Origin of the sequence: Lederbergia citri (assembly GCF_018343625.1) — a bacterium.
Lineage (GTDB): Bacteria > Bacillota > Bacilli > Bacillales > Bacillaceae_C > Lederbergia > Lederbergia citri.
In genome coordinates, this window is sequence record NZ_JAGYPG010000005.1 from 140,375 (window position 1) to 198,045 (window position 57,671).

Consider the following 57,671-nt stretch of genomic DNA (forward strand, 5'->3'; position numbering starts at 1 on the left):
TAATTTGGATGGTTCTGTTTTATATCAAGCAATAGCATCCCTATTTATTGCCCAAATGTATGGAATTGACCTAAGCATAATACAACAAATTACACTAATGTTAGTCTTAATGGTAACATCTAAAGGTATGGCAGGAGTACCTGGTGTCTCCTTTGTGGTTTTATTAGCGACATTTAGTACAATTGGTTTACCTCCTGAAGGATTAGCATTTATTGCTGGTATTGACCGTATTTTAGATATGGGACGTACTGCGGTTAATGTGGTAGGAAATTCATTAGCAGCGATCGTTGTTGCTAAATGGGAAAATCAATTTAACCCTCCTTTTGAAGCTGAAACCATTCAAGAAGCTTAATTAAAAAACAATATGGTGTCTAATTCACCGACAGTAACAGACAGCGTGTAAAGCTGTCAAAACAGACTTTCAACGTTTAATGTTGAAAGTCTGTTTTGTTATCTCATTTATTCATAAAAATAATTCTTCTGTTTATTGATTTCAATTGTTTCGATGAATTTTTCAATGGTTGGTGTTAAGTAAGTATCGGCTCTTCTTATAAAAACAGTTTTTATCTTACTATATTGCTCTGGAAGCTTATGAAATTGAATGAGTCCATCCTTTTCCAATTGTTTAACTTCTGACTTTGGAACGAAAGCAATGCCAAGTCCCATAACAACACTGCGCAAGATGGTTTCTAATGTACCGAATTCCATTATTTTTTTGGGGGTAATGTTTTGATCTTTATACCATTGTGCGAGACGTGCGCGGTATCCACAACCTTTGTTGAAACATAAAATAGATTCTTCTTTTAACTCTTCTAGAGTGGAAACACGAGTATCAGAAATTAATACGAGCTCCTCTTGCAACACTTCATGAGACACAAGGTCGGGATGTAAATCTGATTCTGTAATGAAAGCACCATCCAATTTATGATGTAATACTTCCTCCACTAAGTTTTTAGTAACTCCGGTAAATACAGACAGATCGACATTTTTATATTTTTTAATATAGCTAGACAAAATTGTTGGTAAATGAATGACGGATTCTATTGTACCTATTTCTAATTTTCCAGAGGGTTCATTATTAGTTTGAACTGCATTTTTCATTTCTTCTGTTAATAATAATATTTTTTTACTATAGGCTAATAGTTTTTTTCCCTCTGGTGTTAAGCTCATACCTCGTCTATGTCGATTAAACAACGGAGTATTCATTTCAACTTCTAACTTACGAATTCTAGATGTAATATTTGATTGCACGTAATTCAACTCTTTTGCTGCTTCTGTAATGGTACCTTTATGTGCAACCAACTGAAAAATCTCTAAATCTTTAAATTCCACTATTCAGCCCCCTTTAATTATTCCTTAATTCATATGGTATCACGAAAAGTGATGATAAATCATCACTATTATTCGTTTTAAAAGATATCAAAAAAGGTAGATAATGAATCTGGTAATGATTCAGGGAGGCAGATAAAAATTGAGAAGTAATGTATTATGGGGAGCTGTTTTGTGTTTTATTGCTGCAGTTTCATGGGGAGCAATGTTTCCTGTTGCACATTCAGCTTTTAAACAGATTGATCCTTTTTATTTTACAATCATCCGTTATGGTGCTGTTACAATCATTTTAGTAGCGTTACTCTACTGGAAAGAAGGAAAACAAGCTTTTCGATTAGACGGTAAAGGTTTGAAATTATGGTTCTTTGGTACAATGGCATTTACTGTTTATAATCTATTTATTTTCTGGGGAGAAGATTTATTGGGTGAATCAGGTGTAATGGTGGCTTCCATTATGGAGTCCTTAATGCCGATGATTTCCATTGTGATATTATGGATGATTTTTAATAAACGTCCACATTTATTTACATTAACATGTGTAATTGTGTCATTGATCGGTGCAATGTCTGTAATTACAAAAGGTGATATTAAAGCATTTCTAAGTGCGACGGATGATTTTATTCCTTCCATTCTTATATTTATTGCAGTTATTGGATGGGTTATTTACACAATGGGTGGGAGCAAGTTTAGCGGTTGGTCCGTTTTGCGGTATTCAACGTTAAGCTGTTTGCTTGGAACGATAACAGCCATTGTGATTGTAGCAGGAGCGACACTGATTGGATATGTATCTTTCCCAACAGAGGAAGTTATCATAACAACAAGTCCACATTTACTATTTATGATAATATTTCCCGGTCTCATTGCACTGCTCGGATGGAATATTGGTGTAAGCATTTTATCACCTATAAATGCACTTTTATTCATTAACTTTGTTCCTGTTACCACACTCTTAATCTCGATTTATCAAGGCTATGATGTAACGATGTTTGATATACTAGGCACTGTTTTAATCGTTATTTCACTTTTGGCTAATAATATTTTTCTGAGGTTGCAAAAGAAAGAAAACAAGCAGTTTATTCGAACAAATTTGCATGAACGGATATCTTAACTAACGAAACGTCTTGTTCTTACAATTGACATTGTAGGAAGAAGACGTTTTTTATACTAAACGCTTTTTCTGCTCCATGGGCAAATGTATCCTCAGTTTCATGTAATATTGTCATATTGAATAACATTTCATATTTATATCAATATCAGAAGGAAACCATAAAAATAGGTAGAATATAAAATACTAGTCGGGAAATAAAAATTTTTAATAAAATTAGGAGGGTATCGTGGGAAGATTAATTCATTTTGAAATTCATGTGGATGATATGGAACGAGCAAAGAAGTTTTATGGAGAGGTATTTGGATGGTCATTTGAAGATTGGAGCGATTATGCAGGAATGCCTTATTTTGGAGCAGTAACTGGCGATGCAAATGAGCCTGGAATTAACGGGGCGTTGATGCAACGTCAAAGTGCACCTCCAGCATCTGGCCAGGGTTTAAATGGTTATGCATGTACAATGAGAGTAGGAGATTACGATTCTACAGAAGCCAAAATTCTTAAAAATGGTGGCAAGGTAGCCAAGCCAAAACATGCTCTGCCTGGAATGGCATGGCAGGGTTATTATGTTGATTCGGAAGGGAATATATTTGGGATCCATCAACCAGATGAGAACGCCAAATAGTATTTTTTTATTATGTAAATAGGTAATGTCAATAAAGTTAATGTAAATAGATAAACTTTAGCTTACTACAATCAGGTATTTTCCTTTAATAAGAAAATACCTTTTTTCAATTCAGGAGTCCTATAGGGTATAAAACGATATTCGGAAATGTCGTGGTAATATATATATTCCTGAACCTTTCGCCAATTTAAGCTTTAAACTTATATTGCGCGAAAGGCTCTTTATTACTGCAATAATTGTATGTATGGACTCGTTACTAAATGGAGGTGAAGATATAATGAAAGATTACAAGCAATTCGACGGACTAGGGTTAGCTGAATTAATTCAAAAAAGAGAGGTTAAACCCGAAGAAGTGCGCGAGATGGCCATCCGAGAAATTGAGCAAAAAAACGGGAAGCTTAATGCGGTAATTAATAAAATATATGATCACCCGCAAGAAGGAGATTTCGTTCAATCACAAGGAATTTTTGCAGGCGTTCCAGTGTTAACAAAAGATATTTCTCAAGAATTAAAAGGCCATCCGATATCGAGCGGCTCGAAGGTGCTGGCAAACTTTATTGCTGATCATGATAGTGAATTCGTTCGTCAAATAAGAGATGCCGGTGTCAGCATCATTGGTCAAACGAACGTTCCGGAATTTGCATTAATGGGGGTAACTGAACCAGCTTATTATGGTCCTTCCCGAAATCCTTGGAACACTGATTATACCCCTGGAGGATCAAGTGGGGGCTCTGCTGCCGCGGTTGCATCGGGGATGGTTCCAATCGCAGGTGCAAATGATGGCGGTGGTTCCATTCGAATTCCAGCTGCTTTTTGTGGATTATTTGGATTAAAACCAACTCGTGGTCGTACACCAATTGGTCCTAACCGAGGGCGGGTATGGCAAGGGGCTTCAGTTGATCATATTTTAAGTCGATCCGTTAGGGACAGTGCGGCGATGCTTGACCAGTATCGATACGATCGAGCGTCTGCTTTTATTGCTCCTCCTTTTAATGGGTCTTATCTTACTGCATCTGAGACCCCTATTTCTAGTCCATTAAAAATTGCGTTTACAACAAATTCTCCAATCGGCACGAAAGTTGATCACGAGTGTAAGGAAGCCGTGCATAAAACAATGAAGCTTCTAGAAAGTATGGGACATCATATTATAGAAAAAGAAGCACCAATTGATGGTAAAAAGTTAGCTAGCAGCTATATGATGTTGTATTTTGCAGAAGTTGCTTCAACTTTGACTGCTCTTGAGGATGTACTTGGACGAAAAGTCGAGTTTAAGGATGTAGAGCCAGCGACATGGATTCTTGGGTTACTTGGCAAAGCCGTGTCTGCGGAAGAACTTTTAACAAGTTTAACATTTTGGGATAAGGCGGCAATCCAAATGGAAAGCTTTCATGACACCTATGACCTTTACATTACACCGACAACTGCTAATCCTCCTTTAAGGATTGGTGAGCTTGATCAAACGCCATTTGAAAAAATGCTCATTCGAATAGTTGGAGGTCTAAGATTAGGGGGTATTTTGAAAAAATCCGGCTTTGTTGATCAACTGGCAAACAAAAGCCTTGAGAAGACTCCTTTTACCCAACTTGCAAATTTAACGGGCCAACCAGCCATGACTCTTCCTATGCATATTACAAAGGATGGTCTTCCGTGCGGTATTCAAGTGATGGCAAGACGTGGACGCGAAGACCTCCTGTTACAACTAGCAGGTCAGCTTGAGAACACTGAGTCCTGGATTAATGTAAAAGAAAATCCAATCTATTAATCTTTCATTAGATGACACATTTTTGATATTTTTTTGTAAAAGTAAAGATAAGTGTAACGACCGATTTCGTATGTTAAGCTTAAATACAGGTATTACATGTATTGAAGGTGGAAAACGTGGAATCAATTTACAAACTGCTTGTTGAATATGGAATGAATGCGGAAATAGCCAAATATCTTTCTGTTTTTATCCAAATCCTTATTATCGCGATTCTTTGTATTCTAGCTAATTTTATTACGAAAAGCATAGTTATTAGGATTATCAATCATTATGTAACGAAGACACACTTCAAATGGGGCAATATTATATTGGAAAGGAAGATTTTTCGTAAGTTATCCCATATTGTTCCTGCCCTCATTATTTATCACTTTTCTACGACCTTTCCGAGTTATCAAAGTTGGATAATAAAGGGAGCCATTACATATATCATTATTGTCGGACTGATGGTTTTGGATAGCTTTTTAAATGCTGTAGATGATATTTATAGAACTTATGAAATATCGAAGGTTAAACCGATAAAAGGATATATTCAGGTCGTAAAAATTGTTGTTGTAATTATCGCTGGAATCATCATTATTGCCAACTTAATTGGGAAGAGTCCTGCTATTCTTTTAAGTGGTATTGGTGCATTATCAGCTGTCCTCATGTTAATTTTTAAAGATTCATTATTAGGTCTTGTAGCTGGCATTCAGTTGACGTCGAATGATATGGTTCGCGTTGGTGACTGGATTGAGATGCCTAAATACGGTGCGGATGGAGACATCATTGAAATTTCTTTAAACACCGTAAAGGTTCAAAACTTTGATAAAACGATAACGACAGTACCTAGCTATGCCCTTATATCTGATTCTTTTATAAACTGGAGAGGTATGCAAAATTCCGGTGGACGAAGGATGAAGCGTCCTATTTTTATCGATACAAATAGTATTATCTTTTGCACCGAGGACATGATTGAGAAGTTTAAAAACATCCATTATCTTAGGGATTATATTGATAATAAGGAAAGAGAAATCGAAGAATATAATGCGAAAAATGAAGTGAATCGTAATAATAAGGTAAACGGGCGGGCCATGACGAATATCGGTGTTTTTAGGGCCTATATCACCAATTACTTAAAGAATCACTCTGGAATCAACCAGGAAATGACACAAATGGTTAGACAACTGGAACCAACTGAACATGGCTTGCCAATAGAAATTTATGCATTTTCGAATGATGTCAGATGGGCCGTGTACGAATCAGTACAATCGGATATTTTTGATCATTTATTTGCGGTTGCTCCAGAGTTTGGACTCAGAGTTTACCAAAATCCAACTGGGAATGACTTAAGAAATATGATGGATGAAAGATTATATGTAAAAGGTGATGGTACATCTTGATGCAAAAAGGAAGCTACTATTGAACTTGGTAGCTTCCTCTTTTTTTAGTTAGTTGTTTTTCTGAAATTGAATCATAAAATCTCTTAATGCCATGCAAGCTTCTACTGGAACGGAATTATACGTTGACGCACGGCAGCCTCCGACAGTACGGTAACCGTTTACTCCTACAAATCCTGCTTCTTTAGCTTCCTCTAAAAACTTCTTCTCCAAATCCTGATCAGCAAGTCTGAAAGTAATATTCATAAGGGAACGGCTTTCGGGTTTAGCATGCCCTATATAAAAACCATTGCTTTCATCAATCGCGTCATAAATAAGGTGCGCTTTTTCTTCATTTTGTTTTGCTAATGATTCTAATCCGCCTTTTTCCTCAATCCATCCTAATACTTCACCAAGCATATAAATGCCAAAAGTAGGAGGGGTATTAAATAACGAATTATTTTTAGAATGGGTGCTATATTTCAGCATTGTCGGGAGATTCGGATTCGCTTTTTCAATCATGTCTTTACGAATAATGACGACCGTTACCCCAGAAGGTCCGAGATTTTTTTGCGCTCCTGCATAAATAAGAGCAAATTTGCTAACGTCTACTGGCCTAGACATGATGTCACTCGACATATCCGCAATTAAAGGAACCTCACCTGTGTTAGGGAAATCCTTCCATTGGGTACCATAAATGGTGTTGTTAGAAGTTATATGAACATACTCATCGTCTTGATTAATTTTCAGGTCATGTAGATTGGGGATGAAACGGTGGTTACTCTCTTTACTGCTAGCTGCCTCGTAAGGATCGCCAAACAGCTTTGCCTCAGCGAATGCTTTTTCTGCCCATACGCCTGTATTCACATAAGCAGCTTTTTGACCTTTTTGTAAAAAGTTCATAGGAATCATTGAAAATTGAAGACTTGCTCCACCTTGAAGGAAGAGAACTTCGTAATTATCAGGAATGGAAAAAAGAGTTTTCAAGCGAGAAATCGCGTTATTATGTACTTCCTCATATGCAGCACTACGATGGCTTAATTCCATGACGGACATACCTGTACCACGGAAATTAAGCAATTCTTGTTGAGCTTTTTCAAGAACCGCAGAAGGTAATGCCGAAGGACCAGCGTTAAAATTGTATACAGGTTGAATGGTTTGTTTCACAATACTCACTCCAATGTTATTATTTATATTTTTCATTTGTGTTTTAGATTCAATCGGGACTGAAATGAAAGAAATACCTGATTTCAGTCTCGATTCCGGTTCAATCGGGACAGAAAAGTGAGAAATACCTGGTTTCAGTCTCGAATCAAGGTCAATCGCGCCTGAAAAGTGAGAAATACCTGATTTCCGTCTCGATTCCGGTTCAATCGGGACAGAAAAGTGAGAAATACTTGATTTCCGTCTCGAATCCGGTTTAATCGGGACTGAAAAGTGAGAAACACCTGATTTATGATTTCGATTCGGATACAAAAGCGATTGGTTACAATTACTTAAATCTCAACCCGCGATTCAAAAGCCTGATTATTTTGAAATAAACTTCTATCCAATAATAACTCTTTCTTCTGGATATCGGTAATTTTCCTTCTTTTTCTTACCGCCTATTATAAAAAAGAAAGAGGTTAGACCGATTCTTCCGACGAACATTAAGAACATCAATATGCATTTCGCAAATATGCTTAGATCGGGGGTAATTCCTAAAGATATTCCAACTGTACCAAATGCAGAGCAAACTTCAACAATAATCTCAATAAGTTGATGCTGCGGATCAGAAATACTGATTGCTACAATTGAGATAAAACACATGATCAAGGCTAGTGTCGTAAAGGCAATTGATTTCATCATATCATCTTGATGAATCTCCCGTTTAAAAATTTTGATATAACGATTTCCTCTTGCAAAGTTATATAGAAATAAAACATTTAAAGCAAAAGTTGTCGTTCTAATCCCACCACCAACGGAATTTGGAGATCCACCAATAAACATGAGAAGGCTCATAACCAATAGTGAAGATAAAGAAAAATCGTTCATATCCATGGTTGTAAGACCAGCACTTCTCGCTGTGGTTGCTTGGAATAAAGCATAGAAAAAGCCTTTATGCCATGTAAGATCCTTAAAATAATGCTGAAATTCCATTAGGTAAAATAGGAGGGTTCCAATTACAAGAAGGATTCCATATGTAGAAGTTGTTAATTTTGCAAACAATGAAAAGTTCTTTTTTCTTCCTAACGCAAAATCTTTCACTTCTATTAATACAGGAAATCCAATTGCACCCGAAATAATTAGAATCATTGTTACCACTTGCACGAAATAATCACCAGCGAATGGAACAAGAGATTCGCCCGTAATATCCATTCCAGCGTTAGTCGTTGCACTGACAGATGCAAACAAACCTTGTACAAATGCCTCCTGCCAAGTCGGGAAATATCTTAAAAAGTGAATGCCAAATACAATTGCCCCAGTTATTTCAATCAGGATAATAATTTGAAGGATTTCTTTAATCAATTTTACGAGTCCAGATAGAGCGTATTGATTATTATCAACCATGATTAATCGGCGATCTCGCAACCCAATTTTTCTCCTAAAAACCATCCAGAAAAACGTACTGATAGCCATAATGCCAATTCCAGCAAATTGTAAAATGATGATAATAACAAAATACCCGAAAACACTAAATGTTTCCGCAATATTAAATACAGCCATGCCTGTATCACTAACTACGCTGACAGCCATAAAGATGATATCCATCATACTGAGGTTGACTCCAGGCCTATAGACTGCAGGGATGCTGAATAATAGAATGGATATTAATACAGCGAGTAAGTAATATCCTGCAATAACATGGGCAGGTGCGAGATTTTCTAACCAGCTGCGAAATTTCCCCCACATGGATGACAGATCCCTTCAAATTTTTAATATACCTTATCATAATGAATAATAGGTGTAATTTAAAGTGCTATTTTATACAATTAAAAATAATTTATCTGCTAAATTTCATAGGGAGTGAAATGACATTGGAAAATACTATTGCTAATTTAAGTGAGATATATGAGTTAAAACGTAATCCCGAAAATGCAATATCCATGGAGCAATATATGAAGAACTTATTTCCTTTCCTTGGGATCCGATCACCTGAAAGGAAGGCAATCACTGCAGATTGGTTAAAAAATGTGGGCTTGGTTCCTCATGAATCTTTAACCGCTTTTATAAAGGAACTATGGGATAAACCTGAAAGAGAATATCAATATGTAGCGTTGGATTATTTGATTAAAAAGAAAAAATACCTGCTGGAAACAGATATTGATTTATTGGAATATACAATTATAACAAAGTCGTGGTGGGATACAGTTGATTTAATTGCAAGTCATTTGGTAGGAGAATTATTTTTAAAACATCCTAATTTAATCAAAACGTATGGAGAAAAATGGATAAGTTCAGATAATATATGGTTGCAAAGAACAATGATTTTATTTCAGTTAAAATATAAAAACAAAACTGATGAGCAGTTGCTATTTTCAATTATTCAGCGTACTTCTCACATTAATGAATTCTTTATCCAAAAAGCGATTGGCTGGTCATTAAGAGAGTATTCAAAAACAAATCCCGAAGCTGTTGCTCAATTTATCGAGGTTAACGAATTATCAAACTTAGCAAAAAGAGAAGGGTTAAAATATATAGTTAACTACTCTTAACGCCATAAATAATAAACGCAACTCCAAGAAAAATCCAAACAAATTTTCCAAACGCAATTTTATCGGCAAGTCCAATGAGACCAATAGTGGTTGTTATAATAAGAATAGTCGGTCCGATTAATGCGAGCGAACTATTAATGATTAATGCTTTTTCTACGTCATTATACTTAATCATTAGAAAGGCGGCGAATATTTCTACACTTCCGGATAATAAGCGAAGTAGCGCCATCCCGATGACGGCTTTTTCCAATAAAGTAATCATTCGTATCCTCCCGTGGTTATACTCGTTTCATTATATGAATTACTTGTCCATATAATCACTGGAAATTGTGAGTGCTTGAAAATAAAGAATTTTTTTCTGTCTATAAAGAGGTTTCTACATAATCATTTTTTCTCTTCATAAAATGGACAAGAGAGGTTGTCCGCGGGAGGAGATAGAAGTGATTTTCGGATAATGAAAAAGATCATCCTATCCTATATCTTTTTGTTTTTTGGCGCATTCTTGCAAGGGATTTCTATGTCCTTTTTTTTATTTCCTCATTCGATTCCCTCAGGTGGTGCGGCAGGTTTGGCACTGCTTGTGAATCATTGGTTTGGCTTCCAGCTTGGTTTTTCTTTATGGCTTGCAAATGCCGTTTTTTTACTGTTTGCCTATCAATATTTCGGCTCCTCATGGACGTTTCGCACGATTATTTCTGTTGCAACGACCTCGACGACGGTTAGCTTTTTAGCTTCTCAAATTCCGTTTCCTCATATACATATCATTTTAGATATTTTGGCAGGGAGCCTATTTTTCGGAATTGGGGTTGGAATATTGATTCGGGTTGGTTCGTCGAGTGGAGGGATGGTCATTCCTGCGTTGATGATCGCAAAGTATAAAAATTGGAGCCCTGGTAAAGTGATGATGGCGATCAATTTATTGATTTTTTTATTAACATCGCTTGTTATCGATTATAAAATTGTCGTATACGCTGTCATTTGCCAGTTTCTTTCCACTCGTATTATTGACTATATTTACGAGTTAAACATACATAGGTTGGCGCTTTTAACCCCTTCCTGGCGAAAAAAATGAGAAGATCCGTTAAGAATCTTCCCATAAGCCTTTTTACAAGATATCGCTATCTTTTAAATAAGACATAACTAATTGAACCGATTTCTCGATAGTCATTTTGTCTGCTTCAATAACAAGTTCGGGATTGATAGGAACTTCATATGGTGAATCGATACCAGTAAAATCTGAGATTTCTCCTAACCTAGCTTTTTTGTATAAACCTTTAGGATCACGCTTTTCGCATAAATGCAACGGGCAATCCACAAATACCTCTATAAATTCGTTCTGCTCGAACATGTTTCGAACTAATTGTCGATCCTCATAAAAAGGAGAAATAAATGCAGTGGAAACGATGTGGCCACTATCTACAAACAGTTTTGCCACTTCACCAACTCTACGAATATTTTCTTTCCGATCTTCTTTTTTAAAGCTTAAATCTTTGTTTAATCCGTGACGAATATTATCCCCATCTAATACATAGCTTTTAATCCCTTGGTGAAATAATTCAACATCTAAAGCATTAGCCAAGGAAGATTTTCCGGAACCAGATAATCCGGTAAACCAAAGGACACAGCTTTTATGGCCATTCCTAAGCTGCCGGTCTCTTTTTGTTACTAACGTATCGTGCCAAACGATATGACTGCTTTTCCCCATTTCATCACCTTCAATGCAAGATATAGGCTTCATTTAGTCCTTCAATAAGCGTTTCAACTACTTCAGGACGACTAAATTCCTTTGGAGGATGTTCTCCGTTTTTTAACATTTCCCTTACTTTTGTCCCAGATAAAATTACGTGATGTTCCGAATCATGTGGACATGTTTTTTCGGATGCCATGTTTTCGCATTTCTTGCAGTAAAAGCTATGTTCGAAAAATAACGGCTTAATTTCTAATTCATCTTCATCGAAATAACTGAATATTTTTTGCGAGTCATAAGTTCCGTAATAGTTTCCTACTCCGGCATGATCCCTCCCAACGATAAAATGAGTACAGCCAAAATTTTTCCTGACAATTGCATGGAAAATAGCTTCTCTAGGGCCGGCATAGCGCATAGCGGCAGGGAATACAGATAAAAATACTCTGTTTTTTGGGTAATAGTTTTCAATTAATATTTGATAGCTTTTCATTCGGATTTCACTCGGGATATCGTCTGCTTTCGTCTCGCCAACAAGTGGATTTAAGAACAGTCCGTCGACTATTTCTAATGCGGATTTCTGAATATATTCATGGGCACGATGGACGGGGTTTCTAGTTTGGAAGCCGACGATCGTCTTCCAGCCCAATTCATCAAATTTTTTTCTTGTTTCTATAGGATCTAAATAAAATGAGGTGAACGTTATTTTTTCGGGTTTTTTTATAAGGGTGATTGGACCAGAGATATAGAAATCTTCTCTTTCGAAAAGTTTTCTCACCCCAGGGTGGTTGAGATCTGTCGTTCTAAAAATGAGATCTGCTTCCATATGTTTGTCGGGTTTAAACTTTTCCTCTACTTCCAACATTCCATAAATCATGTCATTATGAACAAGATTAATCCTTTCTCCTGCCTCGATTTCTGCTGCCTTCCATTTATCAACTGCTAATGTTATTGGGATGGACCATGGAATTCCATTATTCAATCTCATATTATGGAGGACAGAATAATAGTCCGCTTTTCCCATAAATCCTTCGAGAGGGCTATAAGCACCATTGGCGATTAACTCCAAATCACTAAGTTCCATATTATCAAGTTCAACATAGTTAAGAGAAAGGTCTGCAACAGATGAAAGCTTAATTCGATTAACTAGTTTTCCCCCATGTGGAATAATACTCAATATGTTTACCTCCTTTATTCATGTCTGATGAAGTCCACATTCCAGTTTCGTAGTTCCCGCCCATCGCCCTGATCGAAGGTCGTCTTGATCAAGTACAGCAGAAGTACAAGGCCAACAGCCAATGCTAGGATAGCCTTGATCATGAAGAGGGTTGTACGGTAAATTATTCAATTGGATATACGTCAAAATATCGTCCCAAGTCCAATGAATTAGTGGACAAATTTTGATATTCGAAAACTTATGATCTTTATTAATAAATTGGGTATTGCTTCTTGTCGGTGATTGATCCCGTCTTAAGCCTGAAATCCAAGCTTTTGTATTTTTTAAAGCTTCCTGTAAAGGGAGCACTTTTCGAATATGGCAGCATTGATTCGGATGTTCAGTCCATAATTCATCACCAAACATAGCGGCTTGCTCCCCGACAGTAATTTTTGGTTTAACCATTTTGATGTTTAGAGTGGGATAACGAAGTTTTACTTTTTCAATTAATTCATATGTTTCAGGAAAATGAAGTCCTGTATCGAGAAAAATGATATTTGCATGAGGATTTACTTTATTAATTAGATCAATGAGTACGATACCCTCAGCGCCGAAACTGCAAGCATACACAATCTCATCCCCGTACTCTTGAAAAGCCCATTTTAAAATATCCATATAATCTGGATATTCATTTGAAATATTTTTAATTTTTTCTTCGTTCCAATTTTCATAGCTTAAAACGTCAGACATGTTTTTCACCCCATTTCGATTTAAATGAGCATGTGTTCTCCCATAAAAAACGTTTCGCATCTAAGTCCACAGCGTTGTGCTTCAAGAACTAATACATCACTTAGTTTTACATTTCCTAAATTGACATTAGGTCCGATTTCGTTGATGAAATACATTTGATGTTTTGGTGTTGGAGCTTCAAAGATGATTTTTTCGTAATCGAGATTTTCTAGTATGTTTGAGATTAAATCCGCATTAATTTTGCCATTTTGGTTATAAATTCCAGAAGTTCCAGAATCTCTTCCTTCTGTAATAACGTAATTACAACCAGCATTCAATAAGAGCTCAATTTCTTGCTTCCATTCAGAAATATCCATGTGATGATTGACGTCCTTTGACCCCACCTCAGCAATCACATGAAAATCTTTCAACAAATTAGAAATAATATTTAAGCGTTCCTCAATAGAAATGTCTAATGTTCCAGATGAAACTTCAACCCATTCAATTCCGTGTAGCTGCAAAAAATGTAAGTATTCCGGAATCTTTTTTTGTAAATAGCATTTTTCAAATAATGTACCGCCACAATAAGGTTTTACATTAAATTCCTTATATAAATCGATTTTTTTCTTAAGGTTTGGAGCAACGTAAGCAGAGCCAATACCAATTTTAGCCACATCAATCAGGTGACTATAATCCGTTAATATATTCTTTAATTCTTCGTAAGGGGTACCTAAATCAATAATGGATGTTAGACCATAAGTTCTTGGTTTTATCGTTCTTTCGGGTAAATGTAAAAAATCCATAGGGAAAGTGCCTCCTCTATTTTTCTAGGTTAGCCTATTCGAAAAATGGGCGAATGTGTAAAGAATGGGCTTTTACCATGGAAAATAGGCATTTGCCCTGTATAAAAAGAGAGGTGCATTCAAACAATAAACAAGATTCTTGCAGCAGGGGAGAGGACAGCTTTGTCTAAGAAAAAACCGAAAGGCGGGACAATTCTTGCAATTAGTTCCATCCCGCTCATTCTAGTACTTGGAAACTCTATGCTAATTCCCGTATTGCCTAAAATGAAATCAGTATTGGATGTATCTCAATTTAAAATTAGTTTAATCATTACTGTTTTTTCCATTGCAGCTGCAATTGCAATTCCAATTTTAGGGTATTTATCAGACCGATTTTCACGAAAGGCCATTATAATCCCTGCACTAATTTTGTATGGGAGCGGTGGAATATTAGCGGGAATGGCAGCGGCTTGGTTTTCTAATACCTATACGTGGATTCTCGTCGGGCGGATCATGCAAGGGATAGGAGCAGCCGGTACCGCTCCGATTGCAATGGCATTGACGGGGGACTTATTTAAAGGAGGAGAGCAAAGTAAAGTATTAGGATTAGTTGAGGCATCTAATGGTGTTGGGAAAGTAATCAGTCCTATTATCGGTTCTTTATTGGCACTGATTATCTGGTATGCGGCTTTTTTTGCCTTCCCTATTTTTTGCCTTATTTCCATTTTATTAACGATATTTTTTGTAAAAGAAAAGAAAAAGGAGGAAGAACCTCCGCCATTTGGGAACTACGTAAAGGGTCTCGCTTCTGTTTTTAAAACAGAGGGTCGATGGTTATTGGTCGCATATTTGACAGGTGCTACATGCCTTTTTGCTTTATTTGGTATCCTATTTTACATTTCAGATATTTTAGAGAAGGATCATCAAATTGATGGATTACTGAAAGGAGCGATTTTAGCGATTCCGTTATTGTTCATGACAACAACCTCTTACATTACTGGAACTAAGATCGGGAAAAATATGAGACTCATGAAAAAATTAATTATTATAGGTTTATTGCTCATGACGGCGTCGTTTTCAACGCTTGTTTTCTTTAAAAGTTTAGTTCCATTTTTTTCAGTGCTAGTCATTAGCAGCGTAGGAACTGGTTTAGTTCTACCTTGTATTAATAGCTTTATAACAGGTTCTGTTCCTTCTGATAGACGTGGATTTGTAACGTCGCTATATGGTTCCGTCCGTTTTTTGGGCGTTGCAATCGGTCCACCTGTATACACTGCATTAATGGAATGGTCACGAACAGGTATGTTTTTATCCACCGCTGGCCTGACACTGTTTGTAGCATTTCTATGTTTAGTGCTCATTCGTGTAGGAAAGAAAGAGCCCAAACAGGAAAGCGATTCGTTGTTTGAAAAATTGGAGTTTACGTAAAGGAGAGCCACTGCATGGAAATTTATTTTTCACCCGAAATCATGACTCAACATTACCAGCTTCTAAATGTGGTTGATTCAAAAAACAAAGCCGTAGGAAATTTAGCCGTTTTATTTGATGAAAAAAAACTGTATATATACGGGATACTGGAAGAAGAAGGAGTAGGAGCCGATTTTAAAGATTTGGTCACACCTTACGTAAAAGGCATAGCAAAAGCGAATCCAGAAGCTGATATCTATTCTTGTCTGTACGTTGGATGTAAGAAAATAGAATTATTAGAAGAGGAACAGGAGAAGAAGTGAATTCTGGAAGTCCGTCCAAGGATATGACGAGTGGTAATGGCAATTACGATGGAACTCATTCGTATTTCCAATTACATAGAAGAATTTTGCCTTAATTATCGATGAAACAGTGTGATTTAAAATTTCATCGATAATTTCTTCTTTATTCTCGAGGAAACTCTTTGGCGATTTCAATTTGATCGATAATTTTAAAGAAATTCTCGACAAAACACTGTGATATTTTGAATTCATCGAGAATCCTACCCTAATTCTCGATGAAACATTATGATTTTATATTTTCATCGATAATTCCTTCTTTATTCTCGATGAAACTCGTTACGATTTCCATTTCATCGAGAAATCTTTTTAATTCTCGATGAAGATTGAGTGAATTTCAATTTTCTTTGAGAATCCAAACTTGACTCAATCCCAAAAGATTAAGTCCAATCCCTGGCTTATCTTTTTTTATTTATTAGGTCACCATGCAATAGGCGTATACATAAATTGGGATAGAAGTCTAGTCAAAGGTTTGGGGTGTGCCTGATGAGTATTGGCATTATTGTAATGGGGTTATTTGTTGGTTTTTTAGTTGGATTAACTGGAGTTGGGGGAGCGGCTTTATTAACTCCAATATTAGTATTATTGGGAATTAGTCCATCCATCGCGGTTGGAACCGATCTTGCATATAATTCAATCACAAAATTATTCGGTTCTTTTCAGCATTGGCGTCAAAAGACAATTAATTTTCAATTAGCAAAATACCTTGCGATTGGAAGTGTTCCGAGCGCGATTTGTGCCGTAGGTATGCTTCATTTATATGATTCTTTTTTCCATAATCAAGAAGAGTTGATTAAACATGCGTTAGGGTATGCCCTGATATTAGTTGCACTCACCACTTTATTTAAAACATTTAATAAGAAAAAATATGAAACGAAGCTACAGCAGAAACCATTACATGAAAAAAGAACATTAACGATTACAATAGGAGTTGTTCTAGGATTTATTGTCGGATTAACGTCAATTGGTTCTGGGTCAATGTTTGCTATCGCCATGCTTTATTTTTATAAAATGAAGCCCTCAGAATTAGTAGGAACAGATATTGCCCATGCATTCTTATTAGTGACAGCAGCAGGGCTAATGCACGCCGGTATAGGAAATGTTGATTACGTATTAATGTTCAATCTTTTAGCAGGCTCCATCCCAGGTGTCCTTTTAGGAAGTACGTTTTCATCCAAGCTTCCAGCTAAACCATTACGAGCCATCATTGCAGTGATGATCTTAATTAGTGGGTATAAGCTTATTTAAGCTAGTTGGTGGGGATTACAAATGCTCAAAAGTTTAGCGTTGACGTTGCTCCTTCTGCTGGTTCCTTTAACGCTCTTAGGAGCAATACAAGCTGGAGTAGAAGGCATGCTTGATTATTTTTCAAAGAAAGAAAATTTCATAGTAGACATAAATGGAAAAGCCAATCACAAGTTTTGAAGAATTGTGATTGGCTTTTTTGGGAGTAAGGAAAGTATAAATTTCAAATAGGATTTCCATGGCAATGGATGTCTGCTTTGTCCAGCTTCAGCGCCTATCGACTAGGAAACTTCCTGTCCTTTTCCCTACGATAAGTCAACATCGGCTCGTCCCTCGCCGTGTTTCCTTTATCTCAGTCAAAGGCCTAGAAGTTTGTACGTCGATGAGCAAGACGCTTGCGCTTTTCTTAGGAGTGATTTATTTAATATGAATTGGGCTTTTTCTATAAAATCTTTTATAGAGAACAGCTATCCAATTCATCATGAAGGCGGGAATCTTTTTCGGGAAAAAACTTTTCGTATATAGGCGATAAAAAGCCGTTTTTAAATCATTCCATTGATGGTCTGTCTCACCTTGTTTGAAACGGGCAACATCTATCATTTTTATCTTCCCATTATGGATTATAATATTACGAAGATGGATATCTGATGGGTTTAATCCTTCTTCTCGAGCAAGATTAATCGCCATATCGACGTCTTTAATATGGTTTTCGGAAACTGGAATCCCTCGTGAGAGACATTCAAATAGTGTGTATCCATCAATGAAATCAATTACCAGGTAGTGAGAGCCTGATTCATACAAACTTGGGAAATAGTCGATATGTTGAATTATTTTATAAACGTCAGCTTCCACTTTAGCCAAATGCTGATAACTAGGAAAAAATACTTTCAAAGCATGATTTGTATTATTTATTTTAAATACATAAGCACTGCGCCCTACACCAATTAAAGCTAAAGAAGCGTCATATTGAATGAGTTTATGATCTTTAGGATTGATTACTACACTACCTGCTAAACCAGCATAATTATTCAAGTTCTCAACTCCTTTTAACAAAAAAACACTATAACCATTTTTCGGTTATAGTGTCTAAGGAAAAATAAAAGACCTTACCGAAAATTGGTAAGGTCTCGCAAACAACAAATGTTGCCAATAAAGCCGAGGAAAAAAATCCCGTATTGACGACTTTACTGTACAGCTACTCCCCTTAAAGGATCGAATTAAGTTTATGATTATTATAAAGCCAAATATTGGGCAGGTCAATTTTAGTAAGAATTTATGCAACTAGTTCTTTTGAATTATTTCCAAAAATTAGGTTGACAGTACATTTACCATCATGTAAGATTCTAGATAATTTCATAATGTAATTCTTATTAAGAGAGGTTGAGGGACTGGCCCAATGACACCTCGGCAACAGGCTTTTTTAAGTACTGTGCCAATTCCAGCAAGCGAAATGCTTGAGAGATAAGAAGAGACAAACGGACGGACTTATAACCTCTTCTTTATCGAAGTGGTTTATTTTTTTGTTCTAAACTAAGTAAAAAGGTATGTTTACTTGGTTTAGATTGTCTCTTAAAAAAGGAGGGAGAAAAGGAAGGATAAATTTTTTATGACAAAAAAATTAATGATTTGGAGGAATAAGAATGGCAACAGTTGAAAGCATCGAAAAAAAAATTGGAGGAATTCACGCTATCCCCGAACTTGCTCCCCAATGGAAAAAACTTGATTTAGCTGAGATTCTGACACGAAGGGCTGCATTTGTATCCGTTAGTCAAAATAAATCTTTATACGAAACATCGGGAGCACAGGGCCATGAAAATCATCGAGAAAGAGGAAGTTTGCCTGCAACGATAAAAGTGGTAGAAGCAGCCAGAAATGCAACCAATTTTGTTTCGTTTAATTGGATTGGCTATAGTGTTTTTCGAGAGGAGTATCCAAAGTCCATTTTTGATAAAGTTCAGTATGAAACATGGGTAGAAAAGTTAAATTTTACGAAAGAACAAAAGGCTCAGGATAATGAACTCGTCGACGAGCTCAAAGCATTGGTGAGACCTGGAGATCTACAATTTAATGAACTAGCTTTGCAAACAGCATTTGTCGGTACTCAGTTGCCCTTAGAGCTTGCACGTAAACAAGTGGAAGTGATTGTATTTACTGGTATTCACCTTGATTGGTGCATTGAAGGAAATGCTCGTTCAGCTCGAGACCATGGGTACCTCCCAATCATTATCGGTGATGCAACAGGCTGCGCAAAACCTGAACAGGAAGCTGCGGCAATGGAAAGGATTAATAACTATTTCGCTCCAGTTATTTCTGCAGACGCGTTTGTAAATTTATTAAATCAGCAGCGAAGAGAAAGCGTCTCTTGATCATGAAGAGAGTGGGGGAAAAGAAATGCAAAATGTTGGCTTAATGTATTGCGGCGCTGTTCTTTTCATTAACGCATTGATGCTTTTAGGAAAGGTAGATAGCAAAAGCGCGGGATTATTTAATCTTTTTCTCGGTGCCATTCAGGTCATTACTCCCTTTTACGTTATTTTTACTGCTGGTTCGGATTCTTGGGTGATATTTAATGCTTCAGGTGTTTTCTTATTTAGCCTCACATATCTTTATGTAGGGATTACAAACTTAAAGGAATGGGATAGTGCAGGAGTAGGTTGGTTTTCACTATGGGTTGCGTTTATGGCTGTGGGCTATGGGATCATAAGCTTTGTCCATTTTCAGGATCCGAAGTTTGGCATTATCTGGTTCATGTGGGCATTTCTCTGGTCACTATTCTTCCTCTTACTCGCCCTGAAAAAAGATATCGCCATTTTTACGGGCTGGGTTACATTGATTTTATCGCTGATCACGGCTACTATTCCTGGATTCCTTATGCTTATTAATGTCTGGAATTCTATAGGTGCCGAAATAATGTGGATTGTTGCCGGAATTTTTGGCGTTATAGTCGCTGGTCTATTCTATCAAACTACATCCGTACAACAGAAGAAAATAGTAAAAGTCACAAACTATTCAACTTAAACATTGTTATATAGAAATAGGTTCCTAGATTTTTTGATTAATGGGACCTATTTCTTTTTTGTTATATGGCAGCAAAAGACGAACAAAAATACTAAGTTTATGTAAGTCGGATAAAGGTTTTGTCGAATTTTTCCTGAAATAGGTCTTTTGTCTAATGAATTAGCATTTGATTCTTATGAAATATAGTAATAAATCACTATGATAGTCCGAGGTTGCAGCATGGTTAACTTACAAAAGTCCTGATTTAAAATGAGAATATTGTCGGATGCTTCAAAATATAATTTATAAAATAGTAAATAAGTTATATTGACCATTTGGTGTAACAAATTTATTATGCGTGTAACAATAATAGTTTTTTTAATAGAGTTTACTACAACTAATTGCCACTTAGAATTATATCAACCATATTTACCGCATCCTTTTTCTTCCATATATAAAGATTTTCCATTTCAGAAGAATTCTATCCTATCTACCGATAGAACTAAAATATTTTAATACTTTGAGGAGGTATGTTATGTAAATTAATCAAAATACAAAAAGAAATGAAAGCGTTTTTATCATTATTTTTTTGAGGAGGATGGAGATGGTGGTTGGGAAAAGAGTAACAGGAAAGGCAAGGCATGCAATATCATTTTTAATAATGTTATTTTTAGTATTTTCTAGTTTTACAAATCTTACTTTTGCGAAAAGCTCAAACAAGGTAGATATAGGTAAAGATACACCTAAAAGACCGTTTCCTCAACACGTTACATATACAGAGGGAACGATTAAGCCAAATCACGTTAGTCAAGATGAGATGGATGCAACGGTGGCACGATTATACGATGAATGGAAAGAGCGTTACTTAAGGCAAAATCCTTATGATAAGGATCAGTATTATGTATTTTATAACCATAATGGTGAGTCGACAAATGATCCGAGAGAAGCTATTACGGTATCAGAAGCACATGGCTACGGCATGATGATTACTGCATTAATGGCAGGTCATGATCCGAAGGCAAAAAATTACTATGATGGACTTTATCGTTACTTTAGAGCACATCCAAGTGAAATTAATCCACAATTAATGGCATGGCAGCAGGCTATTATTAATGATGAAATCGTTGATGTTAATGGAATCGATTCAGCTCTTGATGGAGATATGGATATTGCGTATTCTTTGCTCCTTGCAGACAAACAATGGGGTAGCGATGGAGAGATTAATTATTTAAAGCAAGCGAAATTAGTAATTGACGCCATAATGGAAAGCGAAGTTCACCAAACGGATTATTATTTGAAATTGGCTGACTGGGCAGCAGACGATAGTAAAACTTATGGTATAGCTACTCGTCCATCAGATTTCATGCTTCAGCATTTACAAGCGTATAAAATGATATCCGGAGATGAACGTTGGAATAAGGTGATAGATAAAACTTACAGCATTATTAATGATGTGTTTGCGGAATATAGTCCAAATACAGGCTTACTTCCTGATTTCCTCCTAAAAGATTTGGATACTGGAAAATTTAAACCAGCTCATGCATGGTTTTTAGAGTCTAGTAGGGATGGAGACTATTATTGGAATTCTTCTCGTGTTCCTTGGCGTATTACAACTGATTATCTTGTGACTGGTGATGACCGAGCGATTGCCCAGTTATCGAAGTTGAACAGTTGGATACGAGGGACTACTGCAGATAACCCAGTCAATATTAAGCGAGGGTATAAATTAGACGGGACTCAATTATCTAATAATGCTGGAGACGCAGCTTTTTCTGCTCCATTTACGGTCAGTGCCATGATAGATGAGGCAAACCAACAGTGGTTAAATGATTTATGGGATTATAATGTGGGTAAAGAAACAGCAAAAGGAGCATATTTTGCAAACAATATCCGCCTGCTCAGCATGATTATTGTTTCAGGTAATTGGTGGTCACCTACTGCACCAAGCTTGGATCATATGAATAATCTTCTAGAAACTTATATTACAAATGGGGAAGTAAATGGCCCACTTACGAACCAGTTAACTAATAGCCTTAAACAAGCTGAGCATCAATATGTTAATGGCCAACAAAAGCAAGCCATCAAGGCAATGGAGGATTTTATAAAACACATTAACAATCAGGGATTGCAAAAACATATCACTATAGATTCAAAAAGAGTCCTTATTCTAAATGCTGAAGCGCTTATTCAGTTATGGACAGATTGAGGTAAAAAGAATATTACTGACGAAAACAGAAAATAAGACGGATTCTTTTAGAGGAGAGATAAAATAATATGTTGAAAACAACTTTCAAGGGAATGTCAATTATTCTAATGATAGCTGTATTTTATATTGGAGGAATTCCATTGTACTCAAGTATTGCTTCGGCTGAGGAGACAAGTATGGGGTTTGAAGATCACTTTGATTCATTTGATCCAACTTTGTGGTTTAGATCCGATGGTTGGGCAAATGGGGCAGACTTTGGCGTTTCTTGGTCAAAAGATAATGTAGAGTTTTCTGATGGAAAAATGGTACTTCGACTAGACGATGCACCAAATAATAATAATAAGCCTTATACTTCCGGTGAGTTTTACACTCTAGAAAAGTATGGATATGGACGTATAGAGGGACGAATTAAAGTAGCTAAGGGTGTAGGTCTTGTCACTTCATTATTCACGTATTCTCCAGATGGGGATGAGATTGATATAGAAATTTTAGGAAGAGACACGACTAAGCTAGAAACAAACTTTTTTATAAAAGGTGTACGAGGAGTAAATGCTCATGCCATCATTGATCTTGGATTTGACGCCTCAGAAGACTACCACGACTATGCTATAGAGTGGTCCCAAAATCAAATTAAATGGTTTGTGGATGGTAAATTGGTTCGTACTGTAGTTGGTGATGGAATAGAATTGCCTTCTGATCCATCCTATATCATGGCCAATTTGTGGTCTGGTGCTGGTGCAGCTGCAAGAACGTGGACGGGAGAGTTTGTTTATCCTGGTACTCCTATACGCGCATACTATGATTATATTAAGTTCACACCTGAAAAAGATGACGATGGTACAATACCACCATCTGTAAGCCTTGTGTATATGTATGAATTACTAGACAGCTATATTGCAAATGGGGACGTAACTGGTCCACTTACAAACCAGTTATCTAATAGTCTTAAACAAGCTGATCATCAGTATGAAAAAGGGCATCAAAAACAATCCATAAAGGCAGTGGAGGATTTTATTAAACACATAAACAATAAAGCTCTTCAAAAACATATTACTACGGATGCAAAAAGAGTCCTTACTGAAAATGCAGAAGAGTTAATTAAGTTATGGGCTGAATAAAGTATAAATACAAAGAAAACCCTCATTAGAGGGTTTTCTTTTATATTTTTAGCATTATTAGACAAGATGGAGGCTACAAAGTCATCATCTATCTCAAACTCCTCCTACTTAATGGGGAGTAAGCCTATTCTATTGTACATAACTATACCGTTAGTTTAGTTTCTAGGAACTGCTACCCAATGTCCCTTAGAAACTTCCACAAGTTCAGAATTCATCAACCCATATTTATCTTCATCTGTTTGTTCCGTCATCAAAACTCTTTTTTTCTGTGATTCTACTTTTGGATCGGGAATGGGTATAGCAGCAAGCAACGATTTTGTATAATCGTGCTGCGGATTGCTGTACAGTTCTTCACTTTCGGCAAGTTCTACTATTTTTCCAGCATACATGACTGCGACTCGGTCACTTATATGCTTCACCATTGATAGGTCATGGGCGATGAATAAATAAGTCAATCCAAGCTCTTGCTGTAAGTCTTCCAATAATTTCACTACTTGAGATTGAATCGAAACATCAAGTGCCGATAATGGTTCATCGCAGACAATGAACTTTGGTTCTACCGCGAGAGCCCTAGCTATCCCGATTCGTTGGCGTTGTCCGCCTGAAAATTCATGTGGATAGCGATCCGCATGAAATGCCTCTAGCCCTACCATATCAAGAAGTTTCTCTACCTTTTTCCTTCTTTCTGCAGTGCTTCCGCTTAAACTATGGATGTCCAATGCTTGCCCGATAATGTCAAGAACCTTAAATCGAGGATTGAGCGAAGAGTAAGGGTCTTGGAAAATCATTTGCATATGGCGGCGCATCGTTTTCATTTCACTTTTTGATAAGCGATTGACTGCCATTCCTTGATATAAAATTTCTCCGTCCGTTGGTTCGTACAGTCGTAAAATCGCGCGGCCAGTCGTTGATTTCCCCGATCCAGATTCTCCTACCAGTCCAAGGGTTTCTCCAGGTTTTATTTGAAAATTAATATTGTCTACAGCCTTTAAGACATTCCCTTTACCCATATCAAAATATTGCTTTAGAGATCTAACGTCGAGCAAAGGCAAGCCTTTATCCATTGTCCCTAAAATTAAAGGTACTTTTTTCGGTTTCTTCTTCTCATCCAATCGTGGCAAAGCATTTAGTAGTTTCAACGTATATGGATGTTTCGGACTTTCAAATATTTCTTCTGTTGTGCCGGTTTCTACCACTTCTCCATCTTTCATCACGACAACACGGTCGCACATTCCAGCAACTACCCCGAGATCGTGAGTGATCAAAATAATAGATGTGCCGAATTTCTCTTGTATATCTTTCATAACGTTTAAGATTTGTGCTTGAATCGTCACGTCAAGAGCAGTTGTCGGTTCGTCAGCAATGAGTAAAGTTGGACGACAAGCTAAGGCAATGGCGATCATTACCCTTTGCCGCATGCCACCGGAAAATTCATGTGGATATTGATTATACCGTGCTTCACTGTTGCGGATTCCGACAAGCTTCAATATTTCAATTGCTTGTTTCTTACCTTCCTTTTTTGATAGTTTTTGATGTTTAATCAGACTCTCAGAAATTTGCTTTCCGATTCGGATCGTTGGATTTAAAGAAGTCATCGGATCTTGGAAAATCATTCCAATATCACGACCTCTAATCGCTTCCATTTCTTTTTCCGTTTTATGGGCTAGGTTTTCGCCAAGAAACGTTATTTCCCCCGCCTTCATATAAGAAGGAGGAGAGGGGAGAAGACGCATGATACTTCTAGCTGTAACACTTTTCCCGCTTCCTGACTCACCGACTATGCCAAGTGTTTCGCCTTTTTTTACTTCAAAATTTATGCCACGGACAGCTTCAAATTCACCGTCCCGAGTATGGAATGATACACGTAAATCTCTTACTTTTAAAATAGGCTCCAATTTTTCCACCGCCAACAAAAATCTAAATATTGACTTTCTAAAAAAGCTAAAATAAACTATACTATACCGGTCGGATTAATGCAATTAAACTTTTATTAACTAAAAGTCCCACTTCTTAATCCTGACGTAGCTTTATCTTTCAGAGATTGCATCATTGTGTATGGGGGGAGGGAATCATTATTGAGAGGGGTCATGGAAACGAACGAGAAAATCCGAAAAGGTGAAAGCATACAAGCTTTAATAAGCCGTACTTATAGGAAAATGCAACTGCGGCCTTCTTATAAATACTTGCTTTGGATACTTGGCTTGCCCGTGCATATTTTTGTGTTTTTCTATTATCTTTATAAACGAAAAAATGATTCCTATTTTGTGATATTAGAAGAAACGAAAAAGGCTTTGCTCGCCTCCGGTTATAAGGATCAATTAAGGCGAGATTTTCTAGAACAACTAATGAGAAAGCAGGAATTTTTTAACGAAAATATAGGTCAACGAGAGATCGATCAGAAAGCAGAAAAATGGGCAGAAGAAAAATTTCAAAAGACGTTACTTGAAAAAACAAATGAAAACCTTGATAAACAAGGGGAGAAAAGATTATCGTTTGAAGCTGTATTTCAATCGCTGGTCTCGAACCCGCTTTTTTTAATGTTATCATTTATTCCAGGTTTGCCAATGTATATACTTATTCTTTTATATAGTAACGCCTTTTTAAAATACATTTTTGAGCGTTTGGTTATGAGTATATTCGTTATTATTGGAGTGGCAATACTCGTATTTACGATTTTATACTTATCACCATTTGATCCTGCGGCAAATATTCTCGGTGAATCGGCTACGAAGGAACAAATTGCGTCGTTTAATCATTTGTATGGTCTGGATCAATCTTATTTTGTCCAGTTATGGGATGCGATTAAAGGAATAGCTACTTTTGATCTTGGTAAATCTTTTACCGGAAATGAACATGTCGCCACAAGTATCGCGAATAAATTTCCAATTACGTTTAAGCTTACGATTTTTTCATTAATTATGGCGATTGTAATCGCGATACCAATTGGCATCGTGTCAGCAACAAAGCCGAATTCTTTTTTTGATTATTCATTTATGTTTATCGCATTAATTGGATTATCAATACCGAGTTTCTGGCAAGGACTTATTTTTATCTTGAATTTTTCAATAAAATTGCAATGGCTGCCAGCAACATACAATCCACAAAATTGGCTGTCCATCATCATGCCAGTCGTGGTGCTTGGGACGGGGTTGACGGCTTCGGTGGCGAGGATGACACGATCTTCCATGCTGGAGGTAATTAATGAAGATTACATTATTACGGCAAAATCGAAAGGTCTTAGCCAGAGCCATGTTTTATGGAAACATGCCATTGGAAATGCGATGATTCCCATCATTACAGTCATCGGTCTTCTATTCGGAGGAATGCTCGGAGGGGCTGCAGTTACGGAAAAAGTATTCAATATAAGTGGAATAGGGAGCTACATCGTAGATAAACAATTTATTCCTGATATTCCGAGTATTATGGGCGGAGTAGTTTATATTGCAATCACTATTTCGTTAGTGAATGTTCTGATAGACATTTTATATGCTTTTTTCGACCCACGCATCCGTTCGAAGATGAAACAATATTGAAGCAGGTGTAGCAATGGCAAGTATTGTGAATGAAATAAATAGTTTTCGAAAAAAACATGCTTTAAAACTTTCAAATGAGTACACACAGGCTAATTTTACTTGGATTTCTTCTTTGGCACTAACGATTATTCTTTTTATAAATAGTTTCAATTTTACTGCCAATACGATCAAACCGTTTATATTTAGTGTTTTTGTCCTTTATCTTTTATTTACGTTAATCCAAATTCTTATTGCACTGCTTATCAAAAGAGATTTGGAAAAAGAGGGCTATATTAAAAAATCGACGAGAAGATTAGGGTATATTCAGCTGCTCAGCTTATTAACAGGAAATCTGTTTGTCGTTACTTTTGCTTTCAACCTAATAAAAGAAAAGAAGTCATCAGAATATATTTTTGCCTATTACATGTTGTTAAATCAGATTTTCATCATTGCTCTTTCTGCTTTAAATCTGTTTAAACCATATGTAACAGATTCATTTCCTTTGGCGATGCTCGTATTGCTTGCTGTTAGTGTTTTTTATTTGGTTACACTTGTTATAGTAGCAAAGCAAGAAGACAGTGTCCCGAAATGGATGACCTATATTGCGATGTTCTTAGTAATTACTTCCTTAACCGGTAATTTATTCGCTCTATTGCTTGGAATTAACTTGCTGATTAAAGTTCGAAACAGCGATAAGCGGGGCTTAGAAAAATGGAGTGCCATTTGGGAGAAAATAACTCGGAATACGACTGCAATGTTAGGAATGTTTTTTATTGTTTTTGTATTTTCAGTATCAATTTGTAGTATTTTCACTTTTGACTATGAAATGGCGACTGAAAATAATTATGAGGTCATCTTGCAAACTCCTAGTCTAGCCTATCCACTAGGAACGGATAACTTTGGTAGAGATTTGTTTTCTCGAATCGTTTTTGGAGCTAGAATTTCGCTCATTGTCGGATGTATTTCTACGATTATACCGGCAGTGATCGGCGGTATTTTAGGAGCGATTGCAGGTTATTACAGTCCACGGACAGATAATATCATCATGCGTTTGCTCGATGTTTTATATGCAATCCCAGGAATACTGCTGGCGATTGCAATTATCGCAGCATTTGGCGCCAACACAATGAACTTGATTTTAGCGTTAAGTGTAGGATCCATTCCTACTTATGCTAGAACGATGCGGGCAAATGTTTTGATGGTATCCAATTTTGAATATGTCGACTCAGCCAGGGCATTAGGTTCAAGTGATTTTTCGATTATTTTTAAACAAATCGTGCCGAACTCACTCGCACCAATGATCGTTAAAGCTACCCTTACAATTGGATCAGCCGTCATTGCAACTAGTAGCTTAAGTTATCTAGGTCTGGGAGTAGAACCGCATATTCCTGAATGGGGAAATATTTTAAAAGTTGGTAGTACGTATCTAGAATCTCATTCCTATCTCGCCATTTTCCCAGGTTTAGCGATCATTATGCTCGTATTGTCGTTTAACTTCTTGGGGGATGCGTTAAGGGATGCTTTAGATCCAAAACTCGATTAAATTTTAGGAGGAAATTAAAAATGAAAAAAAGCTTTTTGCCGCTATTATTAGCGTTTATCCTCGTATTGTCCGGATGTGTCAATACGAAATCTAAAGTTGGAAATGAAGAGAAATCCAATGAAGGCAATAAATCTGCAAATACATCCAAACCAGCAATTGAAATTCTTGGAATGAGCACGAGTGAAGACGATATGAACATCGTTCGCGATCAGCTCATTAAAAATGGTTTTGATGTGAAATTAAATATCCAACCTGATTACGGCAGCTTTACAGCTCAAAAAGATGCAGGGAATTTTGATCTTGCATTATCAAGTTGGACAACTGTTACAGGGAACCCGGACTATGCTGTTCGTGCTCTTTTCAAAACAGGTGGAGATAACAGTATTATGTCTGATGAAGAAGTTGATAAATTAATCGATCAAGCAGCAACAGAAACACCAGATCAATTTACTGGTACTTATAAGAAGTTTGAAGACCGACTCGTTTTTGATAAAGCCTATATTGTACCACTCTACAATTCTTTTAAAGCACAAGGTGTAAATAAGGATATTGTAAATGCGGACACTGTAAGACTAGCAAAATCCCGCGCTGTTGCATGGGAAACAATTGATTTCAATGATCAGTCAAAAAGAGATAAGGATCCATTAATTGTTCAACAAGCAATTGGAACATTGACATCCCTTGATCCAATTAAAGGTAATGACGGTTCTATCAATACACTTAACACAAATATGTACGTTCGTCTTGTGAATTTAACAGATGATGATGTTGTTACTTCTGATGGTTCACTTTCACTAAATCACAGCATTGCAGATGGAAACTCTGATTATTATTTTCTATTAAGAGATGATATCAATTTTGCAAAAATCAATGATAAAAAAGCGGTTGATTCCGGCGAACGTGTAGGTGCAGATGACGTCGTTTTCTCACTTAACCGTGCAAAGGATAAAGATTCTGTACCAGATCACCGCACATATAGCTTGCATGAACATATTAAAGATGCTGAAGTCGTAACAGATTTAAGTCAACTTGATTCAGTTAAGCAATCAGGCGGAAACGGAACAATTAGAGAAGCCCTTGAAAATGGCTTGGATGCAAAAATTAAAGAACTTGTTGCAGATAAAAATGATGCAAATAATAAAGAAGGGAAATACCAAGTTGTTAAAGTAACAACAACTGAACCATTTCCACAAGTATTGAACTATTTGGCACACCAATCTGCTGGAATTGTTTCTAAAAAACAAGTAGAAAGCATTAATACGTATGATGTTGCTTCTTTTGACCCAGCAAAGGATATTCCTTACGGTGATCAAAATACAGTGACTGAAGGCGATCAATACAACAACCATTTATACGCTAGTGGTCCATACATTTTATCTTATAAAAATGATTATGAAGCTGTTTTCTACAAAAATCCTGCTTATATGAAGGGAACTAATTTCGAACCAAGAATTTCTCAAGTGACCGTTCGATTCATTGAAAATCCTGATAGCTCCCTTTCCGCTCTACGTAATGGAGAAATTTACTTGTTCAACGGTGTTCCTGAAACGAAATATGATTTAGTTGAAGGCGATGGCAAGTTAGTTTTACAAAAAAATAAGAGCAATGCAGTTTCTTACTTGCTCTTTAACACTTCCAATCGTGAAGTGGCCAAAAGCGAGGATTTAAGAAAAGCTGTTCTTTATTCTATTAATCAGGAAGAATTTATTAACTTCTATCAAGGAAATAAAATGAAGGCTTCTTCCACTGTAAGTCCACTCGTCCAAACAGGAAACGAGCTAGTGGCAGATTCAGCGAAAGTGAAAGAATACCTGGCGAAATACCAAGATAGTAAAAAGTAACCTTTTTGTCTACTCCAATATATATTGGAGTAGATTTTTTATTGGCAGAACTCTTGTAATCGTGGGCTTTTATGTTGATAATAAATATAGGAAACGAAATAAGGGGAAATGAAACGGATGAACATTGCAGAGTTCTTTCAAAAAAAGGGTGTTAAACGATTCATTATATTTGGATTGATCGTTTTTATCTTATATTTGATGAGGAGTATGATGAATTTAATTTTACTCACATTTATCTTTGCGTTTTTAATGGATAGGCTAGTGGAATTTACCGCAAGGCGTATTCCTATTAATCGAAAAATACTTGCGGTATTGATGTATTCGTTAATTGTCGGTTTATTAACGTGGGGTCTTGTGAAATATTTACCAATTATTACAATGGAAATTAGTCAATTGGTGAGGAGGATCACCGCTTTTTATGCAGAACCGCATGATAATGTAGTGATTAATTATATTGAATCTATCATTTCGAATAACCAAATCTCAGCCTATTTAGAAAACGGCTTTACGTTTTTATTAAAATCATTCACTGATATTAGTAAAACGAGTATTCAAGTATTAATTGCTTTGCTTTTAAGTTTGTTTTTCTTACTGGAAAAACCGCGCTTAAAAGAATTTACAGCAAAATTTAAAGATAGTAAAATTGCTCCATTTTATTATGAAATTGAATTTTTTGCTCAAAAGTTTTCGCGTACGTTTGGTAAGGTCATTGAAGCGCAATTTATTATTGCGATTGTGAATTGTGGATTAACGGTTATTTCTTTGATGATTTTGGGCTTCCCTCAAATATTTGGTTTAGCGATCCTGATTTTCTTTTTAGGTCTCATTCCAGTTGCAGGAGTAATAATTTCTTTAATTCCTCTCTGCTTGATCGCCTATACAATCGGCGGTTTTATAAAAGTGATTTATGTAGTGGTCGCTATTATGATCATCCATGCTGTGGAAGCATATATTTTAAATCCGAAATTAATGTCCTCTAAGACTGATTTGCCTGTATTTTATACATTCATCGTTTTGATATTCTCACAAAATTTCTTCGGAGTATGGGGTTTGATTGTCGGAATTCCGGTGTTTGTTTTCCTATTGGATGTGCTTGGTGTAACAAATAAAGAACCAAAACTGGAGTATTGACAGTGAAAATAGTAAAAATTATTGTACAGATTGGGCTTCTGTTTCTGATCTTTTTGCTCGGGAGCTGGATTCAGAAGTCTTTGAACCTTTTCATTCCAGGCAGTATTATTGGAATGCTTATATTATTTATGTTGCTTGCAACAGGTATTTTAAAGCAGGACTGGATCCAAAAAGGATCTGTCCTGCTTATAAAATATTTACCGTTGCTTTTTCTGCCGGTTACAGTGGGGATTATTAATTTTCCAGAATTATTTAATGGAAAAGGGGTCCTGCTAATTTTTATTATATTGACTAGTACCGCTTTAGTCATGATTTTTACAGGTAGGCTGAGTCAGCTATTGCTTCGTAAAAGGCGGTATGAAAATGAATGATAGTTTAATAGGATTGCTTGCTATTACCTTTACAATTCTTGTTTTTTTAGCTGCAAGAAAGCTAAACCAAAAATACCCTCATCCATTGACGTTGCCCGTTTTAACATCAACAATCATACTGGTCATAGGTTTATTGATTTTTAATATACCGTACGACACATACTTCATCGGGGGAAAATGGATTGAAGCATTTCTTGGTCCAGCAGTTGTCGCACTAGCTTATCCGCTTTATCAGAATAGAAAAATCCTTATCCAATATTCCCTTCCGATTTTGTTTGGTACTTTATGCGGATCTATTTTGGGAGTGACAAGCGGCTTGCTGTTAGGAAAATGGATGGGATTAGATGACCTTCTCATACGTTCAATTTTACCTAAATCTGTGACATCCCCAATCGCCATGGACATCGCTGCAACCATTGGAGGTTCGCCAACATTAGCTGCTGTACTTGTGATGGTCGCCGGAATAGGCGGTGCGGTTATGGGACATTCACTCTTTCGCTGGGTACGGATTGACCACCACCTTGCAAGAGGACTCGGAATGGGAAGTGCTTCCCACGCAATCGGCACTGCCCGGTCGATGGAAAACGATTTGCGAGAAGGCGCAGCCAGTACGGTGGCTATGGTACTGAGTGCTATTTTTACATCAGTGATTACGCCGATTCTCGTAGCGGTGGTTTTTTAAATGGTCATAGTTGCGGAAAAGCTTTGGGCTCCTGTAAATATGAAAAAGAAAGTGTAAATCGTATAAGTTACGGCTATCAGTATTTAAAAAAACAACCCTATCGGGACTGAAAATGGAAGAAAGAGTGATTTCCGTCTCAATTCAAGTTTTCAAAAGTGAACTTTCGGAATGGCGCCCTAAGTAATCAGAAAAACACGGTCAAGGTCATCAATCGAGGTTTTGCTAGTCAAGTCCATAATATTGAGCAAAAAGATTAATCCAATGATCCAACACTAAGAAATCGAGTTTCCTAATATTGCCCTCTAAGACTAACTAAAAAACAAGAACCATCTCGACACGCTAAATCTTAAAAACTAGAAAGACTACTACAATTTCAAGGTTACTCCAGAGGAGAGAACAATATGGACCAACATCCTAATAATGTAGACGAATCAATCCAAATTAATGACAATGCCGGAAGCGGGAGGCGTGGGCTTCGGGCGGTTCCTTCTATAGATCTGCTGAATTCTGTACGGGATGCTTACAATCTGCCAATCTCTAATGATATTTTCGACTTGGGAGGCTCATCAAATTTAAACTTGCTTGTAACCGCTGACATTCAAAAATATGTTATAAGAGTTTACAGACCTTATGTCAACGAGGGTAGGCTTCAAGATATTCAATATGTGAGGCGAAAACTAAAAGAGGGTGGAGTGCCGACTTCTGAAGAAATTCTCACAAAAGATGGGCAATCATATATAATATACGATCATCGTCTTGTTGAAGTGGAAACGTATATCAAAAGCGATGGAGGTATGGATACATGGGATCTAGTTCAAAAGGCACTTCCATTACTCGGTCACATTCATACGATTTTAAAGGATGTCCACGTGAGCACTCCTGGAAAAGATCCTTTCTTTGCGAATTATATAAAGCCTGAAGATGTTCTTGGCAAATCAAGAAAAGGAATTCAACGTATTAAAGGATGGGGAAACTTAACTGAGGAGGAGAAGCAGCTAGCTGATGCAACGGAAGAATTAGCGGAGCTTGTATCAGCATATGAGACTCCCTTTATTTCAAAACTTCCACACCAGCTTGTTCACGGAGATTTCTGGGATAATAATGTATTTTTTCAACAGGATCAAATAGTTCTCGTCACTGACTTTGATTTTATGGGAGAAAGAACACGCATCGACGATCTTGCCCTGACTCTTTATTTCTTAAACTTTCATTACGAGAGTACAAATGCGGGTGATCGCCTCACCCGACTAAGCAGCTTGGCTAATGTTTATGATCAAGGGCTAGCAGAACGATTATCGAATGACGAACGCAAAGCCCTTCCCTTAGCGCTAGCAAGGCAGCCACTTTGGTCAATCGGAGGGTGGATCGCTTTTCTTGATAATGAGAAAGCAGCACGAAATCATGCACAAGGCATGCTTACTCAGGTTAAATGGGCGCTAAACGTTATGAAAGAACTAGACAAATGGCAAGAAGCATTTCAATCCTCTTCGAAACATTTCAATTTTTAATATGTTAAAATAAAGCCAATTCATTTACTGGAGGAATCGTATAAATGGGTTGGCTTTATGTTCTTTTTGCAACTATTGTAGAAGTTTTTTGGGTGGTGGGCCTTCGCTATTCCACGACAATCTTGGAATGGTTCGGTACCATTATCATGATTGTGTTTAGTTTCTTTTTTATAATCAAAGCTTGTGAAAAATTGCCATCAGGAACCGTTTATGCGGTATTTACGGGATCGGGAGCTGCTTTAATTGTTCTCGTCGATATTCTTTTTTTCCATGCAGACTTTTCCATCTACCAATTTCTATTCATTGGTCTAATTATTATCGGAGTCATCGGAATTAAAATGACAACGGAAGATGCACCGTCAAAAGAAGTAGGTGAACAGTAAGATGGCATGGATATATTTAGTCATTGCCAGCTTCGGAGAAATTTTCGGAGTGATGAGTATTAATCTTTTTCTTCAGAAAAAATCGATTGGCAGACTTCTTCTTATCATTACTACATTTGGACTTGGTTTTGTTTTTCTTTCTCTCGCTATGAGGGATATTCCACTAGGTACTGCATATGCTGTTTGGACGGGGTTAGGTGCAGCGGGTGCAGTCATCATGGGAATATTATTTTTTAATGAATCAGCAGGATGGAAGCGTATTATGTTTCTCATGTGCATCATTTCTGGGGCAGTAGGTTTGAAGCTGCTTGGTTAATTTTTTTATAAAAAATGAAACTTTTCTTTAATAGATGCAGTATATACACTAAATAAAATTTTAGAGGAGGGCATTATGGGAATCTTATCTAGGTTTAGAGATATTATGGCTAGCAATATTAATGCGTTATTAGACAAGGCAGAAAATCCGGAGAAAATGATTGATCAATACATGCGGAACCTCAACAGTGATTTAGGAAAAGTGAAAGCAGAAACGGCCTCTGTTATGGCAGAAGAGCAAAGAGCAAAAAGAGCTCTCGATGAGTGTAAAGCAGATATTGAAAAAATGCAAAACTACGCGGTAAAAGCAGTAGAAGCTGGAAATGATGATGACGCTAGAAAATTTTTAGAAAGAAAATCCCTTTTAGTTACAAAACAATCAGAACTGCAAGAAGCATATAACTTGGCTGCCAATAATGCCTTTAAAATGAGACAAATGCACGATAAGCTTTTAGAAGATATAGGTGAACTCGAGTCTCGCAGAACAATGCTTAAAGGAAAAATGGCTGTTGCAAAAACTCAAGAAAGATTGAATAAAATTGGTTCTTCTGTAGCGGGAGCAGGCCATTCCATTTCTGCATTTGAAAGAATGGAAGAAAAGGTGAATAGAGCCCTCGACGAAGCAACCGCTATGGCTGAATTAAATACTAGTCCTAAAGATGACATAAAAGACTTAGAAGCAAAATATGATAGTGATGATACAGGCGTTGACGATGAGCTTGCAGCCCTTAAGGCATCGTTAAAAAACAAAGAATAAAATAAGAATCCTTAACGAAAGCTGTAGCTTAGGCTACAGCTTTCGTAGATAAAAGAGGTGAAAAGGATGCTCTTACAGTATAAATGCCCTAACTGTGGAGATGATATGACGTTTGATAGTGAGACGGGAACACTTTTATGCCATAGCTGTGGAAGACAAGAGAATATAGAAAACTTCGACGAAGATCTTATTAGCACTACGTTTTCTGAAGGTGAAGCGAAAGAATATCATTGTCATAACTGTGGTGCTGTTATTATTACTGATGCTGACACCACGGCGACTTCGTGCGGTTTCTGTGGCGCTGCTGTAGTACTGGCAGATCGGCTATCAGGTATTCTAGCTCCCGGAAAAGTCATACCATTTTCAATCAGCAAGGATGAAGCAATTCAAGCGTTTAAGAAATGGTGTAAAAATGGACGTCTCACTCCTAAAGGATTCATGAACGCAGATCGAATTAAAAATATTACTGGTATGTATGTTCCTTTTTGGTTGTACGATTTAAATAATAGGGTAAAAGTGAGTGCTACGGGCACAAAGGTCCGAACATATACTCGCGGAGATTATATTTATACGGAGACACAATTTTTTGATGTCTATCGAGATATTAATCTCGACTATGTAAAGGTCCCGGTTGATGCATCTGAAAAAATGGTTGATGGAATGATGGATAAACTGGAACCGTATCATTATACGGATTTAAAAGATTTTAAAACCCCATATCTCGCTGGGTATATTGCGGAAAAGTACAATTATAATGATAAGGAATTGTTACCACGAGTAAAGTCAAAAATACAAAGATTTATAGACTCATATATTAGTTCTACCATATCGGGTTATTCCACGGTCTCATATAAAAATAAACAGATTGATACGAAAAAAATGAAGAGTGTTTACGCTCTATTTCCTGTATGGATGGTCTATTATGACTACGATAAAGCAGAACATACCTTTGCAATGAATGGTCAGACAGGAAAAGTAGTCGGAAAACCTCCAATCAGTATGGCAAAAGTCGGAATGTGGTTTGGGGGCATTGCGGCATCAACTTTTATCGCGTTAAAACTTATCTCGTTAGCTTTAGGTGGTGGTTTATGGTGAAAAAGTATTTATTTATAATAACTTTCTTCTTGATTTTACTACCATTTTCCACAAATTCTCATGCAGCAGAACAGAAAATCTATGATTATGCTGGATTATTAACCGATGATCAAGTTCAAAGACTGGAAGCGATGGCGAATGAATATGGTGCAAAGCGAAATTCAGACTTCATTATTTTGACGACGAACGATACTGAAGGGAAAACTGCTCAAAAATACATGGAAGATTTTTATGATGAAACTGCTCCTGGCTACGATAAACCACATGGGAATACAGCCATTCTTACCATTGATATTAATGGACGTAACGTTTATTTGGGGGGTTTTTATAAAGCTGAAAAATATTTGGATGACGAGAGGTTAACTCAAATACGTGAAAAAATAACACCTGATTTGTCAAATGGTAACTATGAACATGCCTTTGAGACTTTTATAAAAACATCCTATAAATATATGGGATTTCGGCCAGGTGTGAATCCAGACAATCTATTTTTTAATATATGGTTTCAAATTATTTGTTCACTAGGATTAGCTGGAATCATTGTCGGAATTATGGCCTACAATTCAGGTGGAAGAGTGACGATTAACAGTAGTACTTACGAAGATGGTCATAAATCAAGGGTATTGGATCGAAGAGATATTTATATTCGAACAACGACAACGAAGCGGAGAAAACCATCGAATAATAGTAGTGGTGGGGGAAGCCGTGGAGGCGGCGGATTTACAAGCGGAGGACACTCCCATAGTGGTAGTGGGGGTAAATTTTAATATATAGAAAGGGATTGATGAGACATGTCACTATTTAAAAATCAATTTGCTAACGTCGTAGAATGGGAAGAATTCAGAGACGATATGATTTTCTGGAAATGGAGTAATCGCGAAATTAAAAAAGGCAGTAGACTCATTATTCGTCCTGGTCAAGATGCCATTTTTATTAACAATGGGAAAATCGAAGGGATTTTTACGGATGAAGGGGATTATAATATTGAATCGCAAATTATCCCATTTTTATCTACACTAAAAGGTTTTAAATTCGGCTTTAACAGCGGAATGCGTGTGGAAGTGTTATTCGTGAACACGAAGGAATTTACGGTTAAATGGGGAACGAAAAATGCAATTAATATTCCGACGCCATTGCTTCCTGGCGGCATGCCAATCCGCGCAAATGGTACGTTTAATTTTAAAGTGAATGATTATATGGCGTTGATTGATAAAATTGCAGGAGTGAAAAATAGTTATCTTGTAGAAGATATCAAAATTAGGATTGTTTCGATTCTTGATCAGCTTTTGATGAAGTGGATCAGCAGAGAAGGAAAAGATATGTTCAATCTTCAGGCAAACTCTTTTGAAATTGCAAAAGGGATTAAGGAAGATCTCGACATGCAAATCATAGATAGCGGGATGACCATTACTGGATTTAATATTATGAGCTTCAATTATCCGGAAAAAATTCAAGAGATGATTGCAAAAACGGCGTCCCACAGTATGATTGGTGATATTCAAAAATATCAGCAAGTTGAGATGACGGATGGCATTGCATCAGGAAAAGTAAAAGGCGGCGGGGCAGCCGCAGATATGGCGGGCATGATGATGGGAATGAATGTCGCCAATGAAATGATGAAAAATATGAATCAAAATCAAAACCAGAATCAGAATCAGAATCAGAATCCTTCGTCTCAAGGAAATAACCACAGCGTCGGAAATAAAATACCTAATTTCTGTCCGAATTGTGGGCAAAAAACGAGCGGCGGGAATTTTTGCTCAAATTGTGGTCAGAAACTGGTTTAATAAAAGCTATAACTCCTTACTCATCAATTGTTGAGAAGCTGTAATTCTATCGTTATCTTCTTGAAAAGATCATTCGGTAGAATGTAAAATAGCAACTATTTTGTCTAACGATAAAGATAAAAATGCTTGATGAAAAAGGAGTTTGACTATGGAAGCTCATGTAAAAAAATCCTTGGAAGAATGGAAAGAAGAAATAGGCGAAATTTTAGTAGAAATAGATAAAGAATAAGAGGAAATAAAAAAGGAACTGCAAGTATATTCTTATAAATTCAGTATTACGAAACAAGTTATTCAATCTACCGTAAATGAAGAGATTATCCGAAACATTCGCCATCTTTATCATACTCCATTTCAAGAACGGTTCAACGAACTAAAAGAAGGAATTAGAGACTTAGAGGAAAAAAAGAAAGTTTTCCAAATGTTTATCGATAAAATTGATAAGGTAAGAGGAAGAGAAGGTTCAAACTCTACAATGATACCGAATGAGCAACTGACGTACAAATAACGTAAAAAGAGGGGGCTAAGTTGCCACCCTCGTTTTTTTCTTCCAATTATCTTTTATCATTATTAATGATTTTTAGCTCCTGTAAACAATTGCTTGTAATATTCTTTGCATTCGTCCCAATACAAATATTTATAGAAATAAAATACTAGAATTAAGAGAACTGATAAATTCATATAGTCATTGGAATCCTGCAAAACAATACGAGAAAAATTTAATAGAAATCAATACTGATCTTATTCCCTACATGAAGGACACAATTTTTTGAAAGCATTTGTCTTAGAGTCGACAATTCCTGTTCAGTTAAAATGAGATCAGTGATTCCTTTTTCGTTTTGTTGATAATCTTGATCTTGAATCTTATTGAATTTCAATCGCAGTAGGTTTTTGAGTCCATTAATGGTCATAAATTTTACTGAATATCCATTTGTAAGGATAGATTCAAATTCGCTATTTGTTGATAGGTTTATAAGCTCTTGAAAGTCGAAGGTTGTATCTACTTTTTGCCAAGGACTTACATCTTTTTTATCGATTTGTGTGATTATTTGTTCGTCCGTAACACCATTGTCTCTCAATGTTTCTAACATAATGGCGATTGGTAGTGAAATTTTTAAAGTCTCCAAATGAATTCCTCCGTTAACTACATAAAAATATATATAGTTATATTGTAATATAGTCATCAATCACGAACAAATAATTATTCTGATAAGATTAATGTGAATAATATTCCAGAAAAACACAATCGGTCATAAAACGATTAATAGGTAGTAAACTAGTACAGTTGAATACAATAGGATTGTAAACTTAGTTCATTGGAAATAAAATGTACATAATCGGTAATTTCTTTCAATTTACAGTATGATAGTATAGAAGAAACAATTATTTGAATTGGAGGAATTATATGAACTCCCATCTAAAATTTGATTTTCATACCCATCATCTCCGTTGCGGACATGCACGTGCCGATATACGGGATTATATTGAAGCGGCGATTCAAAAAGGGATGGATATGATCGGAATTTCCGACCACTCTCCATATTTTGCGAGTGAAAAGGACCAACTCCATCCAAAGATTGCCATGGCGAAAAGTACGTTTCCTGAATATGTGCAGGAAGTCTTACAGCTAAAAGAAGAATACAAAGGAAAAATCGATGTTCTTTTAGGAGTAGAATCGGACTATTTTCCAGAGTATATTGATTTATATCGAAAACATTATGAATCTTATCCTTTCGATTATATTATTGGATCTGTCCATTTTGTAGATGGGGTAAGTATTTTTAAAGGAGATCGTTGGGAAGGCTTGACTGAAAAGGAAAGAGTTCGTACGAAAGAAGAATACTACGAACTGATTCAACAGTCGGCAAGCTGTGGAGTATTCCAAATTTTAGGTCATATTGATGCGATGAAAGGATTTTATCCGGACTTTTCATCGATTCAAACAGATGTAGTGGACCGTACTTTAAAAATTATTGGAGAACATGATGTGGCGATTGAAATCAATACGTCTGGGAAAACGAAGGATTGCGGTGGCTGGTACCCAGCTGATGAAATTCTTGAAAGAGCGCTATATCATGGCGTAAACGTTACATTTGGCTCCGACGCTCACGATCCTGAACGTGTCGGCGATGATTTTGAATTAGTAAGGGCAAAATTAAAAGAAATCGGGTTTAAAGAGTGGGCATATTTCCGAGAAAAGAAAAGATATCTTACTTCATTATGATTTTCAGAAAGGTTGTCAAAGTATGTACGAGATTACGAAGGAAAAAGATGAACAATATACAATTTATCATTTAAAAAGTTCAGAAACTGGCTCTTGGTTAAAAGTAGCGCCTGAAAGAGGGGGCATCATTACAGCTTTTGGTGTCCAAGGTGTCGAAACGCTATTTTTAAATAAAAAAACGTTCTATGATGAAGAGGCAAATGTTCGGGGAGGAATTCCAATTCTATTTCCGATATCAGGCCAATTGCGTGACGGGGAATACGAATGGGAAGGTACTGTCTACAAAATGAAAAACCATGGATTTGCAAGAAATCTTCCATGGGAAGTCATTGATACGAATACAGATGGTCAAGCTTCTATTACAATCCGTTTAACTAGCAATGAAGAAACAAAAAGTGCATATCCATTCGAATTTGAAGTGATTTATACATATATTTTAAAAGGCAATCAGCTACAGATTTTGCAAGAGTATGTGAATAAATCAGAAACAGAAATGCCTATATATGCTGGCTTCCATCCTTATTTTAGGACAGCGAATAAAAAACTTGATTACGAAACAGACGCGAAAACGTATCGGGATGACAATGATTACGAAATCAAAAATGTAGGAGACGGGCTAGATTTAACAGATAAAAAGGAATCCTTTGTGCTGTTGGATTCCGAGAAAAAAGAAATTGCTTTTACACTACCTGAAATCGATAAAAAGGTTACGTTAGAATACGGTGAAGAATTCAAATATGTTTATTTATGGACGGAGCGAGATCAGGATTTCATGTGCGTGGAACCGTGGATGGCACAAACGGATGAAATGAATCGTAAAGACGAATTATATTTCATCGGGAAAGGCGAAACTTTGAAAACATTTTTAAATGTTAGCGTGCAGTAGATCAAGTGAATACTTGATCTACTACTTTTTAAAGAAGTAATTCTTTATTTATTCTCTTCCATTAACTCAATTTTTTTATCGATTTTTTGCTTTTCCGCGCTCCACCAAAGTGCCTCATCCATCTCCTCAATAACCTCTTTAATCTCATGCTTTTCAGCAACTGCTGGTGGAGAACCACGGAGCGGTTTCCCAGATGTGTTTTTTAAGAATAGTGTTACCACGACAATTCCAATCAACGAAACAAAGATTAAATAATATGCAGGAATAAGTTGATTAGCAGTAATACTTATGAGCCAAGAAATCAGTAAAGGTGCTGTACCGCCAAATAGCGAGGCGGAAATATTGTAGGTAATCGCTAATCCACCGTACCTGACTTCTGTGAAAAATAGTGATGGCAATTGTGATGTCATCGTAGCTTTTATGGCTGCCAAGAACACTCCTAATATTAATAGCCCTAAAAAGACTAACCAATTATTGCCGCTTCCGATTAATAAAAACGATGGGATCGATAATAATGTAATTCCAATTAAACTTGCCTGGATAATCTTTTTATTACCAACTCGATCCCCAAAATAGCCAATTGCCAATACAGTCGGAATCATGATGAACATAACAATGATAATGAGTAATAATCCCTTTGTATCTCCATAACCTAAAACACCTGTTAAATGTGAGGGCATATAAGTCAAAACTGTATAATCAATAACATTATAAAAGAAGACTAAGACCAAGCACATTAACAATGAGCGGCGATGATAGAGAAACAGCTCTTTCATTGAGACGTGCGGTTTATTTTGAGTTTCTTCTATTTTCTCTTCCATCGCAGCAAAAGCAGGTGATTCTTCAAGATGGTTGCGGAGATACAATCCTATTATTCCAATCGGACCAGCTATCAAGAAAGGTATTCTCCATCCCCAATTAAGCATTGTTTCCGATCCTAAAGCAAAGGTGAGTATCGTGACCAATCCAGCACCGCCTATGTATCCTGCAAGTGTTCCTACTTCCAATCCACTTGCCATAAACCCACGTTTTTTGTCTGGAGTTGACTCAGCGATGAAGGTCATAGCCCCGGCATATTCACCACCTGCAGAAAAACCTTGCACCAATCTTGCAATTAGTAGTAAAATCGGCGCAGCTATTCCAATCGTTGAGTAAACCGGAATGAGTCCAATCAAAAAAGTAGCGATCGACATCATTATTAACGTAACAGCTAAAATCCTTTTCCTTCCCAACCGGTCACCAAGCATTCCAAAGAACATACCACCAATTGGACGTACCAGAAATGCTACTGCAAATGTTCCAAAACTGAATACCAATTGGGCAGAATCACTTACCCCTGAGTAAAACACCTTTCCGATAATGACTACCAAATATGAATAAATTCCAAAATCAAACCATTCCATTGCATTTCCTAATGAAGTAGCCACCACTGCTTTTTTAGCAATATCCTTATCAATAACGGTTATATCGTCTTTATGTACTTTGTATTTTTTTCTTTTCTTTTTGTTATTATCTTTATCTACTTTTTCTTTTATTTGATCCATTAATAAATTTCCTCCCTCTATACCTATTCCTTAAATATTTCCTCTTAAACATAAATTTATGAAATAGTATTAATGCCAGTTGTATAAAAGATTCCCACTTTACAAATGCTAAATGGTTGAAGAATAAAGGAGGCAGGATGAATGAACAGGAGACTTTTAAACATTTCGATTTTAGTCTTTCTTATAATTTTTTCAACGATACCAGCAACACAAGTTTTAGCAAAAGAAAATGTAAAAGCGAAGAATGTTATTTTCTTGATTCCGGATGGTTTCTCAACCTCCTATGCGACGAATTATCGTTTGTATAAAGGAAAAGAAACAGTTATGGATTCAATGCTAGTTGGCATGCATAAAACATATTCTGCCGATTCACCTGTAACCGATTCTGCTGCGGCAGCAACTGCTATGGCGACTGGTTTTAAAACAAACAATGGCATGATCAGTGTATCTCCGGACGGAAAAAAACTGAGGACAATATTGGAAGCTGCAGAAGAAGCAGGAAAGGGAACAGGACTTGTTGCGACCTCGACCATTACATATGCCACACCAGCTGCATTCGGAGCCCATGTATTATCTCGCAAAGACGAGTCTGAAATAGCGGTTCAATATTTAAATAACGAAATTGATGTACTGCTTGGAGGTGGGGAAAAGTATTTTTTGACTTTGCTAGAAAACTGGAGAAAGAAAGGATATGAAATCGTTACGAATAAAAAAGAGTTAAGCAACGTAAAAATGCCGCAAAAGCTCCTGGGCCTATTTGCAAAGGAAGGAATGGTTCCTGAATTAGATCGCCATTTTACAAGTGAACCGAGTCTAGAGGAAATGACGAAAGCAGCATTGCGAGTCTTGAATCAAAACAAAAAAGGTTTTTTCTTAATGGTGGAAGGCAGCCAAATTGATTGGGCTGGACATGACAACGATGCAGCGTGGGCGATGAAAGATATTGAAGCATTTGAAAAAGCAGTTGCTGTTGCAGTTGATTTTGCTAAAAAAGATAAAAATACCCTCATAGTCATTGCAGGTGACCATGATAATGGGGGAATGTCTGTAGGAGCTTATGATAAATACGATGCAAAATTAGATGTTCTTCGTAATGTAAAATCTTCCGGTCGCTTTATGGAGATGCAATTAGATAAAAAGCGAAGCAATGCAAAGGAAATAATGAAAAAATATGCAGGAATTGATTTAACAAAAGAAGAAGTAAATAAAATAGAACAAGCTGATAAACCGGTAAAAGCTATCAACCGAATTGTATCAGAGCGGGCACTTGTAGGATGGACTACCTCTCAGCATACCGGAGTCGACATCCCTGTGTATGCTTTTGGTCCAGGGGCTCAATTTTTTAGAGGATTACATGATAATACAGAATTGCCGAAAATGATGGCAAAGGTGATGGATATAAAATTTCCATAGACTTTATGGAGGTTGGGGGGATGGAATGAAGTCTTCTATTAAATGGATCAAGATGGATGACGGCGTTGAAATTCATGTGAAAAAGTGGGTTGAACCAGATGCTCAACCAGTTGCAATTCTTCAGCTTGCACATGGTATGGCTGAACATATTGATCGGTACAATGGATTTGCGGAACATCTAGTTCAAAATGGGATTTTTGTTTACGGAAATGACCATCGTGGCCACGGGGAAACAGGTGAAAAGGCTGGTACAGTTGGCTTCTTTGCCGATGAAAATGGATTTGACCGTGTTGTGGATGATCTTTATGGCATCAATCAATCGATCCATCATGAATATCCCGATATCCCTATTTTTCTAATGGGCCATAGTATGGGTTCCTTTTTAGTTAGAAGATTTATACAAAAATATTCATCTTCTGTGGAAGGTGTAATTCTTTCAGGAACTGCCGGCAGCCCAGGGATTGCAGGAAAGTTGGGGAAGTTAATAGCAAAATGGGAAAGTCGTTTAAAAGGTCCAAAGGCACCAAGTCCATTTCTGGATCGCCTTTCATTCGGCTCGTTTAATAAGAGCATCCAAAATCCTAACACTACCTTTGATTGGCTTTCACGCGATAGTAATGAAGTGGAAAAATACATAAACGATCCACATTGTGGCTTCGTTTGCAGCTCAGGATTTTTCTATGATCTTTTTGACGGACTGGAAAAAATTCACGATTCAAAACTAAATCAATCAATCCGAAAAGATTTACCAATATTATTTTTCAGCGGAGATAAAGATCCGGTTGGGGGCAGCAAAGTAGTAGAGGTTATAAAGCAATATAGAGAAATGGGTCTATTAAATATTGATTCCACCTTTTTAAAAGACGGCAGACATGAAATGTTGAATGAAACTAATAAATATGAAGTATACCAGCTTGTTCTGAAATGGATTACTAAACAGCTGAATAAAAATAATATACACATATAAATGCAAAACACTGTTCTGTAACGGAATAGTGTTTTTTATTGCATATATTTCAAAAGAATAAACAATCCTATTAAGAAGTATAACGTAATATGGAGTGTATTTTTAGGAGGTAGCTAGATGGCATCAAATATTACACAAAAATTAATTCAGTCACATCTTTTATCTGGAGAAATGATTCCCGGAACAGAAATTGGATTAAGAATTGATCAAACCTTAACACAAGATGCGACGGGAACAATGGTGATGTTGGAGCTTGAAGCAATGGGATTAGAACGGGCAAAAACGGAGGCATCAGCTCAATATGTTGACCACAATCTTATCCAAGTTGACAGCAAGAACCCTGATGATCATCTATTTTTACAAAGTGCTACAAGACGGTTCGGATTGTATTATAGCCGTCCAGGGAATGGAGTAAGCCACCCAGTTCACATGCAGAGGCTTGCTAAACCGGGAAAAACATTGCTTGGATCAGACAGTCACACTTGTGCCAATGGCTGTATGGGGATGCTTGCGATGGGTGCAGGTGGTCTTGATGTAGCGCTAGCGATCGCAGGAGAGCCTTTTTATGTAAAAATGCCTCAAGTGTGGGGAATAAAGCTGACAGGAGAGCTTCCTGATTGGGTAAGTGCGAAAGATGTCATTTTAGAACTGCTTCGTAGATATGATGTGAAGGGAGGAGTCGGAAAAGTAATAGAATACTACGGGCCGGGCGTTGACACTTTAAGTGCGATGGACCGCCATGTGATTGCGAATATGGGGGCAGAGTTAGGGGCTACTGGAACTGTTTTTCCTTCGGATCATGAAATTAGACGATTTTTAAAAGAGCAAGGAAGAAAAGATGATTGGATAGAATTAGTTCCGGATGCTGATGCTAAATATGATTTGACCGATGAAATAAATCTGTCGGAACTAGAACCGCTAATCGCAAAACCGTCTAGTCCAGGTAATGTGGTTTCAGTTTCAGAAGTCGCGGGTACTCCAATTTATCAGTCCTATATTGGTTCGTCAGCCAATCCTGGTTTTCGTGATTTTGCCATTGCAGCGGAAATCGTGAAAGGGAAACATATTGCGGAAGGAATTTCGTTTGACATTAACCCTACTTCCCGACAAATGTTAACGGATTTAGTGAAGGAAAGTCATATCGCAAGTTTACTTCAATCAGGCGCACGATTACATCAAGCAGGGTGTAATGGCTGTATCGGAATGGGGCAAGCACCAGCAACAGGGCGGAATAGTTTGAGGACGACACCGCGGAATTTCCCGGGAAGATCAGGAACGAGGGAAGATAGCGTCTATTTATGTAGCCCCGAAACAGCTGCAGTTTCAGCGTTAACAGGGAAAATTACAGACCCTAGAACGATGGATTTCTCATATCCAAACGTAAAGGAACCGAACTATCCTACAATTGATGTGAATTTACTGGAGGCACCACTACCTTACGAAGAAGCAAAAAACGTGCAACTCGTGAAAGGTCCAAATATTGCTTCCATACCTTCTATGGATGAGCTTCATGACCAGATGGAACTTCCGATCTTATTAAAAATGGGGGACAATATCTCCACCGATGAAATTTTAGCAGGTGGAGCTCGCGTTCTGCCATATAGGAGCAATCTCCCTGAAATTAGTAAATTTACGTTTGAAATCATTGATCGAACATATTACACAAGAGGAAAAGAAACGGTTGATCAAGGCGGCCATGCAGTAGTTGGAGGGTTTAACTATGGTCAAGGTTCAAGCCGTGAGCATGCTGCGCTAGCTCCAAGATATTTAGGATTGAGGGTAGCGCTTGTTAAAGATTTCGCAAGGATTCATTGGCAAAATCTCGTTAACTTTGGTGTACTGCCATTAACTTTCGTTAATCCTGATGACTATGACATGTTAAACCAAGGAGATATTTTACAACTTTCAAATGTAAGAACGATCATTAAACAGGTGAGTGAATTCACAATAGGCATTAAAGGAAGAGAGCAAAAAATAAAAGTGAAACATACTTTATCAGAACGACAAGTAGAAGTCATGTTAGCAGGCGGAATGATCAATTGGGTAAAAAGCCGCCAAAAAATTGCTGAATAATTGAGGTGAATTATATGGTGGATAGAGAACTTACTTGTAAAGCGTGCGAAGGGACAGGTATGCTTTCTGATGATGAAGGCTGGCAATACAATTGTAGTGTATGTAGAGGTGCTGGTGTTATTGCGGCAGAGGGAGGGCCACAATCCGCCAAGCTCATGTCAGTAGATGAAAATAATCGGTTATTAGATTGAACAAAAAAGAAGAAGTGGAGTATTGGAGCCACTTCTTCTTTTTGTCATGTGAAAACCTCGAAAATTTGTCCTTATGAAATGTTCAAAGTTCCCGAGTTCATGTGAAAACCCAAAAGCTGTCCATTTGAATCGTTCAAAGCTCCCAAGTTCATGAGAAAACCTCAAAAGCAGTCCGTTAGAACGGTTCAAAGGGCCCATGCTCATTTCAAAAATCGCAATTTGAGTGGGCCGAACATCCAGCATATGCATCCACTTCACTTGCTATTGTAAATTTTCCGGAGGTGAATCTGCATGTTTCTTGTTTATGATTTCCGAAAATATGTTTTCGCTTGAATTATTATTAATTATCGCTCTGTTTAATTGTCCTGTTTGTATCAGTTTTATGAGAGCTTGAATATCTTCTTTCGTGGCTGGTTGTTTTTCGGGTTTTAAGGTATATCCTATTTTTCCGTTCACTTCAACTGTTGCTGTTTCTAAATCGTTAATAGAAGCAATTCCGAGTTGACGAAGCCGTTCCTCTAATTTATCGACTGTTAATCTCAATTTCCTTAAATTCTTTTTATTAAGTTGCCCTTTTTCCACAACAGGTACGGATTTGCCGGAAATAATCGACTCAAGGAAATCAGATTTTATTTGAATCCACTCTGTTACAATAAGTGCCAAAATAAAAATGGCTCCTACGATAATGGTCGTCCATATACTTTTGCTCGTTACAGGTTGGATGAGCATAGTACCAAAGGCAATCATAATGATGGCTTCTGGCATTGTCATTTGGGAAATTGTTTTTCTTCCGCTTATTCTCAAATACAGTGTTCCTATGGCAAAAATCAGCAGAACCTTCCATATCAAATCCAAGTCCATTCTTAAAACCCTCTTTTAATCATGTTAAAACATATTTTTTACCATTGGGTTATTTAGATACGAGTATTATTTTGGAAAGGAATAAGACCTGTACATTTGGAGAAGATATAGTGAATTAAGAAAGAAATGGAGGTATACATCAAGAATGGTGGAGTCCTGGGATGTAAAATCTATAAAGGAAAATGAAAAAATAAATATAAGAACAAAAGAGATGGATAAAAATGATAAAAAGAAAGATGTAATTCACGCCGAAAAACTACGATATGAAAATGCGGATGAAATATATGAATAGGTTAAGTAATGGCTGATTTTTGCTCTACCGTATGGCCGGAGATCCCAACCCCTAATAATTATTTGAATTGTAAAGAATGTGGATTGTATAAGCAAGGAACTCGTATGGTGTGGGGGGAAGGAAACCCAGAAGCACCCATTATGGTAATCCTTGATAATCCCGGAGCACGAGAGGATAAGGAAGGGAATCCAACAGTTTGTGGCACAAGACAAACGTTGCAAAAAGCTGCATTTGAAGTCGGACTAAAAATGTCTGATTTATATATAACGTACATTTTAAAAAGAAGACCAGTCCGTAAATATGATAAAGAATTTACTCGGAATATTTGCATGCAGCATTTAGAACAACAACTGATAAGCATAAAACCTTCTCTTATATTTTGTTTAGGTAATGTGGCAGTACAATCTTTTTTCAGAAATCAAAATGCTGAAGTGAAGAGTTTCAGAGGCAAATGGCATAATGTTCAAGGTTACCTCACAATGGTGGCGTATCATCCACTGGCTGTTAGACGTCGACCGAATTTATGGCCATACTTTTTAGATGATTGGAAAGTATTTGCAGAGCGATACCAAAAACATTAAAAAAAGAAAGCTCTTCTTTCCACTTTTTAAAGGAAAGAAAAGCTTTTTTTCATTTTTTTATGTTAATGGTATGGCTCTTAAACGTACCCATATCCACCAACAAATGCTGCACCTATGATAACTAAGAGAATAAACAACACTACTACTAATGCGAAGCCTCCATAACCAACTCCAAATCCACCATCCATAAAAAAAGGCACCTCCTTTAATCTAGATACCTTATTCTATGTACTGACCGTGTCTATGTGTAAAATGAAACAGCGTAAAATGCCCATTTTTGTAGTCCAAGCCATTCCTTGATGATATGACGGCATTTAATTAAGAAGCTGATAGTATAAAAAAGACTTGAAGAAATGATGTGCACCCCAAAAGTTAGACAAACAATTCTAACTCTTGGGGTGTTTTTTGTGGTCAAATATGATGAAGGATTTAAGCAAAATGTAGTTGACGCTTATTTAGCAGGTGAAGGTGGATATGCTTCCTTGGCTATTAGATTTGGAATTCAAAGTAAAACCAATATAAGAAAATGGGTCAGTGCGTTCCAACAATTTGGCAAACAGGGTTTGGCTTCTAAAAAAGCAATTACGAATTATCCTGTTCAATTTAAATTAGATGTCTTAAACTATAAGGTAAAAACAGGAGATTCCCTTGAAGAAGTTGCTAGAAAATTTGGCATTACTGAACCACCTATGATTCTTAATTGGTTGAGGAAATGGCAAAATGAAGGTATTGAAGGACTCTCTAAATCAAAGGGGCGTCCATCATTGTCCAACGAATCAAAGAGGAATAAAAATGAGAAGAAATTGACGAAAGAACAACAACTTTTAAAAGAAATAGAGTTACTACGTGCGGAGAATGCCTATTTAAAAAAGCTCCGTGCTTCAGGGGTAAATATTCCGAGCCGACTGCTAAAACAGAATCCAGGGTCATTCACGAACTCAGAAAACAATTCAAATTAGCTGTTATCCTTGAAGCCACAGGTTTTCCAAAAGCAACCTATATGTATTGGCAAAAACGATTTAATGAATCCAATCCAGATGAAGAGATTGAAAAGATCATCCAAGATATTGTAGACAAACATAATGGAAATTACGGATATCGTCGAATTGATATGGAATTGCGTAAGAGAGGTTATATCGTAAATCACAAAAAAATCCTACGGATTACCAATAAACTTGGTATTACTTGTACATCATTCACACGTAAATCTCGTAAATACAGCACTTATAAAGGAACTATAGGCAAGATTTCGAAAAACCTTGTAAACCGTAGATTCCATACAAGTATTCCACATCAAAAATTAACGACTGATACATCTGAATTCAAATACTATACGACCGATTCTGATGGGAAGATAATCATTAAGAAGGCTTATTTAGATCCATTTTTAGATATGTTTAATAGTGAAATTCTATCCTTTCGGTTCTCAGAACGGCCAAACGCTCAAGCAATTATGGATGCTTTAGACGAAGCAATTGAAATAACAAAAGATTGCCCCTATCGAACGACTATACACTCTGATCAAGGCTGGGGTTATCAAATGAAAAGATATGTAAGGAAACTAAAAGATAACGGTATATTTCAAAGCATGTCCCGAAAGGGAGACTGTCTGGATAATTCACCAATGGAAAATTTCTTCGGGATAATGAAACAGGAAATGTATTACGGTAGAGTTTATAAGTCATTTGAAGAGCTTAAACAAGCAGTATCTGATTATATTTTTTACTATAACAATGAACGGATAAAAGCAAAATTGACTGGCATGAGCCCGGTGGAATACCGTCTTCATACCAGTCAACTAGCTGCATAAATATTTTGGTCTAACTTTTAGGGTTCAGCACAAAAGGGATGATCCTTTAGTCACTTTCTTCCCCTTATATATGGTTTCATTTCTTTCTTAAATTCGTTATTATCCTATTTATTCCTTTTTACAAAACTCCACTTTGTAATGAAAAAAACAAGTCCGTGGACTTGTTAATAAGTTGATTCGTAGGTGACTTACTTAGCACTAATATGAAGTGGTGGAGGAATAAGCCAACCTTTGTCTTTAGTAAGCTGTAGCAATCTTGCGCCGAATGCTGCTTTCTGAACATGGAATTTTCCAAACATCATGGCAATGTCTTCACGAATAGATTCCCCCATTATCGTGCTGCATGTAATTAAACCTCCAGCAACATCCCTTGCTAAAGATGCTGCAATTTCGGGATCAAGGAACCTTGCTCCTGTTGGTATTTCTTCTAAATCTGCTTTCGACCTTTCGGGTGGGGTAGGGGGTAAAGGTACTCCAGATTCCTTTAATAATGATTCTACCTCTTTTGCTTCCTGTTTAGTTAATTGGATTGCGTCCTTTAACAGTGCTTGAAGATCCGAATCTCCAGCATGGTTTAAATGGACTTCATAACAAACGGTTAGACCTTTAGTTGTCATTAGGTAAGTCCACATTCCGAAAACCTCTCCGTAATGCATCGGTTCATCTTTTGGATTTCCACTTAATATTCCCACTTACATCCTCCTTAACATTTAATCATCTATATATTCTGCTCCGTAACAGTAAACATACGTTTTTTTTTTCTTAACGTAACCTCAACAATAATTTGCTTCCTTTTAGCGAATAGTATTCATTAAAAAATTGGGTGGTTGAAAAGGTAAAAGTTTGATAAAAATGGATCACGTAAAAGCTTTGGCAATCAAATTTATTTCGAGCCTAGCTTTGTTATATATTATCTTAGGTATGTTATATGGAATGACTTTTGGGAATGTATTTTTGATTACCTTAGTGTTAGGAGTTGTTTCTTATATTATTGGTGATTTGATAATTTTACCAAGAACCAATAATACCGTTGCTTCTATAGCGGATTTCGGAATTGTGTTAATAATAATTTGGATCCTGAGTGCAGCACCTACTGATTTTAATAATTTATTTACAATGTCTTTAAAAGCATCAATTGCTGTTACTCTTTTTGAATATGTGTTCCATAGGTATGTCGAAAACAATGTTGTTTCTAAAAAAACAACTGAAGACTATCCAAGGAATATGCAATACCAAACAGAGTCTTCGGAAGAATTTACTCCAAATGGTGGAATTGAAAATCAAAAAAATAAATAAACGGTATTAATAAATCGCAGGCTTAAGAGAACAGTACTAGTTTTCTTAAGCCTGCTTTTTTATATAGAAGAATTAATTTTATAAGTGTAAAATTGTCTTGGTGAAAAATAATAAACAAAAAAGAGAGGGATTATGAATGCGGAAGCAAAAGGGGAAATTTTTATATAGCCCACCTAAAAATGGTTACCCAGAGTGGAATAACAATCCTGAGATTTTTCAATTGAACAGGCTAGACGCTCACTCCACGCTAATGCCTTTTCAAACGATTGAAGAAGCTTTAGAAGGTAATCGCAAATCATCGAAATTTTTCAAATCCCTAAATGGACACTGGAAATTTTCTTTTTCAGAAACTCCTGATAAAAGAGTTAAAAACTTTTATGAAGCGGATTTTGACAGCAGTAAATGGGATGCGATCCAAGTTCCAGCACATTGGCAACTGCAAGGATATGACTATCCGCAATATACGAATGTGCGATATCCATGGATTGAAAAGGACGATATTGAGCCGCCGTTTGCTCCTACGAATTATAATCCCGTAGGTCAATATATCCAAACATTTACTGTGCCAGCTTCATGGGATGACCAACCTGTATACATAAGCTTCCAAGGTGTTGAATCCGCTTTTTATATTTGGGTGAATGGAGATCTAGTTGGATATAGCGAGGATACATTCACGCCGGCTGAATTCGATTTGACGCCTTATTTAATAGACGGTGAAAATAAACTTGCTGTTGAGGTGTATCGTTGGTGTGATGCGAGCTGGCTTGAGGACCAGGATTTTTGGAGAATGAGCGGCATTTTCCGTGACGTTTACTTATATTCAACTCCTCACGTTCACATAGAAGATTTTTTTGTTACGACCCAGCTTGACGAAGAATATCAAAACGCGGAACTAAACATTCAGGCAAAAATTTCAAATTATTTTGAAGAGAGCATGGAGAATCCAACGTTTGAAGCGATGCTTTTTGACCAAAATGGACAGGAAGTTTTGGGAACACCTCTTGTTGTCCCGGCAAATATTTCGGAGAACACTGATGTAAAAATTTCGACTTCATCAATAGATAAAAATCCTTTGAAGTGGAGTGCAGAGCATCCAAATCTATACACTCTCGTATTAAGTTTAAAAGACGCATCTGGACAAATTATTGAAACCGTAAGCTGCAAAGTAGGCTTCCGTAAATTTGAGTTAAAAGACGGTTTAATGAAAATCAATGGCGAGCGAATTATTTTTAAAGGTGTAAATCGTCATGAATTTTCGGCGAATAAAGGTCGTGCAATTGATTATGAAGATATGGTTCACGACATTACTTTAATGAAGCAGCATAATATAAATGCCGTGCGCACGTCACATTATCCAAACAATCCTTATTTATATGAATTATGTGATGAATACGGTCTATATGTCATTGATGAAAACAATCTAGAAACACATGGGACTTGGTATTATGGGCAAAAAGAGTTGGAAGATACAGTGCCGGGAAGCAGACCTGAATGGACAGAAAATGTATTAGATCGTTGCAACTCTATGTTCCAGCGTGATAAAAATCATCCTTCGATAGTTATTTGGTCACTTGGAAACGAATCATTTGGTGGAGACAATTTCTTGAAAATGCACGATTTCTTTAAAGAAAAGGATCCTACCCGTCTCGTTCATTACGAAGGGGTTTTCCATTATCGTCCTTCTGAAGCCGCTTCCGATATAGAAAGTACGATGTATATCCCTCCTAAACTAGTTGAAAAGTACGCACTTGACGCGGAAAAGTTTTCTGATAAAGCGAAGCCTTATATTATTTGTGAATATGCTCATGCGATGGGAAATTCCTGTGGTAACTTGTATCAATATACCGAGTTATTTGATAAGTATCCTATTTTACAAGGCGGTTTTATTTGGGACTGGCGAGATCAAGCGATTCGAACTAAAACAGAGGATGATACTGAATTTTTAGCTTACGGCGGGGATTTCGGAGAGTCGCCTAATGATGGAAACTTTTCTGGAAACGGGTTAATTTTCGCAGATGGAACCGTAACTCCGAAGATTTTTGAAGTGAAAAAATGCTATCAAAATGTGGAGTTCTATAAAGCGAATCTTGAAAACGGTGTAATTATGGTTAAAAATAAGCACTTGTTTTCCGACTTAAGTCATGTTGAACTTCATTGGGAAGTAATGGAGGACGGAAAAGTCATAAAAACGGGATCAACAAATGTAACGATTGAACCGCAGTCCACTGCTAACATTCACCTTGATTTTACGATAAATGACTTTAATGAGTATCAAGGAGAACTCATTCTAACTGTAAGTTTCCGACTTAAAGAAGGCACAATATGGGCTGAAAAAGGTCATGAAATTGCATTTGAACAATTTATTTTGAAAAGCGTGGGTGGAGAAGTGGGTTATCAGCCTATTTCTACTAAGTTAAAAACGGAAGACGAAGCTGGTATGACCATATCAGGAGATCAATTCTCTGTTCGCTTCAAAAAAGCAACGGGAGATTTAGAATCTTATCAGATTAACGGTGTAGAATTGCTAAAAATACCACTTGCTCCAAACTTCTGGAGAGCGATGACCGATAATGACAGAGGAAATGAACTGGATAAACGTGCTGCTACATGGCGAGAAGCTGGTGAAAAGCGCGAGCTACAATCTTTCCATGTTGATACAACAGAAGATACGGTTAAAGTGTCAGTCACGTATAACATTCCGACCAAGAATGCCTCGACATGTAAAATAATTTATGAAATTAAAAAGAACGGTACAATCGATGTGAATTACGAATTGGCACCAGGCAGGGAATTACCGGAGATTCCAGAAGTCGGCATCATGTTTACGATGGATTCAAGCTTTAGCAATCTAAAATGGTACGGAAAAGGTCCGCATGAAAATTATATCGATAAAGAAAAAGGCGCCAAAATTGGTCTTTACGAAGGAAAAGTAGAAGAGCAATATGTTCCTTATTTAAAACCACAAGAGTGTGGGAACAAGACTGAAGTAAGATGGATTACAATAACGGATAAGGACGGAAATGGGGTAAAAGTATCCGGTCACCCAACAATCGAAGCAAACGTTCTTCCATATACCCCCTTCGAACTTGAAAAAGCTAGCCACACGTATAAATTACCGGACAGAAAGCAATCGGTTGTAAGAATCAACTACAAACAAATGGGTGTAGGTGGCGACGATAGCTGGAGCCAAAAAACTCATCCGGAATTTACAATTTATGCCGACAAAGTATATAGATATTCTTTTTCAATCAGTCCAATTAAACTGTAAGACCATTTCGATTGGATTGAGGGCGTTCATCATTTAAATGGATTGAGCGAAGGGTCCCAATCGCCGCATAGAGGTCACTCATCGGCGAAAAAGGCGATGCCAAAGGCCTCAATAGCCTTATTGAAGTTGTTCATCAGTGATGACGGAGTTGCGGAAGGTCTCAATAATCGGATTGAGGTCCTTTATGAGCAATGGTCTCAAAGCTTGATTGAGAACGTTCTGCGGCAAAAATATACATGCGCATCGTCGTTTTTCGGAATTCAGTCCCGATCGATCGTAAATAAGGACAGAACGCCTTCGTTTTTCTGGATTCAGTCCCGATCGAACGCGAATAAGGACAGAACGCCTTCGATTTTCAGAATACAGTCACAATCGAGCATGAAAAAGGACAGAACGCCTTCGATTTTCAGAATACAGTCCCGATTAAGCGTAAATAAGGACAGAACGCCTTCGTTTTTCGGAATTCAGTCCCGATCGAGGGTGAATACCGACAGCACGTCTACACTTTTAGGAATTTAGTCCCAATAGAGCGTGAATAAGGACAGAACGCCTTCGTTTTTCGGAATTCAGTCTCAATCGAACGCTAATAAGGACAGAACGCCTTTGTTTTTCGGAATACAGTCCCGATCGAGCATGAATAAGGACGGAACGCCTTCGTTTTTCGGAATACAGTCCCGATTGAGCGTGAATAAGGACAGAATGCCTTCGATTTTCAGAATTCAGTCCCGATCGAGTGTGAATAAGGACAGAACGCCTTCGTTTTTCGGAATACAGTCCCGATCGAGCATGAATAAGGACAGAACGTCTTAGCTTTTCGGAATACAGTCCCGATCGAGCGTAAATAAGGACCAGAACGTCTAAACTTTTCGAAATTCAGTCTCAATCCAGCATCAATCGGGACTGATTCCCTTCATTTTTCAAAGAAGAGTATCTATAGAATATAAAACCAATCCGGATATGAAATATCTTATGCAACTTCAAACCAAGGATGTCCTAATGTGACCAAAGCTCACAAGGACATCCTTTTTCCTTCCATATGCATAATATCTGAATTAATTTCCAAACTAAATTCAAGATCTTAAACCTTGAGTGGGGTGATTATGTTGAAGAAAGTCTTTTTTTTATTGTTGTCGACTCTTTTAATTGCGACGGCTTGTTCTGCGGGTTCGTCCAATAAAGGTGGGACTCAAAACACCACCAATAAGGGCACTAATGAAATTACTGCGTGGGCATGGGATCCAAAGTTCAATATAGCTGCACTTAAGCTTGCTGAAGCCAATTATACAGGTGATAAGGATTTTAAATTAAGGATTATTGAAAATGGACAGCCGGATATTGTTCAAAAGTTAAACACTGGATTGAGTTCGGGTACGATGAAAGGAATGCCCAATATTGTCTTAATTGAGGATTATCGTGCTCAAAGCTTTTTGCAAGCTTATCCAGATGCTTTTTATGATATTTCGCAATTCTTCGATACAAAAGATTTTGCTGACTATAAAATTGCCCCAACAAGTTTTAACGGAAAACAATATGGTTTGCCTTTTGATACAGGCGTAACGGGCTTATTTGTAAGGACGGATATGTTAAAAGATGCTGGACTTACTGCAGATGATGTTCGTGATATAGATTGGGATCAATTCATTGAAATAGGAAAAACGATTAGAGATAAAACAGGTAAGGGCTTCTTGACTCTTGATCCAAATGATTTAGGTACGATTCGCATGATGATTCAATCAGCAGGGGCATGGTATTTGAAAGACGATGGAGTAACACCTAATTTAGCCGATAA

Annotated in this window: 55 protein-coding genes, 1 pseudogene and 1 riboswitch (2 of these 57 running past the window's edge); of the genes and pseudogenes, 41 read left to right on the forward strand and 15 right to left on the reverse strand. The window is 37.0% G+C overall.

The features are described 5' to 3' along the window. Window positions 1–352, forward strand: partial view of a cation:dicarboxylate symporter family transporter gene (locus KHA97_RS22245; protein WP_213126997.1) — the 3' end only. The gene continues 908 nt to the left of window position 1, outside the view; 352 of the gene's 1,260 nt are visible here — the last part of the coding sequence; its start codon lies off the left edge, out of view; the stop codon is at window positions 350–352. A 107-nt stretch (window positions 353–459) separates the two neighbouring features. Here the strand turns inward: KHA97_RS22245 and KHA97_RS22250 are convergent, their stop codons facing one another. Continuing rightward, window positions 460–1,332 carry a LysR family transcriptional regulator gene (locus tag KHA97_RS22250; RefSeq protein WP_213126998.1) on the reverse strand — a complete coding sequence of 291 codons (873 nt, stop codon included), beginning with the start codon at window positions 1,330–1,332 and terminating at the stop codon, window positions 460–462. Between the two features lie 139 nt (window positions 1,333–1,471). On the opposite strand from KHA97_RS22250, the gene KHA97_RS22255 reads away from it, so the two are divergent. The 4 genes from KHA97_RS22255 (at window position 1,472) to KHA97_RS22270 (ending at window position 6,200) form a co-directional block, all read left to right on the forward strand. Next, entirely contained in the window at window positions 1,472–2,437 is a 966-nt protein-coding gene (locus tag KHA97_RS22255; RefSeq protein ID WP_213126999.1) for a DMT family transporter, read from the forward strand. Between the two features lie 226 nt (window positions 2,438–2,663). Further along, window positions 2,664–3,059: a VOC family protein gene (locus KHA97_RS22260; protein WP_213127000.1), complete on the forward strand. Its 396-nt coding sequence runs from the start codon at window positions 2,664–2,666 to the stop codon at window positions 3,057–3,059. A 277-nt stretch (window positions 3,060–3,336) separates the two neighbouring features. After that, window positions 3,337–4,821, forward strand: a complete 1,485-nt coding sequence (locus tag KHA97_RS22265) for an amidase (RefSeq protein WP_213127001.1) — start codon at window positions 3,337–3,339, stop codon at window positions 4,819–4,821. A gap of 116 nt (window positions 4,822–4,937) precedes the next feature. Then, window positions 4,938–6,200: a mechanosensitive ion channel family protein gene (locus KHA97_RS22270; protein WP_407658061.1), complete on the forward strand. Its 1,263-nt coding sequence runs from the start codon at window positions 4,938–4,940 to the stop codon at window positions 6,198–6,200. Window positions 6,201–6,248: 48 nt separating this feature from the next. Here KHA97_RS22270 and serC read toward each other — a convergent pair whose 3' ends face one another. Together serC and KHA97_RS22280 are read right to left on the reverse strand one after the other, a co-directional pair. Further along, complete coding sequence (gene serC / locus KHA97_RS22275) at window positions 6,249–7,379, reverse strand: 3-phosphoserine/phosphohydroxythreonine transaminase (protein WP_213127059.1); 1,131 nt, start codon at window positions 7,377–7,379, stop codon at window positions 6,249–6,251. A 342-nt stretch (window positions 7,380–7,721) separates the two neighbouring features. Continuing rightward, the gene (locus KHA97_RS22280) at window positions 7,722–9,068 is read right to left on the reverse strand and encodes a TrkH family potassium uptake protein (RefSeq protein WP_213127002.1); all 1,347 of its coding nucleotides are present in this window, start codon (window positions 9,066–9,068) and stop codon (window positions 7,722–7,724) included. A 125-nt stretch (window positions 9,069–9,193) separates the two neighbouring features. Between KHA97_RS22280 and KHA97_RS22285 the strand changes: the two genes are divergently transcribed. Further along, window positions 9,194–9,871, forward strand: coding sequence for a DNA alkylation repair protein (locus tag KHA97_RS22285; protein WP_267912471.1), 678 nt, complete (start codon window positions 9,194–9,196; stop codon window positions 9,869–9,871). Here the strand turns inward: KHA97_RS22285 and KHA97_RS22290 are convergent. Next, a complete protein-coding gene (locus KHA97_RS22290) occupies window positions 9,858–10,133 on the reverse strand; it encodes a DUF2619 domain-containing protein (protein ID WP_213127004.1) in 276 nt (91 codons plus the stop codon). The two genes, KHA97_RS22285 and KHA97_RS22290, sit on opposite strands and share 14 nt — an antisense overlap. 192 nt (window positions 10,134–10,325) lie before the next feature. On the opposite strand from KHA97_RS22290, the gene KHA97_RS22295 reads away from it, so the two are divergent. After that, window positions 10,326–10,943, forward strand: a complete 618-nt coding sequence (locus tag KHA97_RS22295) for a YitT family protein (protein WP_213127005.1) — start codon at window positions 10,326–10,328, stop codon at window positions 10,941–10,943. A 33-nt stretch (window positions 10,944–10,976) separates the two neighbouring features. Here the strand turns inward: KHA97_RS22295 and cysC are convergent, their stop codons facing one another. Genes cysC through KHA97_RS22315 form a run of 4 tightly spaced genes read right to left on the reverse strand, consistent with a single transcriptional unit; the run spans window position 10,977 to window position 14,243 of the window. Continuing rightward, complete coding sequence (gene cysC, locus KHA97_RS22300; protein WP_213127060.1) at window positions 10,977–11,576, reverse strand: adenylyl-sulfate kinase; 600 nt, start codon at window positions 11,574–11,576, stop codon at window positions 10,977–10,979. Window positions 11,577–11,586: 10 nt separating this feature from the next. Continuing rightward, window positions 11,587–12,735 (reverse strand): sulfate adenylyltransferase, encoded by a 1,149-nt coding sequence (gene sat, locus KHA97_RS22305; protein ID WP_407658064.1) that lies wholly within the window; start codon window positions 12,733–12,735, stop codon window positions 11,587–11,589. 15 nt (window positions 12,736–12,750) lie between these two features. Beyond that, the gene (locus KHA97_RS22310) at window positions 12,751–13,461 is read right to left on the reverse strand and encodes a phosphoadenylyl-sulfate reductase (RefSeq protein ID WP_213127007.1); all 711 of its coding nucleotides are present in this window, start codon (window positions 13,459–13,461) and stop codon (window positions 12,751–12,753) included. A 20-nt stretch (window positions 13,462–13,481) separates the two neighbouring features. Then, window positions 13,482–14,243: a phosphosulfolactate synthase gene (locus KHA97_RS22315; RefSeq protein ID WP_213127008.1), complete on the reverse strand. Its 762-nt coding sequence runs from the start codon at window positions 14,241–14,243 to the stop codon at window positions 13,482–13,484. 162 nt (window positions 14,244–14,405) lie between these two features. On the opposite strand from KHA97_RS22315, the gene KHA97_RS22320 reads away from it, so the two are divergent. The 4 genes from KHA97_RS22320 to KHA97_RS22335 all read left to right on the forward strand — a co-directional run bounded on the left by KHA97_RS22320 (window position 14,406) and on the right by KHA97_RS22335 (window position 17,413). Continuing rightward, on the forward strand, window positions 14,406–15,650 hold the full coding sequence (locus KHA97_RS22320; RefSeq protein ID WP_213127009.1) for an MFS transporter: 1,245 nt from the start codon (window positions 14,406–14,408) through the stop codon (window positions 15,648–15,650). A gap of 14 nt (window positions 15,651–15,664) precedes the next feature. Continuing rightward, complete coding sequence (locus KHA97_RS22325; RefSeq protein ID WP_213127010.1) at window positions 15,665–15,952, forward strand: hypothetical protein; 288 nt, start codon at window positions 15,665–15,667, stop codon at window positions 15,950–15,952. A gap of 522 nt (window positions 15,953–16,474) precedes the next feature. Next, window positions 16,475–17,236, forward strand: coding sequence for a sulfite exporter TauE/SafE family protein (locus tag KHA97_RS22330; RefSeq protein ID WP_213127011.1), 762 nt, complete (start codon window positions 16,475–16,477; stop codon window positions 17,234–17,236). Window positions 17,237–17,257: 21 nt separating this feature from the next. After that, window positions 17,258–17,413: a hypothetical protein gene (locus tag KHA97_RS22335; RefSeq protein ID WP_213127012.1), complete on the forward strand. Its 156-nt coding sequence runs from the start codon at window positions 17,258–17,260 to the stop codon at window positions 17,411–17,413. Between the two features lie 237 nt (window positions 17,414–17,650). Here KHA97_RS22335 and KHA97_RS22340 read toward each other — a convergent pair whose 3' ends face one another. Then, on the reverse strand, window positions 17,651–18,265 hold the full coding sequence (locus KHA97_RS22340; RefSeq protein WP_213127013.1) for a protein kinase family protein: 615 nt from the start codon (window positions 18,263–18,265) through the stop codon (window positions 17,651–17,653). 332 nt (window positions 18,266–18,597) lie between these two features. Continuing rightward, window positions 18,598–18,701, forward strand: a riboswitch (SAM riboswitch). Window positions 18,702–18,873: 172 nt separating this feature from the next. Here KHA97_RS22340 and KHA97_RS22345 point away from each other — a divergent pair. From KHA97_RS22345 to KHA97_RS22360, 4 genes are all read left to right on the forward strand, one after another. Continuing rightward, a complete protein-coding gene (locus tag KHA97_RS22345; protein ID WP_213127014.1) occupies window positions 18,874–19,599 on the forward strand; it encodes a cysteine hydrolase in 726 nt (241 codons plus the stop codon). A 25-nt stretch (window positions 19,600–19,624) separates the two neighbouring features. Next, complete coding sequence (locus KHA97_RS22350) at window positions 19,625–20,251, forward strand: AmiS/UreI family transporter (RefSeq protein WP_213127015.1); 627 nt, start codon at window positions 19,625–19,627, stop codon at window positions 20,249–20,251. Window positions 20,252–20,834: 583 nt separating this feature from the next. Beyond that, entirely contained in the window at window positions 20,835–22,436 is a 1,602-nt protein-coding gene (locus tag KHA97_RS22355; RefSeq protein ID WP_233713727.1) for a glycosyl hydrolase family 8, read from the forward strand. Between the two features lie 68 nt (window positions 22,437–22,504). Continuing rightward, a complete protein-coding gene (locus KHA97_RS22360; protein ID WP_213127017.1) occupies window positions 22,505–23,554 on the forward strand; it encodes a family 16 glycosylhydrolase in 1,050 nt (349 codons plus the stop codon). A gap of 155 nt (window positions 23,555–23,709) precedes the next feature. On the opposite strand, the gene KHA97_RS22365 is transcribed toward KHA97_RS22360, so the two are convergent. Then, complete coding sequence (locus KHA97_RS22365) at window positions 23,710–25,449, reverse strand: ABC transporter ATP-binding protein (protein WP_213127018.1); 1,740 nt, start codon at window positions 25,447–25,449, stop codon at window positions 23,710–23,712. Between the two features lie 192 nt (window positions 25,450–25,641). Between KHA97_RS22365 and KHA97_RS22370 the strand changes: the two genes are divergently transcribed. From KHA97_RS22370 to KHA97_RS22430, 13 genes are all read left to right on the forward strand, one after another. Continuing rightward, window positions 25,642–27,087 carry an ABC transporter permease gene (locus tag KHA97_RS22370; protein WP_213127061.1) on the forward strand — a complete coding sequence of 482 codons (1,446 nt, stop codon included), beginning with the start codon at window positions 25,642–25,644 and terminating at the stop codon, window positions 27,085–27,087. Between the two features lie 13 nt (window positions 27,088–27,100). After that, window positions 27,101–28,609, forward strand: coding sequence for an ABC transporter permease (locus tag KHA97_RS22375; protein ID WP_213127019.1), 1,509 nt, complete (start codon window positions 27,101–27,103; stop codon window positions 28,607–28,609). A gap of 20 nt (window positions 28,610–28,629) precedes the next feature. After that, window positions 28,630–30,450 carry an ABC transporter substrate-binding protein gene (locus KHA97_RS22380; protein WP_213127020.1) on the forward strand — a complete coding sequence of 607 codons (1,821 nt, stop codon included), beginning with the start codon at window positions 28,630–28,632 and terminating at the stop codon, window positions 30,448–30,450. A gap of 117 nt (window positions 30,451–30,567) precedes the next feature. Then, a complete protein-coding gene (locus KHA97_RS22385) occupies window positions 30,568–31,581 on the forward strand; it encodes an AI-2E family transporter (protein ID WP_213127021.1) in 1,014 nt (337 codons plus the stop codon). A gap of 2 nt (window positions 31,582–31,583) precedes the next feature. Next, on the forward strand, window positions 31,584–31,952 hold the full coding sequence (locus KHA97_RS22390; RefSeq protein WP_325167528.1) for a CidA/LrgA family protein: 369 nt from the start codon (window positions 31,584–31,586) through the stop codon (window positions 31,950–31,952). Beyond that, on the forward strand, window positions 31,945–32,634 hold the full coding sequence (locus tag KHA97_RS22395) for an LrgB family protein (RefSeq protein WP_213127022.1): 690 nt from the start codon (window positions 31,945–31,947) through the stop codon (window positions 32,632–32,634). The genes KHA97_RS22390 and KHA97_RS22395 overlap by 8 nt, the downstream gene beginning before the upstream one ends. Window positions 32,635–33,035: 401 nt before the next feature. Continuing rightward, window positions 33,036–34,142 carry a phosphotransferase enzyme family protein gene (locus KHA97_RS22400; RefSeq protein WP_213127023.1) on the forward strand — a complete coding sequence of 369 codons (1,107 nt, stop codon included), beginning with the start codon at window positions 33,036–33,038 and terminating at the stop codon, window positions 34,140–34,142. A gap of 44 nt (window positions 34,143–34,186) precedes the next feature. After that, window positions 34,187–34,525: a DMT family transporter gene (locus KHA97_RS22405; protein WP_213127024.1), complete on the forward strand. Its 339-nt coding sequence runs from the start codon at window positions 34,187–34,189 to the stop codon at window positions 34,523–34,525. Window position 34,526: 1 nt separating this feature from the next. Next, window positions 34,527–34,841, forward strand: coding sequence for a DMT family transporter (locus KHA97_RS22410; RefSeq protein WP_213127025.1), 315 nt, complete (start codon window positions 34,527–34,529; stop codon window positions 34,839–34,841). A gap of 75 nt (window positions 34,842–34,916) precedes the next feature. Continuing rightward, on the forward strand, window positions 34,917–35,597 hold the full coding sequence (locus tag KHA97_RS22415) for a PspA/IM30 family protein (RefSeq protein WP_213127026.1): 681 nt from the start codon (window positions 34,917–34,919) through the stop codon (window positions 35,595–35,597). A gap of 66 nt (window positions 35,598–35,663) precedes the next feature. Further along, window positions 35,664–36,692 carry a TFIIB-type zinc ribbon-containing protein gene (locus tag KHA97_RS22420; protein ID WP_213127027.1) on the forward strand — a complete coding sequence of 343 codons (1,029 nt, stop codon included), beginning with the start codon at window positions 35,664–35,666 and terminating at the stop codon, window positions 36,690–36,692. Next, window positions 36,686–37,459 carry a TPM domain-containing protein gene (locus KHA97_RS22425; protein WP_213127028.1) on the forward strand — a complete coding sequence of 258 codons (774 nt, stop codon included), beginning with the start codon at window positions 36,686–36,688 and terminating at the stop codon, window positions 37,457–37,459. The genes KHA97_RS22420 and KHA97_RS22425 overlap by 7 nt, the downstream gene beginning before the upstream one ends. Before the next feature lie 24 nt (window positions 37,460–37,483). Beyond that, window positions 37,484–38,479 carry an SPFH domain-containing protein gene (locus KHA97_RS22430; RefSeq protein ID WP_213127029.1) on the forward strand — a complete coding sequence of 332 codons (996 nt, stop codon included), beginning with the start codon at window positions 37,484–37,486 and terminating at the stop codon, window positions 38,477–38,479. Between the two features lie 716 nt (window positions 38,480–39,195). Here KHA97_RS22430 and KHA97_RS22435 read toward each other — a convergent pair. Further along, window positions 39,196–39,603 (reverse strand): hypothetical protein, encoded by a 408-nt coding sequence (locus KHA97_RS22435; RefSeq protein ID WP_213127030.1) that lies wholly within the window; start codon window positions 39,601–39,603, stop codon window positions 39,196–39,198. A 278-nt stretch (window positions 39,604–39,881) separates the two neighbouring features. Between KHA97_RS22435 and KHA97_RS22440 the strand changes: the two genes are divergently transcribed. Together KHA97_RS22440 and KHA97_RS22445 are read left to right on the forward strand one after the other, a co-directional pair. Further along, window positions 39,882–40,700: a histidinol-phosphatase gene (locus tag KHA97_RS22440; RefSeq protein ID WP_213127031.1), complete on the forward strand. Its 819-nt coding sequence runs from the start codon at window positions 39,882–39,884 to the stop codon at window positions 40,698–40,700. A gap of 22 nt (window positions 40,701–40,722) precedes the next feature. Then, window positions 40,723–41,586, forward strand: a complete 864-nt coding sequence (locus KHA97_RS22445) for an aldose epimerase family protein (RefSeq protein WP_213127032.1) — start codon at window positions 40,723–40,725, stop codon at window positions 41,584–41,586. A 44-nt stretch (window positions 41,587–41,630) separates the two neighbouring features. Here the strand turns inward: KHA97_RS22445 and KHA97_RS22450 are convergent, their stop codons facing one another. Next, window positions 41,631–43,130 (reverse strand): MFS transporter, encoded by a 1,500-nt coding sequence (locus tag KHA97_RS22450; protein WP_213127033.1) that lies wholly within the window; start codon window positions 43,128–43,130, stop codon window positions 41,631–41,633. Between the two features lie 141 nt (window positions 43,131–43,271). Here KHA97_RS22450 and KHA97_RS22455 point away from each other — a divergent pair, with 141 nt between their 5' ends. The 4 genes from KHA97_RS22455 (at window position 43,272) to KHA97_RS22470 (ending at window position 47,774) form a co-directional block, all read left to right on the forward strand. Beyond that, window positions 43,272–44,543, forward strand: a complete 1,272-nt coding sequence (locus tag KHA97_RS22455; protein WP_213127034.1) for an alkaline phosphatase — start codon at window positions 43,272–43,274, stop codon at window positions 44,541–44,543. Window positions 44,544–44,568: 25 nt separating this feature from the next. Beyond that, window positions 44,569–45,510, forward strand: coding sequence for an alpha/beta hydrolase (locus KHA97_RS22460; protein ID WP_213127035.1), 942 nt, complete (start codon window positions 44,569–44,571; stop codon window positions 45,508–45,510). 117 nt (window positions 45,511–45,627) lie between these two features. Then, a complete protein-coding gene (locus KHA97_RS22465; protein ID WP_213127036.1) occupies window positions 45,628–47,583 on the forward strand; it encodes an aconitate hydratase in 1,956 nt (651 codons plus the stop codon). 17 nt (window positions 47,584–47,600) lie between these two features. Then, entirely contained in the window at window positions 47,601–47,774 is a 174-nt protein-coding gene (locus KHA97_RS22470; protein ID WP_213127067.1) for a hypothetical protein, read from the forward strand. Window positions 47,775–48,035: 261 nt separating this feature from the next. Here the strand turns inward: KHA97_RS22470 and KHA97_RS22475 are convergent, their stop codons facing one another. Further along, window positions 48,036–48,635: a DUF421 domain-containing protein gene (locus KHA97_RS22475; protein ID WP_213127037.1), complete on the reverse strand. Its 600-nt coding sequence runs from the start codon at window positions 48,633–48,635 to the stop codon at window positions 48,036–48,038. A 145-nt stretch (window positions 48,636–48,780) separates the two neighbouring features. Between KHA97_RS22475 and KHA97_RS22480 the strand changes: the two genes are divergently transcribed. Beyond that, window positions 48,781–48,927: a hypothetical protein gene (locus tag KHA97_RS22480; protein WP_213127038.1), complete on the forward strand. Its 147-nt coding sequence runs from the start codon at window positions 48,781–48,783 to the stop codon at window positions 48,925–48,927. 8 nt (window positions 48,928–48,935) lie between these two features. Beyond that, on the forward strand, window positions 48,936–49,508 hold the full coding sequence (locus KHA97_RS22485) for a uracil-DNA glycosylase (protein ID WP_213127039.1): 573 nt from the start codon (window positions 48,936–48,938) through the stop codon (window positions 49,506–49,508). A 77-nt stretch (window positions 49,509–49,585) separates the two neighbouring features. On the opposite strand, the gene KHA97_RS22490 is transcribed toward KHA97_RS22485, so the two are convergent. Beyond that, window positions 49,586–49,696 carry a YjcZ family sporulation protein gene (locus KHA97_RS22490; protein ID WP_213127040.1) on the reverse strand — a complete coding sequence of 37 codons (111 nt, stop codon included), beginning with the start codon at window positions 49,694–49,696 and terminating at the stop codon, window positions 49,586–49,588. A 168-nt stretch (window positions 49,697–49,864) separates the two neighbouring features. Here KHA97_RS22490 and KHA97_RS24535 point away from each other — a divergent pair. Together KHA97_RS24535 and KHA97_RS24225 are read left to right on the forward strand one after the other, a co-directional pair. Beyond that, window positions 49,865–50,209: pseudogene (locus tag KHA97_RS24535) on the forward strand (helix-turn-helix domain-containing protein); the annotation flags it as partial. A gap of 101 nt (window positions 50,210–50,310) precedes the next feature. After that, window positions 50,311–51,318 carry an IS3 family transposase gene (locus KHA97_RS24225; RefSeq protein WP_325167429.1) on the forward strand — a complete coding sequence of 336 codons (1,008 nt, stop codon included), beginning with the start codon at window positions 50,311–50,313 and terminating at the stop codon, window positions 51,316–51,318. Window positions 51,319–51,506: 188 nt separating this feature from the next. On the opposite strand, the gene KHA97_RS22500 is transcribed toward KHA97_RS24225, so the two are convergent. After that, entirely contained in the window at window positions 51,507–52,010 is a 504-nt protein-coding gene (locus tag KHA97_RS22500) for a DUF3231 family protein (RefSeq protein WP_213127041.1), read from the reverse strand. Between the two features lie 160 nt (window positions 52,011–52,170). Here KHA97_RS22500 and KHA97_RS22505 point away from each other — a divergent pair, with 160 nt between their 5' ends. From KHA97_RS22505 to KHA97_RS22515, 3 genes are all read left to right on the forward strand, one after another. Then, window positions 52,171–52,614, forward strand: coding sequence for a YndM family protein (locus tag KHA97_RS22505; RefSeq protein ID WP_213127063.1), 444 nt, complete (start codon window positions 52,171–52,173; stop codon window positions 52,612–52,614). 136 nt (window positions 52,615–52,750) lie between these two features. After that, window positions 52,751–55,882, forward strand: coding sequence for a glycoside hydrolase family 2 TIM barrel-domain containing protein (locus KHA97_RS22510; RefSeq protein ID WP_213127042.1), 3,132 nt, complete (start codon window positions 52,751–52,753; stop codon window positions 55,880–55,882). Between the two features lie 1,103 nt (window positions 55,883–56,985). Continuing rightward, window positions 56,986–57,671 carry the 5' portion of an ABC transporter substrate-binding protein gene (locus KHA97_RS22515; RefSeq protein WP_213127043.1) on the forward strand. The gene runs 604 nt beyond the window's last position, so the window shows 686 of its 1,290 coding nt (coding positions 1–686); the start codon lies at window positions 56,986–56,988; the stop codon falls past the right edge of the window.

What these genes read in the sequence shown, in the direction of transcription:
- KHA97_RS22280 (WP_213127002.1), bottom strand. Translation starts at nt 9,068, where the DNA reads ATGTGGGGGAAATTTCGCAGCTGGTTAGAAAATCTCGCACCTGCCCAT.
- KHA97_RS22265 (WP_213127001.1), top strand. Translation starts at nt 3,337, where the DNA reads ATGAAAGATTACAAGCAATTCGACGGACTAGGGTTAGCTGAATTAATT.
- KHA97_RS22395 (WP_213127022.1), top strand. Translation starts at nt 31,945, where the DNA reads ATGAATGATAGTTTAATAGGATTGCTTGCTATTACCTTTACAATTCTT.
- KHA97_RS22480 (WP_213127038.1), top strand. Translation starts at nt 48,781, where the DNA reads ATGGTGGAGTCCTGGGATGTAAAATCTATAAAGGAAAATGAAAAAATA.
- KHA97_RS22410 (WP_213127025.1), top strand. Translation starts at nt 34,527, where the DNA reads ATGGCATGGATATATTTAGTCATTGCCAGCTTCGGAGAAATTTTCGGA.
- KHA97_RS22475 (WP_213127037.1), bottom strand. Translation starts at nt 48,635, where the DNA reads ATGGACTTGGATTTGATATGGAAGGTTCTGCTGATTTTTGCCATAGGA.
- KHA97_RS22485 (WP_213127039.1), top strand. Translation starts at nt 48,936, where the DNA reads ATGGCTGATTTTTGCTCTACCGTATGGCCGGAGATCCCAACCCCTAAT.
- KHA97_RS22455 (WP_213127034.1), top strand. Translation starts at nt 43,272, where the DNA reads ATGAACAGGAGACTTTTAAACATTTCGATTTTAGTCTTTCTTATAATT.
- KHA97_RS22405 (WP_213127024.1), top strand. Translation starts at nt 34,187, where the DNA reads ATGGGTTGGCTTTATGTTCTTTTTGCAACTATTGTAGAAGTTTTTTGG.
- KHA97_RS22415 (WP_213127026.1), top strand. Translation starts at nt 34,917, where the DNA reads ATGGGAATCTTATCTAGGTTTAGAGATATTATGGCTAGCAATATTAAT.
- KHA97_RS22350 (WP_213127015.1), top strand. Translation starts at nt 19,625, where the DNA reads ATGCAAAATGTTGGCTTAATGTATTGCGGCGCTGTTCTTTTCATTAAC.
- KHA97_RS22330 (WP_213127011.1), top strand. Translation starts at nt 16,475, where the DNA reads ATGAGTATTGGCATTATTGTAATGGGGTTATTTGTTGGTTTTTTAGTT.
- KHA97_RS22310 (WP_213127007.1), bottom strand. Translation starts at nt 13,461, where the DNA reads ATGTCTGACGTTTTAAGCTATGAAAATTGGAACGAAGAAAAAATTAAA.
- KHA97_RS22490 (WP_213127040.1), bottom strand. Translation starts at nt 49,696, where the DNA reads ATGGATGGTGGATTTGGAGTTGGTTATGGAGGCTTCGCATTAGTAGTA.
- KHA97_RS22440 (WP_213127031.1), top strand. Translation starts at nt 39,882, where the DNA reads ATGAACTCCCATCTAAAATTTGATTTTCATACCCATCATCTCCGTTGC.
- KHA97_RS22450 (WP_213127033.1), bottom strand. Translation starts at nt 43,130, where the DNA reads ATGGATCAAATAAAAGAAAAAGTAGATAAAGATAATAACAAAAAGAAA.
- KHA97_RS22295 (WP_213127005.1), top strand. Translation starts at nt 10,326, where the DNA reads ATGAAAAAGATCATCCTATCCTATATCTTTTTGTTTTTTGGCGCATTC.
- KHA97_RS22355 (WP_233713727.1), top strand. Translation starts at nt 20,835, where the DNA reads ATGGTGGTTGGGAAAAGAGTAACAGGAAAGGCAAGGCATGCAATATCA.
- cysC (WP_213127060.1), bottom strand. Translation starts at nt 11,576, where the DNA reads ATGGGGAAAAGCAGTCATATCGTTTGGCACGATACGTTAGTAACAAAA.
- KHA97_RS22370 (WP_213127061.1), top strand. Translation starts at nt 25,642, where the DNA reads ATGGAAACGAACGAGAAAATCCGAAAAGGTGAAAGCATACAAGCTTTA.
- KHA97_RS22360 (WP_213127017.1), top strand. Translation starts at nt 22,505, where the DNA reads ATGTTGAAAACAACTTTCAAGGGAATGTCAATTATTCTAATGATAGCT.
- KHA97_RS22385 (WP_213127021.1), top strand. Translation starts at nt 30,568, where the DNA reads ATGAACATTGCAGAGTTCTTTCAAAAAAAGGGTGTTAAACGATTCATT.
- KHA97_RS22380 (WP_213127020.1), top strand. Translation starts at nt 28,630, where the DNA reads ATGAAAAAAAGCTTTTTGCCGCTATTATTAGCGTTTATCCTCGTATTG.
- KHA97_RS22420 (WP_213127027.1), top strand. Translation starts at nt 35,664, where the DNA reads ATGCTCTTACAGTATAAATGCCCTAACTGTGGAGATGATATGACGTTT.
- KHA97_RS22430 (WP_213127029.1), top strand. Translation starts at nt 37,484, where the DNA reads ATGTCACTATTTAAAAATCAATTTGCTAACGTCGTAGAATGGGAAGAA.
- KHA97_RS22400 (WP_213127023.1), top strand. Translation starts at nt 33,036, where the DNA reads ATGGACCAACATCCTAATAATGTAGACGAATCAATCCAAATTAATGAC.
- serC (WP_213127059.1), bottom strand. Translation starts at nt 7,379, where the DNA reads ATGAAAAATATAAATAATAACATTGGAGTGAGTATTGTGAAACAAACC.
- KHA97_RS22315 (WP_213127008.1), bottom strand. Translation starts at nt 14,243, where the DNA reads ATGGATTTTTTACATTTACCCGAAAGAACGATAAAACCAAGAACTTAT.
- KHA97_RS22375 (WP_213127019.1), top strand. Translation starts at nt 27,101, where the DNA reads ATGGCAAGTATTGTGAATGAAATAAATAGTTTTCGAAAAAAACATGCT.
- KHA97_RS22335 (WP_213127012.1), top strand. Translation starts at nt 17,258, where the DNA reads ATGCTCAAAAGTTTAGCGTTGACGTTGCTCCTTCTGCTGGTTCCTTTA.
- KHA97_RS22290 (WP_213127004.1), bottom strand. Translation starts at nt 10,133, where the DNA reads ATGATTACTTTATTGGAAAAAGCCGTCATCGGGATGGCGCTACTTCGC.
- KHA97_RS22460 (WP_213127035.1), top strand. Translation starts at nt 44,569, where the DNA reads ATGAAGTCTTCTATTAAATGGATCAAGATGGATGACGGCGTTGAAATT.
- KHA97_RS22445 (WP_213127032.1), top strand. Translation starts at nt 40,723, where the DNA reads ATGTACGAGATTACGAAGGAAAAAGATGAACAATATACAATTTATCAT.
- KHA97_RS22510 (WP_213127042.1), top strand. Translation starts at nt 52,751, where the DNA reads ATGCGGAAGCAAAAGGGGAAATTTTTATATAGCCCACCTAAAAATGGT.
- KHA97_RS22325 (WP_213127010.1), top strand. Translation starts at nt 15,665, where the DNA reads ATGGAAATTTATTTTTCACCCGAAATCATGACTCAACATTACCAGCTT.
- KHA97_RS22345 (WP_213127014.1), top strand. Translation starts at nt 18,874, where the DNA reads ATGGCAACAGTTGAAAGCATCGAAAAAAAAATTGGAGGAATTCACGCT.
- KHA97_RS22465 (WP_213127036.1), top strand. Translation starts at nt 45,628, where the DNA reads ATGGCATCAAATATTACACAAAAATTAATTCAGTCACATCTTTTATCT.
- KHA97_RS22505 (WP_213127063.1), top strand. Translation starts at nt 52,171, where the DNA reads ATGGATCACGTAAAAGCTTTGGCAATCAAATTTATTTCGAGCCTAGCT.
- KHA97_RS22425 (WP_213127028.1), top strand. Translation starts at nt 36,686, where the DNA reads ATGGTGAAAAAGTATTTATTTATAATAACTTTCTTCTTGATTTTACTA.